Here is a 56,032-nt window from a genome sequence, read left to right on the forward strand (position 1 = left end):
CCCCTGACCGCGTCTTCGCCCCGCGAGTACGGCCATACTGTCGCGAACATCCCCCACAGGACGACAGTTCGGACGTACTCGCGGGGCGAAGACGCGGTCAGGGGACGTCGACGGTCGCGACGAGCCCCCGGTGATCCGATCCCACGATGTCGACCGGCTCGAGCGAGCGCACCTGCGCGTCCCGCACCACGACGTGGTCGATCCCGACCACCGGTGGGTACCACGTGTCCATCGGGTAGGTCGGGATCAGCCCGGCACCGACAGCGTCCGCGGCGTCCACGTAGCCACCGGTGAGCAGATCGCGGAACCGCTTGTGCGCGTGCGTGGAATTGAAGTCACCGCCGACGATCACCGCTCCCGGCGACGCCTGCGCCAACTCGTCACCGAGCATGTCGAGCTCCGACGCCCACACCGGGGTGGGTGTCGGCCAGGGCGGCACCGGATGCACCGCGTAGACCCGGAGCGGCTGCGCCGCACCGACATCGAGATCTGCCGTCACGCTCGCGAGCAGGTAACCGGGCAGTTCCCGGCCGTTCGACAGCGGGAACCGGCTGTAGATCGCGGCGCCCGCGCCGCCCTGATACGGCGCCACGAACCGGTAGGGCAACGCGGCGGAGAGCCCGGCCGCGTCGAACGCCCCCACCGACTCCTCGGTGAGCTCCTGCACGGTCAGGACGTCGATGCGGCGCTCCCGCACCGACGCCACCAGTGCCTGTGGATCCGCCTCTCCCAGTTTGACGTTCGCCTGCATCACGCGCAGCGGCTCACCGGGGGCGGCATCGGCGACTCCCGCGGCGCCCGGTACGTACAACGGCACCACGACCACTGCGGCCGACCCCAGGAGAACGGCCGACGCCGCGGCGATCCACCACCGCCGCGCGAGCAGGCACACCAGGACTCCGACGACGGTCACGCACAACAGGATCGGCGCCGCGGAAGCGGGACCCACGACCACCATGCTGCGGGTCTCGAGCATCGACGAGACGACGGCCACGAGACCCGCGGCGAGACCACCGAGGCCGACGACGACGGCCGCGACCGCGCGGGCCCTCATTCGATGCGCCGTCGGTGTGCCCAGCGAGTGAGGGCGTTCCTGTTGGACTGCTGCGTCTTCCGCAACACGTTCGAGGCATGGGTCTCGACGGTCTTGATCGAGATGAAGAGCGTCTCGGCGATCTCGCGGTAGGTGTAGCCGCGGGCGAGCAGACGCAGCACCTCCATCTCGCGCGGCGTCAGGGAGTCGAGCTCCGGATCGAGCGGCGGTTCCGGTGCCGCCGAGCGACCGGTGAACGAGTCGAGGACGAACCCCGCCAACCGCGGTCCGAACACGGCGTCACCGCCCGCGACGCGGCGCACCGCGTCGGCGAGATCGGACCCCGAGATGGTCTTGGTGACGTAACCCCGAGCACCGGCGCGGATCACGGCGATGACGTCCTCGGCGGCGTCGGACACGCTGAGCGCCAGGCACACCGGGCCCGCCGCGATGGACTGCAGAACGGCGACCCCACCGCCGTCGGGCATGTGCACGTCGAGCAGGACGACGTCGGGACGGATCTCGTCGATACCGCGGACCGCGTCCGCGACGCCCCCGGCCTCACCGACCACCTCGATGTCGGTCTCGCGCCCCAGTTCCGCGCGCACCCCCGACCGGAACACTCCGTGATCGTCGACCAGGAAGACTCGCAGGGTCACGCGGACCGTTCCTCTCTCGCGGTGTCGGGCACGGAGTCCGCGTGCCCGGCGGTACCCGTGCCGCGCACCCGCGGCACACAGATGTGGATCTCGGAACCCTGCCCGGGTGCGGACCGCACCCGCACCGAGCCGCCGCGGCGTTCGATGCGTGCCCGCACACTGCGCGCCAGGCCCTGGCGATCCTGCGGCACGCTGTCCGGATCGAATCCGCACCCGCGGTCGCGGACGAAGACCTCGACGGTGTCGCAGCCCGCCTCGGCGTACAGGTCGACGGAGGTCACCCCGGAGTGCTTGGCGGCGTTGACGAGTGCCTCGCGCGTGGCTCCGAGCAGAGCGGTGGCGACCTCACGGTTCAACCCCGAACTCTCGACCGGCTCGTCCAGGGCCACGTCGCCCACGGTCACGGGATCCACGGTCACACCGTAGTGGTCCTCGACCTCACCGGCGATGGTGGCCAACGCGCGGACGAGAGACGCGTGGTCGTCCCGGTCTCCCCCGAACAGCCACTTGCGCAGCTCTCGTTCCTGGCTGCGCGCGAGGCGCATCACCTCGGCGGAGTCGGTGGACTGCTTCTGGATCAGGGCGAGGGTCTGCAGCACTGAGTCGTGCAGGTGCGACGCGATCTCCTCGCGTTCGTCGTTCCGGATGCGTGCCGCGCGCTCGTCACCGAGCGCGCGCCACAACCGCATCCAGAGCGGGACGGTGAGCAGTACCGCCCCGACCAGCGTCACGACGACGGCGAGCAGGGACGACTGCAGCGCCCGCACGTCCACGCGGGCGACGAGCACGACACAGAGCCCGATGATCACGAGCGTGACCCCGGCGACGATGCGCGCCCACCCGAGTACCGACGTGCGTGCGTGCCGAGGCCGGGTGTCCGCCGTCCGGGTCCCGGCCGCATCGAACTCCCGCCACACCAGCGCGGCGCCGAGCGCGACGACGACGACAGGGGCGATGATCGTGGACGAGCTGCCCGTCAGCCCGGACCCCAGCGCGACGGCGCCGCCGATCCCGAGGGCGATCAGCCCATACGCGCGACGCTTCTCCGAGCGGTCCGGCCTGCGGACGTCGGTACCCGCGGAGGTGAAGATCCACAGCAGTCCGTAGGCGACGGCACCGGCGCCGGCCGCGGCGCACAGCACCGCGAAGACGACCCGCACCCGGAACACGTCGACGTCCAAGTGATCGGCGACACCGCCCGCGACACCGCCGACGACACGTCCGGCGGCACGGCGACGGAGCGCCGGCGTCGGCAACGGCGGACGGCCGGGGGGCTCCCGCGTGTGCGGAGGCTGTGCGGGCAGGGTGGACACGCCTCGATACTGGCACGGCTCACGGCTCCGCGGTATCGGGGTTCTCCCCCATCTCGGTCGAGTCGCGCGACGCGTGGACACCGGCGAAATCAGGGTTCGCCCCGATGTGCCGGGGCGCCTCGGCAGCCCAGGATGTATCCATGACCCACGCCACCGCGTCCGCCCAGCTGTCCGAGATCTGGCGAACCCGACCCGTGCGCCTGCCCGATCAGGGCCCCGGTGCCGGTGTTGCCGCCGGAATCGGGCACCGCTACCGCGTCGACCCCGTTCTCGTCCGTGTCGCGTTCGTCGTCTCCACCCTGTTCGGTGGATCCGGCCTGGTCCTGTATCTCGCTGCCTGGCTGGTGCTTCCGCGCCGCGGCGATGTCGTGTCGCCGGCGGAGTCGCTGCTCGGCCGCGGCCGCACGTCGGACTCCCACACGACGGCCGTGGTGCTGTCCGTCGCTCTCGTCATCTCGGTCCTCACGGTCGGACCACTCGGAATGGGATCGGGGCTGGTGTCCACGATCGCCATGCTGGGGGCCCTGTACCTGCTGTTCCGTCGGACTCCGAGCGCGCCGACACCGGCCGAGCTCGCCGGCGCTCCCCTCTCCGCGCACGATCCGGCCGCACAGCAGTGGAACGCCTACTCGACGCTCCCCGACCAGTACGTTCCGGAACCCGCCGCCCACCCCGCGCCCGTCTCGTTGTCGAAGGACGACCCGGACACACCGTCCACTCCGCCGCCGCCGAGCTGGGATCCTCTGGGAGTCGCCCCGTTCGCCTGGGACCTCCCCGAACCGGGTCGGCCCGTTCTCCCGGTCCCAGCACCGACGCGGAAGTCGCACCTGACGTCCACGGTGATCGGCCTCGCCATCATCGCCTCCGCCGTGACCATCGGCATCGGCGCCGCCACGGGCGCCGCCGTCGTGACCGCTCCCCGTGTCGGCGCGGTGGCGCTGACCGTCGTCGGCATCGGACTGATCATCGGCGCGTTCCTGCGGCGCGGCTACGGCTTGCTCGTTCTCGCGGCCCCGCTCGCCGGGTTCGTCCTCGTGTCGTCCCTGGTCGACGTGCAGGACCTGCGCGGTGTCGAGTCCCCGAACATGGGCAACGTGACGATCGCGCCCACGTCGATGGCCGCGCTGGCGCCCGCGTACGAGTCCGGTGTGGGGAACTTCGTCCTCGACCTGCGCGGGCTCGACCTCACCGAGGACCGCACCGTGACCGTGGAGAAGGCCGTCGGCAACACCGAGATCCTGCTGTCACCGACCATGAACGTCGTCACCGACTGCAGTAGCGCCGTCGGCAACGCGAACTGCATCGGCGCCGGCGGGGTCGACGGCGGATCCGACGGGACGGCAGGACCGACCCTGACCATCGAGGCCAGCACTGCGCTGGGAAATCTGGAGGTGCACCGTGACCGATGAGACCGGACACGACACGAGCGGTACCGATCGCCGCGGACCCTCACCGGTCCTGCTGATCGCCGGAGTGGCGGCACTGCTGCTGGCGATCCCAACGCTCGTCGGCGCGGACCCCACCGCGATCGTCGCCGGCGCCGCGTCGGGCTGGACCCTGGTGATCGCCGCGATCGTCGTCGGCGTGGTCCTCGTCCTGGCACCCGTCAGACGACGGAAGTCCCGCTCGCAGTAGAGCTCTCGCCGTTCTACCGCAGGCGGTCCGCCGCCGGGCTCACTCCCATTCGATGGTGCCCGGCGGCTTGCTCGTCACGTCGAGCACCACCCGGTTCACCTCGCGCACCTCGTTGGTGACCCGGGTGGAGATCCGTTCGAGCACGTCGTACGGCAGCCGGGTCCAGTCCGCGGTCATCGCGTCCTCGCTCGACACCGGACGCAGGACGATGGGATGACCGTAGGTCCGGCCGTCGCCCTGCACACCCACACTGCGGACGTCGGCGAGCAGCACCACGGGGCACTGCCAGATCTGGGAGTCCAGACCCGCCATCGTCAGCTCCTCGCGGGCGATGGCGTCGGCGTGGCGTAGCGTCGTCAGGCGATCGGGCGTCACGGATCCGATGATGCGGATGGCCAGACCCGGGCCGGGGAACGGTTGCCGCGCCACGATCTCCTCGGGCAGGCCGAGCTCCCGGCCGACGGCGCGGACCTCGTCCTTGAACAGCAGCCGGAGCGGCTCCACGAGCGAGAACTGCAGATCCTCGGGCAGACCGCCGACGTTGTGATGGCTCTTGATGTTGGCGGTACCGCTGCCGCCGCCGGACTCGACCACGTCCGGGTAGAGCGTGCCCTGGACGAGGAAGTCGATCGACTCCCCGTGCGCCGCACTGTCACCCAGTTCCGCGCTCACCGCACCCTCGAACGATCGGATGAACTCGCGGCCGATGATCTTGCGCTTGGTCTCCGGATCCGAGACGCCGTCGAGCTCGCGCAGGAAGGTGTCCACGGCGTCCACCGTCACCAACCGGGCGCCGGTGGCGGCGACGAAGTCCTGCTGGACCTGCTCGCGCTCTCCCGCTCGCAGCAGTCCGTGATCGACGAACACACACGTCAGTCGGTCACCGATCGCGCGCTGCACCAACGCCGCGGCGACCGCCGAGTCGACACCGCCGGAGAGACCGCAGATGGCCCGGCCGTCGCCCACCTGCTCGCGCACCTGCTCGACCAGTGCGTCCGCGATGTTCGCCGCCGTCCACGTCGGCGCGATGCCGGCGATGTCGTGCAGGAAGCGGGACAGCACCTGCTGACCGTGCGGGGAGTGCAGGACCTCCGGGTGATACTGCACCCCGGCGAGGCGTCGTGCCCGGTTCTCGAAGCCGGCGACGGGGGCGCCGGCACTGGTCGCCACGACCTCGAAGCCCTCGGGAGCCTCGGTGACGGCGTCGCCGTGACTCATCCACACGGGCTGCGTCGACGGTAGCCCGTCGTGCAGCGTTCCGCCGGAGACGTCGATGTCGGTGCGCCCGTACTCGCGGGTGCCCGTGTGGGTGACCGTGCCTCCCAGCGCGCCCGCCATTGCCTGGAACCCGTAGCAGATACCGAAGACCGGGACGTCCAGGTCGAACAGCGCCGGATCGAGCTGCGGCGCACCTTCGGCGTAGACGCTCGACGGACCACCGGACAGCACGATCGCCGCGGGCTTCTTCGCCGCGATCTCGTCGACCGTCATCGTGTGCGACACGACCTCGGAGAACACCCGTGCCTCACGGACGCGCCGCGCGATCAACTGGGCGTACTGCGCGCCGAAGTCGACGACGAGCACCGGATTCGCGTTCTCGAGGGGCGGGACGGGATCCTGCTGCGGGGAGTCGGTCACGCGCACAGTCTAGAGAGCGCGTCCGCCCTCATGCCGCGCCGGTGCTGCCCGCGTGGCTGGCGACCCGCGTCGAGGACGGCGGCGTACTCGTCGGCGTCCGGATCTCGACGATGGGCAGCACGAGCGCCGCCGGTGCGTGCGCGGGAACCACCGGGCTGCGGGGTGCGATGGGTTCGATGCGCTCGTACGGCAGACCCTGCGCGGGCCGAAGGTCCTTCTCCCCCTTGTTCGGCCACAGCGACGCGGCCCGCTCGGCCTGCGCGCTGATGGTCAACGAGGGATTGACGCCCAGGTTGGCGGACACCGACGAGCCGTCGACGATGCTCAGCGTCGGGTAGTTGTGCACGCGGTGGTACGGGTCGATGACGCCGTTCTCGACGTCCTCGGAGATGACGCAGCCGCCGAGGAAGTGGGCGGTGAGCGGGATGTTGAAGACTTCTCCCCACGTCCCGCCGGCGATCCCGTCGATCTTCTTCGCGATGCGCCGGGTGGCCTCGTTGCCCATCGGGATCCACGTGGGGTTCGGCTCGCCGTGTCCCTGCCGGCTGCTGACGTGGCGACGCCCGAACGGACCACGCTTGGTGAAGGTGGTGATGGAGTTGTCGAGGTTCTGCATCACCAGCGCGATGATGGTGCGCTCGCTCCAGTGCCGCGTGTTCATCATGCGCAGGAACCGGACGGGGTTCTTGACCACCTCGGCGAGGAACTTGAGCCACCGCGGGGTGCGGCCGCCGCCGTCCGTCATGAGCGTCTGCAGCAGGCCCATCGCGTTGGAGCCCTTGCCGTAGCGGCACGGTTCGATGTGCGTGTCCGCACTGGGGTGGAACGACGACGTGATCGCGACACCGCGGGTGAGGTCGATCGACGGGTCGTAGGTCAGCTTGCCCGCGCCGACGATGGACTCCGAGTTGGTGCGCGTCAGGCGCCCGACCGTGGGCGAGAGGTTCGGCAGTGAACCCGTGTCGCGGAACTTGTGCATGAGCTGCTGGGTGCCCCACGTGCCGGCGGCGAGGACGACGTGCCCCGCGGTGTAGGTGGCACGGCCCTTGCGCAGGTGCGCGCCGGTCCGTTCGGTGGACACGACCCACGAACCGTCCGGTCGCGGTGTCAGGTCGGTGACGGTGGTCATCGGCACGATGTCCGCGCCGGCCTTCTCCGCCAGGCCGAGGTAGTTCTTGAGCAGCGTGTTCTTGGCGTTGTGGCGGCAGCCGGTCATGCACTCGCCGCACTCGATGCAGCCGGTGCGATCCGGGCCCATGCCGCCGAAGTAGGGATCGGGCACCGTCTTGCCGGGCTCGTCGCCGAAGAACACGCCGACGGGCGTCTGGATGAAGGTGTGGCCGACGCCCATGTCGTCCGCGACGGACTTCATGACGTGGTCCGCCGGGGTCATGTGCGGGTTCTGCACGACACCGAGCATCTTCTGCGCCTGCTCGTAGAACGGCGTCAGCTCGGAGTGCCAGTCGGTGATGTGCGACCACTGCTGGTCCTGGAAGAACGTCCGGGGCGGCTGGTAGAGCGTGTTGGCGTAGTTCAGCGACCCGCCGCCGACACCGGCGCCGGCGAGGATGAGGCAGTCACGCAGCAGGTGAACGCGCTGGATGCCGAAACAGCCCAGCTTCGGCGCCCAGAGGAACTTCTTCAGGTCCCAGCTGGTCGCCGCGAAGTCCTCGTCCTCGAACCGACGCCCGGCCTCGAGAACGCCGACCGAGTACCCCTTCTCGACGAGCCGCAGCGCCGTGACACTGCCACCGAAGCCGGACCCCACGACGAGGACGTCGTAGTGCGGGGTGGCGCTCGTCGTGGTTGCGTCGCTCATCGAGACCTCCTGATAGACCCGGACGTGATCGGCACCACGATACCGTACGTGTGAATCCGGGTGACAGGAACTGGTCGCGACTATCCGCGGATGTTGAGGCCCACCTTCTGGAACTCCTTGAGATCGGAGTAGCCCGACTTGGCCATCGACCGTCGCAGGCCGCCGACCAGGTCCAGCGAACCGAACGGGTCCGTCGACGGACCGGACAGGACGCGGTCCAGCGACGGACGGTCCTCGCCGAACGACACGGGCAGGAACGCACCGCGCGGCATCGACGGGTGCGCCGCTGCCGACGGCCAGTACCAGCCGCGGCCGGGAGCCTCGTCGGCCAGGGCGAGCGGTGCGCCGAGCACGGCGGCGTCCGCACCGCAGGCGATGGCCTTCGCGAGATGACCCGATGTCGAGATCCCGCCGTCGGCGAGCACGTGCACGTACCGGCCGCCGGTCTCGTCCAGGTAGTCACGACGGGCGGCGGCGGCGTCGGCGATCGCGGTGGCCATCGGGACACCGATACCGAGGACCTCGCCCGTGGTGGTGGCACCCTCGGTGGATCCGTAGCCGACGATGACACCCGCGGCGCCGGTCCGCATCAGGTGCAGGGCGGTGCGGTGGTCGCTCACGCCGCCGGCCACGACGGGAACGTCGAGCTCGGCGATGAACGTCTTCATGTTGAGCGGTTCCTCGCTCGGGTGCCCCACGTGCTCCGCAGAGATGATCGTGCCCTGCACGACCAACAGGTCGATGCCCGCGGCCACCAGTGCCGGAGTCAGCGACCGTGCGTTCTGGGGACTGACGCGCACGGCGACCGTGACACCGGCCTCCCGCACCTGCGCGACGGCGGCGGCCAGCAGATCCGGCTGCAGGGGTGCGGCGTGGAGCTTCTGCAGCATCTTCACCGGCGCGTCCGCGTCGACGTCCGATTCCGCGAGCTCGACGAGCTGATCGATCACCGACTCCACGTCGGCGTGGCGGCTCCACAGGCCCTCACCGTTGATGACGCCGAGGCCACCGCGCTTGCCCAGCTCGATCGCGAACGACGGAGACACCAACGCGTCGGTCGGGTGCGCGACGATCGGGATGTCGAAGCGGTAGGCGTCCAGTTGCCATGCCGTCGACACCTCCTTCGACGACCGGGTACGCCGGGACGGGACGATGTCCACGTCCTCGAGCTCGTACGTCCGTCGAGCCGTGCGGCCCATGCCAATTTCCACCAGGTCGCGCACGCGCGTCCTCTCTCGTAAGCCTCCCGGACCTCGTGGGTCGGGAGGCGCTCGACTCCGGCCGGAATCGAGTCAGCGGGCAGTGTAGTTCGGTGCCTCGACGGTCATCGTGATGTCGTGCGGGTGGCTCTCCTTGAGTCCGGCAGAGGTGATCTGCACGAACTGCGCCTCCTGCAGCTCCTCCACCGAGTTCGACCCCGTGTAGCCCATCGCGGCCCGCAGTCCGCCCGTGAGCTGATGGATGACCTGGGACAGCGGGCCTCGGAACGGCACGCGCCCCTCGATGCCCTCGGGCACCAGCTTGTCCTCGGCCAGCACGTCGTCCTGGAAGTAGCGGTCCTTGGAGAAGGACTTCGTCGCGCCGCGTCCCTGCATGGCGCCCAGCGAACCCATGCCGCGGTAGCTCTTGAACTGCTTGCCGCCCACCAGGATCAGCTCACCGGGCGACTCGGCGGTGCCCGCGAGCAGGGATCCGAGCATCGCGGTGGAGGCGCCGGCGGCGAGAGCTTTGGCGATGTCACCCGAGAACTGCAGTCCGCCGTCGGCGATGACGGGCACGCCGGCGGCCTTGCACACCGCGACCGCCTCGAGGATGGCCGTGATCTGCGGGGCACCGACGCCTGCGACGACGCGGGTGGTGCAGATGGAACCGGGACCCACGCCCACCTTCACGGCGTCCGCACCCGCCTCGACCAGGGCGCGCGCTCCCGAGCGGGTGGCGATGTTGCCGCCGACGACCTGGACACGCTCGCCCACCTCGGCCTTGATCTTGCTGACCATCTCGAGGACCTGGGAGTTGTGCCCGTGCGCCGTGTCGACGACGAGCACGTCGCACCCTGCCTCCGCGAGAAGCATCGCGCGGGACCAGGAGTCGTCGCCGACGCCGACGGCGGCACCGACCAGCAGGCGACCGTCGCGGTCCTTGGTGGCGTGGGGGTGCTGCTCGGTCTTGACGAAGTCCTTGACGGTGATCAGACCGGTGAGCCGGCCGTGTCCGTCGACGATGGGTAGCTTCTCGATCTTGTGACGACGCAGCAGGCCCAGCGCGGCGTCGGCCGTGACACCCTCGCGCGCGGTGACCAGCGGAGCCTTGGTCATGACCTCCGCGACGGTGCGGTTCTGGTCGACCTCGAACCGCATGTCGCGGTTGGTGATGATGCCGACCAGTTCGCCGCGCTCGTCGGTGACGGGCAGGCCGGAGATGCGGAACTTGGCGCACAGCGCGTCGACCTCGGCGAGCGTGTCCGACGGCGAGCACGTCACCGGATCCGTGACCATGCCGGCCTCGGACCGCTTGACCACCTCGACCTGCGCCGCCTGATCGGCCGCGGACAGGTTGCGGTGCAGGACGCCCATACCGCCGGCGCGAGCCATGGCGATGGCCATGCGTGCCTCGGTGACGGTGTCCATGGCGCTGGACACAAGGGGGACGCGCAGCCGGATCTCGCGGGTGAGCTGGCTGGACGTGTCCACCTTGCTCGGAATGAGATCCGATGCGGCGGGTATGAGGAGAACGTCGTCGAAGGTGAGGCCCAGCATGGCAACCTTGTTCGGGTCGTCGCCACCGGTGCGGACACGGGTCGCCTCGACGCGGGCGGTCGAGTCCTCTGCGGCGGTCACGGGCCTGTCGGGGGTACTCATACGGATCGGGCCCTCCTGAGCTGCGGTCGATCGATGTGCGAGCCGGGGACTTCCCTCGTCCGCTCGCGGTACATCGTATCGGTCCCCCGCCCGGCGCAGGTCACCCCGTGCGCCGGAGGCAGCCGGACCCCTGCGGAGCCGTGTAGCGCTGGCGCAGACCGGCACTTGCTGCGTACCGTGGACGTGTGCGCGATCAACTGCCTCCAGGTCTGCCGCCGGATCCCTTCGCCGGCGATCCAGCCGACCCCTCGGCCGCCCTCGACGCCATCGAGCCCGGACAGCCCCTCGATCCCCAGGAACGCCTGGCGGTCGAGGAGGATCTCGCGGATCTCGCCGTCTACGAGGCACTGCTCGCCCACCGCGGCGTGCGAGGCCTCGTCGTGTGCTGCGAGGACTGCCAGCAGGACCACTACCACGACTGGGACATGCTGCGCGCGAACCTGCTGCAGCTGCTCGTCGACGGCACGGTGCGTCCCCACGAGCCCGCGTACGACCCCATTCCCGACGCGTACGTCACGTGGGACTACTGCCGTGGGTACGCCGATGCGTCCATGAACGACGCGCTCCAGGGCGACGGGTACGACTCCTAGGACGTCGGCGCGCGACACCACCTCACGACGAAGGCCCGCAGACAGTGTCTGCGGGCCTTCGTCGTGCACGTGGTCGGTGACTCGAGGTCAGTTGGGCACCACGGACGTGTCCGGGGTGACCGCCGCCGTCGTCGACGGCACGGGCGCAGGGGCTCGCAGGATCTCCGGCGGGATGGTGACCGTTGTGGTGGGCGCCTGCGGGAACAATTGCAGGTCCGTCGGCAGCGGGAACGGCAGCTGGATGTCGGTCGGCAGCTGCGGGATCTCCGTCGGGAGCGGGACCTGCGGGAGCTGCAGGCTCGGATCGACGGGGATCTCCGGGATGATGTCCTGCGGCACGGTCGGCACCGTGGTGACCGGCGTGGTCGGCAACGCCGGCGGCGGAACGGCAGCCGGCGCTGTCAGCTTCGCCAACTCGTCCGACAGGCGCGTCCACCACATCTGCAGCTGGGCACGCTCGTCCTCGTCGCGGATGCTCTCCGTGCGCTGTGCGGCTTCGGCCAGACGAGTCTTGGCCGTCTCCGCGTCACCACGAGCGAGCAGATCCTCGACCTCCTGCAGCGCCGACGTGGTATCGACCTGCGCGACCGTCGAATCGGCCTGCTGGGTGAAGACGACCTCCTTCACCTTCCACAGGGGATCGCCCGGCATCGCGCTGTACGAGAACGCCGTGACACCACCCGCGAGGAACGCGACGGCGGCCGCGGCACCGGCGACGGGCCGCAGGAAACGCATCCGGCTCCGCGTGCGCTGACGGTGCAGCGCGTCCTCGGCCAGCGCGAGATCGATCGCCGCGGCGACCTGATCGAGATCGGGACTCTCGGGGAGCGGGTCGGCGAGGATGTCGGAACGCCATTCGGCCAGCAGACTGGCCAGGCGATACTCGTCGGAGTCGACGGTCGCGACGGGACCGTCGCTCGCGATCGCATCGATGAGCGCGTCGTCACGGCGCACGGCCATGATGTCGACGGGGCCGGACGACTCGAGGTCGTCGACGGCTCGGGGATCGACGCCACCTGCGCCGGAGGCGTCGGGGCGGCCGGTGGCTCCGTGTCCGGAGGCGCCGTGCCGAGAATCTCCAGCGCTGCCGCGCCACGAGTCCCTAGCCATACTTGTCACCTGCTCCCACTACTTCGTTCTTCAGCTTCGCTATTGCCCGGTGCTGCGCCACACGAACGGCGCCTGCGGTACTACCCACGGCGGCGGCCGTCTCCTCTGCCGACAACCCGACCACCAACCGGAGCACCAGGATCTCGCGGTGCTTCTCCGACAGCGTCGACAGCAGTTCGTTCATGCGGCGTCCTGCCTCCGAATCCAGCGCCCGTTGCTCGGGGCCGTCCTCGATGGACATGACATCCGGTACATCGGCCATCGGTTCGGATTTGTTACGCGACGAGCTGCGATGGGCGTCCGCGACCTTGTGCGATGCGATCCCGTACACGAACGCCATGAAGGGTCGGCCCTGGTCCTCGTAGCGCGGCAGCGCTGTCATGACCGCGAGGCACACCTCTTGGGCGACGTCGTCAGCAGACAGCTGACCCCTCTCACCTGCACCGACGCGCGCCCTGCAGTACCGGACCACGATCGGCCTGATGGTTTCGAGGACGACGGAGAGAGCCCTTCGGTCGCCGCGAGCAGCTGCGGCGACGGCCGAGTCCAGCCCCTCACCCGTGGCAATCATCGTCAGAGTGTTTCCCACCTCACATCGGGCCCGCTCCGGAATCGAGCGCGCTTCCTCCCGGTCCCCGACGGCCCGGTGCGGAACCTCTCAAGGATAGTCGCCGCCCGACGCGGCTCGACCGAACCGTACGGTTCGGTCACGAGAATTGCCCACCGCGTGACCGGATCGCAACCTCGAACCCCCGTCGGACAGCGCCGGCGTCGCGGTCACCGCACGCTTCGGACAGGCAGGCGGAGGCCCACGCGAGCGGGAGCAGGTCGGCGGCGACGGCGTCGTCGCGCACCGCGCGCGCTGCCGTCGCGGCGCCCGCGTGATCACCCCCCACCAGCAGGGCCGCGGCGTGCACCACACGGGACTTGACGAGGTGCCGCGGCGACCGGAACTCCCGTGCCGCCCGAACGGATGCCTCCGCCGCGTCGAGGGCGCGCCGCGCGTCACCCGACGCCATCGCCACCTCCGCCCGGACCCACAGCACGCGGAGAGACACTCGCTGGTGCCCCGGCCGGGTGGCGAGCACCGACTCCGCCCGGGCGAGGAGGACGTCGGCCCGCGCGAGGCGGCGGGGACCGATGGCATCGGCGGCGAGACCGACGAGGGCGTCGACGGCGGCGTCGACGTCGATCGCCCGGCGCGGACCTGTCCCACGGGAGAAGCCGCTGTCGGCGAGCGCCGCGCCGTCACGCACCGCGGCGTCGGTGTGGCGGCCGAGTTGGCGCAGCAGCGACCCCTCGAGGCTCGCGCTCAGGGACCGCACGGCCGGATCGGCGTCGCGCCGCAGCGACCGGGCCCCGGTGAGCGAGGCGGCGTACCACCCGCGGGCCCCGGCGTCGACGGCCTCCGACCACCGCGTCAGGAAGTCCGGACCGGGCACGGGAGGACACGAGGACTGCACGGGAAACAGAATAGTCTTCGGGCGTTATCCAGGAATTTACACACGAATTGTCACGACATTTCCGGGCACAGTGTGTCGGTGTCTTGTCGACGATGTGACAGGGACATTACGAGGACTCCCCTACCGGCTCGACACCAGAGAAAAGTGTCGTCCGAGTTAATTAATGCCTGCTCGGAGTATGCAGATCACCACGATCGAGACTGTTGACGGTGAAACTCGCCCGGCTCTACGGTTGCGACAGATCGTGAACTGCACCAGAAGAATTCACGACCGTGCGTGAGAGTCCTAGGAGTACACAATGCCCCAGCCCAATCACCTTCCCGGACCCAATGCCGATATCTGGGATTGGCAGATGCACGGATCGTGCCGCGGCGAGGACTCGTCGATGTTCTTCCATCCCGATGGTGAACGAGGACGAGCGCGAGCGCAACGCGAGATGAAGGCCAAGGAGATGTGCCGCGCGTGCCCCGTCCTCGCCCAGTGCCGGAGCCACGCGCTCGCCGTGAGCGAGCCGTACGGCATCTGGGGCGGCATGTCCGAGACCGAGCGAGAGGTCTTCGCGCGGCGCAACCGTCGCCGTCTGGCCTCCTGACCCCACGAACGAGCGAGGCCCCACCGGACAGTGTCCGATGGGGCCTCGCTCGTCGAGAGGGTGGTCAGTGGTTGTGGCCGTGACCGTGGCCGCCCTCGTCCTCGACGACCTCGGGCTTGTCGACGACGGTCGACTCGGTCGTGAGGATCATCTTCGCGACGGACGCGGCGTTCACCACGGCCGAGCGAGTGACCTTGACCGGGTCGATGACGCCGTCGGCGACCAGGTCGCCGTACGTCAGCGTGGCGGCGTTGAAGCCGGTGCCGTCGTCCGCGTCGACGAGCTTGCCGACGACGACGGAACCGTCGATACCGGCGTTGCTCGCGATCCAGTACATCGGGGCCCGCAGCGCGAGGCGCACTGCCTCGACGCCGATGGCCTCGTCGCCCGTCAGACCGAGGTGGTCCTTCAGGCCGCGGCTGGCGTGCACGAGCGCGGCGCCTCCACCGGAGACGATGCCTTCCTCGACAGCTGCCTTGGCGGCGTTGACGGCGTCCTCCACGCGGAACTTGCGCTCCTTGAGGTCGGTCTCGGTGGCGGCACCGACCTTGATGACCGCGACTCCGCCGGCCAGCTTCGCCAGACGCTCCTCGAGCTTCTCGCGGTCCCAGTCGGACTCGGTCGCCTCGATCTCGCGACGGAGCTGTCCGACGCGGTCGGCGATGGCCTCCGCGGTGCCCGCACCCTCGACGATGGTGGTCTCGTCCTTGGTGACGACGACGCGGCGTGCGCTGCCGAGCAGGTCGAGGCCCGCATCCTTGAGGCTGAGGCCGATGTCGGAGTTGATGACGGTGGCACCGGTGACGATGGCGAGGTCCTCGAGGAACGCCTTGCGGCGGTCTCCGAAGAACGGCGCCTTCACCGCGACGGCCTTGACCGTCTTGCGGATCGAGTTCACGACGAGCGTGGACAGTGCCTCGCCCTCGATGTCCTCGGCGATGATGAGAACCGATTTGCCCGACTCCGCGATCTTCTCCAGGAGCGGCAGGAAATCGGGAAGGGACGAGATCTTCTCGCGGTACAGCAGGATCTGCGCGTCCTCGAACACCGCTTCCTGACTGTCCGGATCGGTGACGAAGTACGGCGAGAGGTAGCCCTTGCCGAACTGCACGCCCTCGGTGATGACGAGTTCGGAGACGAGCGAGCTCGACTCCTCGACCGTCACGACACCGTCGGCGCCGACGCGGGTGAGCGCCTCGCCGACCATCTGGCCGATGACCTCGTCGCGGGACGACACGGTGGCGACCTGCGCGATGGACTTCTCGCCCTGCACGGGAACCGCGGCGGCGAGCAGTGCCTCGGACACGTGCTCGACGGCCTTGGTGATGCCGGCGCCGAGCGCGATGGGGTTGGCACCGGCGGCGACGTTCTTGAGCCCCTGCTTGACCAGGGCCTGTGCCAGTACCGTCGCCGTCGTCGTACCGTCACCGGCGACGTCGTTGGTCTTGGTGGCGACGCTCTTGACGAGCTGTGCGCCGAGGTTCTCGAAGGGATCCTCGAGGTCGATCTCACGGGCGATGGACACGCCGTCGTTGGTGACGGTGGGACCACCGAAGGCTTTGGCCAGCACCACGTGCCGGCCGCGGGGCCCGAGGGTGACCTTGACGGCGTCGGCGAGCTTGTCGACGCCCCTCTCGAGGCTGCGTCGTGCGACCTCGTTGAATTCGATTTGCTTGGACATGTGGCCTACCAACTCCTCATCAGTACGGCGTGACGCATTCCGCCCCGGGTCCTCGAGACAAGGACACCGGGGCGGAGGGCGTGGGGCTTACTTGGAGATGACTGCCAGCACGTCGCGTGCGGACAGGATCAGGTACTCCTCGCCGGCGTACTTGATCTCGGTGCCGCCGTACTTGCTGTAGATGACGGTGTCACCCTCTTTGACGTCGACAGGGATGCGATTTCCCTTGTCGGTCACTCGGCCTTCACCCACGGCCACCACGGTGCCCTCCTGGGGCTTCTCCTTGGCGGTGTCGGGGATGACCAGGCCGGAGGCGGTCGTCGTCTCGGCCTCGACGGCCTGGACGAGGATCTTGTCCTCGAGCGGCTTGATGTTCACGCCTGCCACGATGAGCCCTCCACTTTCACGATTGTCGGTCCGGGGCTGGTCCCCGGCACGGATTGTGCTGGTGTTCGTCCTGCTGGGTACTGCTCTGGTTCACGACGCACGATTGCGGTGGCCCGTCGTCGCGGGTGCCGGGTCACTGAACCTGTCGTCGACTAGCACTCTATACACGCGAGTGCCAGCACTCAACCTTCACGAGTGCACATTCTCGTGTCGCGTCGAGGACGCCATCGCCTCGCGGACCAGAGGCGCGACCTCGCGGCCCAGAAGTTCGATGGAGCGCAGCACCGTCTCGTGGGGCAGCGTGCCGACGCTGATGCGTCAGACGGATGCGCTCGGTCCGCGCCGCGATCGCCGCGAGCACGACGGCAGGCGCGGACGCGGCGAAGTCCTCACGGTGATGCTCACCGACGCCGTACACGTCCAGTCCCACCTCGTCGGCGAGCTGGGCCTCCTCGACCACCTCGCGCAGTCGTCGACCGTGGCCGCGCACCTCCTGGACTCCCTCCTCCGGGTAGGTCTCGGCGAAGGTGGTGATGCCGATCTCGACGCTCGCAGACACGGTGACGCGCCCCTTTCTCACTTTCGTGACGTCTCGTCATTGCACTGGTCAGGAAGGGGTTCGGTGTCCTTCCGCGGCCGGAACCAGCGCGGGATGTGCACTATTTCCGGCGGAGTTCGGTAACATTCGTATAACGGCAGCGTAGGAACGACCGCCCGAGGAGGTGCATGCACGTGTCGGACACACAGCAGGAGAGTGTGGTCCCCGAACCCACCATCGGGGTCTCGGCAGGATCCGAGGTGGTGTGCTGCGCCGTCCTCACCACCGCTCCCGACGGCACCGAGACCTTCGACTACCGCACCGTGACCGCCGAGGGCGCCCGCTCCGACATCGGTGACCTGGTCGCCACCTCGCTCGATCTTGCGTCCCACCACCTCGTCGACGACGACACCCGCCCCGCCACGTCGGGCGGACGTATCGCCGTGGCGCATCGCGGCGGCCTCGGGTCGCGGTCCATTCTGTCGGCGACCCGTCGTCATCACGTGACGGACGACCATCTGGTGACCGACACCGACGCTCTGCTGTGCTGGCTCCGGCACACCGGCGAGGTGGCGCGGTACGGCCACGTCCTGCTCGTCGACGTCGGCGCCTCGGGCACCACCACGACGGTGATCGATCAGGTCGACGGAACCGTGCGCGCGGTCCGGCGCACCGACGAGGTCAGCGGAGCCGTCCTCGACGCGCACCTCCTCGCCCTGACCGCCGAGAGGCTGCCCGCGGTCACCACCTCGGATCGCCCGGTGGTCGCGGCGCGTCTGCGCACGGCCAAGGAGCAACTGTCCTTCCACGAGTCCGTCACCGTGGATCTGCCCGGAGCCGAGACGCTCACCGTGACTCGCGCCGAGATGGTCGTCGCCATCGCCGCACCGTTGGCTGCGCTGCGCGAGCTGGTTCTCGAGGTGCTCGACGAGGCCGGCCCGACCGCACGCCCCGAGGCGGCCGCCGTGGTCGGCGGCGGCGCCCACATGCCCGCCGTGGTCGAGACCATCACCCACGCCGCCGACGTGCCCGCGGTGCCGACGCCCGAACCCGATGCCGCCGTGGCCAAGGGCGCAGCCCTGCTGGCCCGCGACCTCGGCCACTCGGTGCTGCCCGCGTCCACCCGGCCGCCCACCTCGATCGCCGGGGGCCTGCGAACGGTCGGGCTGCTCGCCGCGGCGTGCGCGGCCATGGCCGTCGTGCTCGCGTACGGCGTCCAGGCCCTGACCCCGTCGAGCGAGCCGGCCGTCACCACGGTGGCCACCTCGGAACTCCCGAACTCGACCACGGAGGAGACGGCCACCAGCGCGTCGGCACCCGAGGCGGCGCCGCCCGCTCTGACCGGTGGCTGGGAGGACGACGCGCCGGAGCCCACGGCCGCGGAACCGTGGCCGACGACCGACTACACCTACACCCCCGAGGTGCGTCCCTACCCGACTCGCTCGTCGTCACCGTCGGCCACGGCGACGACGACCGTGGCGCCGCCGACATCCACCACCCCGACACTCCGCCCGGCTCCCGATCTTCCGATCATCGTCCTGCCGGACGTTCCCGGAATCCCGCCGTGGTGGACGGACCTGACCAGTGTGCTGCCGACCCCGCCGGTGACGACGCCGGAGAGCACGCCCGAGTCCGGATCGACACCGGTGTCGCCCGCGCCCGGTGCCGTGGTGCCGGAGTCCGTGCTCCCCGAGGGCCTCGTTCCCGTACCGACCACGTCCGCTCCGGCGGTCACACCGTCGACTGCACCACCCGCCTGACGGGCCGTCAGACGACCTGGCTGACCGAGACGGGCAGGCCCGGATCGGTCGCCGCCGTCAGTGGTGACGGCTCGGCTCCGGATGCAGCGATGTGCGCCCCGAGCGTGGCGATCATGACGCCGTTGTCGGTGCATCGACGCGGAGTGGGCACGCGCAACGTCACCCCGGCCGCGGCGCACCGCTCCTCGGCGAGCGATCGGATACGCGAGTTCGCAGTGGCACCGCCGCCCAGGACGAGGGTGCCGATCCCCCGGTCGGTCACGGCGCGCAGCGCCTTCATCGTCAGGACATCGGCGACGGCCTCCTGGAACGACGCGGCCACGTCGGCCACCACGATCGGACGGCCGGCACGCTGCGCCGACTCGACGTGGCGAGCCACCGCGGTCTTGAGGCCGGAGAACGAGAAGTCGTAGCGGGAGTCGCGTGGTCCGGTCATGCCGCGAGGAAACGCGACGGCGCGCGGATCACCCTCTGCGGCGAGCGCGTCGAGCACGGGACCGCCGGGATACCCGAGTCCGAGGAGCCGGGCGACCTTGTCGAAGGCCTCTCCCGCCGCATCGTCGACGGTACTGCCCAGTTCGACGATCGGTTCGGCGAGGGAGGACACCTCGAGCAGGTGCGTGTGTCCGCCCGAGACCAGCAGCGCGACGCACTCCGGCATCGGGCCGTGCTCGAGGGTGTCCACCGCGACGTGACCACCGAGATGGTTGACCGCGTAGAACGGCACGTTCCACGCGGCCGCGTAGGCCTTCGCCGCCGCGACACCGACGAGGAGCGCTCCGGCGAGGCCCGGTCCGATGGTGACGGCGACGGCGTCCGGGCGACGAATACCCGCCTGCGCCAACGCTCGTCGCATCGTGGGCACGATGGCCTCGAGGTGTGCGCGCGATGCGATCTCGGGGACGACACCACCGAAGCGGGCGTGCTCGTCGACACTGGACGCGACCTCGTCGGCGAGCATCTCGCACGTGCCGGTGCCCGACGCGTCTCCGGTGTAGCGGACGATGCCGACACCGGTCTCGTCGCACGAACTCTCGATCCCCATGACGATCACGGGTGACCACCTCTCGTAGTCGGGGCGGGCCTGGTCATGGTGTACGCGTCCGCACCGCTGGGCTGGTAGTAGCGGCGGCGCGTCCCGACGATGTCGAAGCCCGCCCGGCGGTACAACTCGATGGCCGGCTCGTTGTCGGTGCGCACCTCGAGGAACACCGGACCGCCGTGCAGGTCCGCCTCGTGCAGCAACGCGTCGAGCAGTGCCCTGCCGATACCGCGACGCTGCGCGGCGGGATCGACGCCGATGGTGTGGACCTCGGACTCGGTGTCCTCGCCCTTGCCCAGCAACGCGATCCCGGCGTACCCGACGGCCCGACCGTCGTCCTCTCGCACGACGAAGTACCGCACGTGCGGGCCGCGCAGTTCCTCGACGAAGGCCGATGCGGGCCAGGGCCCGTCGGTGGGGAACAGCACGGCCTCGAGCTCCGCGCACCGGTCCGCGTCCTCGACGCGCATCGGTTCGACCGTGCCGATCATGCGCGGGTCTTCGCCGCTCGATCGGCCGTCGCCACCGCGTCGGGACGCCGGAGATACTGCGGCACAAGTGCCGTCGGCTCCGCGACGGAGCGCAGCGCCTGCGCGGCCACGGCGACGAGGCATTCCGGAGACGGACTCTCGACCGGTTCCACGGGCAGGTCCACCAGATCGACGTGCAGTGCCGATCCGGCCACCACCGTCGACTCCCCCACGACGATGTCCGCGGCGGGCGAGACGAACGGTCCGGCGATGCGCTCGGCGCCGCGGAACCGTGCCCAGTACACCTCCCGGCGACGCGCATCCGTGACGACGAGGACCTCGCGATCACCGGGCACGGCCGCGGCGATGGCATCGAGACTGCCGACACCGTGCACCGGGATGCCGAGGGCGTCACCGAAGGCGGCTCCCGTCGCCATGCCCACGCGCAGGCCGGTGAACGGCCCCGGTCCGGTGCCGACGACGACAGCGGACAGGTCGTCCGCGCTGATGCCGGCGTCGGCGAGGCACTCGAGGATGTGTGGGGTGAGAACTTCGGCGTGCTTACGGGCGTCGACGGTGACGCGCGTCGCGAGCGGCTGCGGGCCGGTGTCGTCGAGCCGCACCACCCCGGCCGTCACGGCGGGAGTGGAGGTGTCCACGGCGAGTATCAGCACGGGGATCCAGATTACCCGTGCTCACCCGATCCACTGCCACGTGGCGGTGCGGACGTCGGACTCCGGCTCGCGCCGCAGCCGGATCAGCAGGTGCCGGTCGGCGAGAGCCTCCGCGATGCCCTCGCCCCACTCCACGACGACGACGGAGTCCTCCAGCTCGGTGTCGAGGTCGAGGGCGTCGAGCTCGTCCATCGCCGAGGCGCCGGTTCCGAGCCCCAGCCGGTAGGCGTCGACGTGCACGAGCCCGGGGCCGGTGTCCCCGCCGGCGCGGTGGGTGCGCGCGATCATGAACGTCGGCGAGCTCACGCGGCCGAGCACGCCGAGTCCGCGGGCGAGACCCTTCGTCAGCGTCGTCTTACCTGCGCCGAGGGGTCCGTCGAGCACCACGACGTCGCCCGCTTCGAGCTCCGCGGCGAGGCGCTCGCCCAGGAGCTCGGTGTCCTCGGCCGTCGAGAGGACGGCCTCCCCCTCGACCGGCACCGCGTCAGCCAACGGTTCGCCTCGTCGGTTCGGCGCGGACCCGTCCGTCGCGTGCACGCTGTACCAGACGGTCCAGGGCGTCGTTCACCTCGTCGGGGAACTCGAGCTGCACCAGGTGACCGGCGCGGCGGACCCGGACCATCTCGGCGTGCGGGAGCGCGTCGGCCAGCTGCTCCGACTTGTCGAACGGGATGACCCAGTCGTCGTCGCCGCACAGCACCAGGGTCGCCGTGTCCGCGATGACGGGCAGCGCCTCCAGTTCGTCGTGCAGCTCGAGCGCCTGGAGAAAGTTGACCATCGTCACCACCGAGGTGTCGTGGATCATCTGCTCGGCGAACGCCTCGAGGGCGGGACTGACCGCGGTGCCGAACGACGCCGCGCGCAGCACCGGGGCGATGACCCCGCGCACGACACCGCGGCCGAACTGGACCGCACCCGGAGCGGTCCGCACCGCGAGCCGGAACGCGTCGACGGCCGGATTCTGGAGGTTCCGTCCGAGACCGGTACGCGCGAGACCCGCTGCGGTCGTGGACATCAGCGCGACTCCGACGACCCGCTCGGCCACCGCGTCGGGGAACTGGCGAGTGGCCGCGAGCACCGACATGCCGCCCATCGAGTGGCCCACCAGCACCAGCGGCCCACGCGGTGCGACGGCCCGGATCACGTCGGCGAGATCGATGCCGAGGCGGGCGATGTCGCACTCGTCCGGCGAGACGTCGCCGGATCGGCCGTGACCGCGCTGGTCGTAGAACACCATCCGCACGTCGTCGCCCCACCGGCGGGCGAGCTCGCGGCGCTGGTAGTGCCAGCACTCCATGCGCAGGCAGTACCCGTGCACGAACACCACGGTCAGCGGCGCCTCGAGTGGACCGACCTCGCGCACCGCCAGCGGCACTCCGTCTCCGCTCGCGACGACGCACCCGCGATCGAACTCCATCGACTCGAAGTCCTCGCGCCGACCGGCGTCGGGCACCGGCGGGCCCACCCGGCGCCGCACCGCCGTGATGCCGGCCACGGCGGCCACGGCCGCGATACTCGCTGCGCCCCCGGCCATTCCGGCGAGACGGGCGCTGATCACGAGACCCCTCCGGCGAACGTCCGTCGTACTCGACCGCGGATACCGGTCACCACCTCGTAGTTGATCGTGTCGAGCGTCTCCGCCCAGTCCTGGGCCGTGGGCTCCCCGTGGTCGCCCGGTCCGAAGAGGTACGCGGTGTCCCCCTCGGCGACGTCGGGACGGCCGGGTCCGAGGTCGACGACGATCTGGTCCATGCACACCCGGCCCACCGCCGGATACCGCACGCCGTGGATCGACACCTCGTATCGGTTCTTCAGCGCACGCGTGATGCCGTCGGCGTAGCCCACGGGCAGCAACGCCACCGTCGTGTCGACGGGAGCGATCCACTCGTGGCCGTAGGAGACGCCATCGCCGGCAGCCACCCGCTTGAGCAGGATCACCGTGGCGCGCAGCGTCATCACGGGGCGCAGTCCGAACCATCCGAGATCGGGTGCCGGGGACAGGCCGTACAGCGCGATACCCGGTCGGACCATGTCGTAGGCCAGGTCGGGGCGGGTCAGGGCACCGGCGGAATTGGCGATGTGCCGTACCTCGGGTGCCACGCCCGCTCGGGCCATCGCGTCTGCGGCGGCGTCGAAGCGCTCCTTCTGCCGGTCGTTGATCGGATCGCCGGGCACGTCCGCATCGACCAGGTGGGAGAACAGGCCGCGCACGCGCAGCGCGCCACCACGCTGCTCCGCGACCAGGGCGTCGACGGCCGCGTCGAACTCGTCCGCACCCACCCCGTTGCGATTCATGCCGGTGTCGACCTTGAGGGACACCACGGCGGGACGGCCGACACGGCGTGCGGCGTCGCCCACCTCCGCTATCTGACGGGGCGAGGACACGCCGATCTCGACGTCCGAGTCGATCAGTCCCATGAAGTCGGTGCCGGGGGCGTGCAACCAGCACAGCACCGGCGCCGTGAGACCCGCGGTGCGCAGTCCGAGCGCCTCCGCAGCCGTGGCGACACCGAGTTCGCGAGCACCGGCCGCGAGCGCCGCCCGAGCGACCTCCACTCCGCCGTGGTTGTAGCCGTCCGCCTTGACGACGGCCATCACCGCAGCATCGCCGGCGTGCTCGATCAGGATGCGGGTGTTGTGCGCGACGGCGTCCAGATCGATCAGCGCCTCGGCCTGCGGGCGAGAAGTCGGAGCCGGTGCGACCGGACTCGTCGGCACCTCCTGCGCGCTGTTCACCGGCGTCATTCTGCCATCGACACCCCGCACCGACGTGCGGTGGCGGGTGTCAGGCCTGTGCGCGGAGGTCGCCGACCGCGTCCGGAACGGCGCGGAGCAGCGGTGAGGCGGAGATGGGAGCAGCGGTTCGCCGACCTCGATCGGTGGCGGCGAGCGCGGCCGCCCGCGAGTGCGCACGAGCGCCCATGACGGCGGCGGTGCGGGCCGGTACGCCCGCCGCGAGGAGCGCTCCGATCATGCCGGACAGCACGTCGCCGGACCCGGCCGTCGAGGACCAGGACGACCCCGCGTCGTCGACGGAGACGGTGCCGTCGGGATCCGCGATCACCGTCGCTCGCCCCTTGAGCAGCACCGTCACGTTCCAGTCGGCCGCGAGGGCGCGGACGGACCGGACGCGATCGGGTCCGGGCGCGGACCCGGTGAGTCGCTCGAACTCTCCCGCGTGCGGTGTCAGCACGGTCGCCGACGACCGTCCATGCACCAGCTCGGGTCGCTGCGACAGCACGGTCAGTCCGTCGGCGTCGACGAGGACCGGGACGTCGGACTCCAGGACGGAGCGCAGCCGGTCGGCCGCGTCGTCGTCGGTGCCGAAGCCGGGCCCTACCACCCAGGCCTGTACACGTCCTGCCTCGTCGACCGAACGGGCGGTGACCACCTCCGGGTAGTGATGCACCACCTCGGCGCCGCCCTGCCCGACGTAGCGGACCATGCCGGACGTCGCCGCCACCGCAGCGCCCGTGCACAGCACGCCCGCGCCGGGATACTTCTCGCTGCCCGCCATGATGCCGGTGACGCCCTGGGAGTACTTGTCGTCCGCAGGTCCGGGTACCGGCCACGCGCGGCCCACCTCGCCGTCGTCGGGAGACGTGATCGTCGCGGCGTCCTGAACGAGGCCGATGTCGATCAGGTACAGCTCGCCGCACCACGCGCTCGCGAGCACGTGCACCGGCTTGTAGGCGCCGAACGCCACCGTCACGGCGGCACGGACGGCGGGACCGTCGACGTCGCCCGTGTCCGGGTCGACACCCGACGGCAGGTCCGCAGCCACGACGGGGGCGGTGAGTCCGTCGACGATCGCGGCCGCGTCCGGTCGGAGCGACCCCCGCGCGGACAGGCCGACGATGCCGTCGATCACCAGATCGGGGTCGCCGGCCCGCGTCACCACATGTCCCGTGGCGGCGCGGAACGCCGCCAGTGCGGCGGGGTGGGCGCGATCGGGGCGGAGCAGCAGTGCCTCCACGGCGACACCGCGCCGACGCAGTTCGGCGCCGGCGAACAGCGCGTCGCCGCCGTTGTCCCCGGATCCGGCGAGAACGAGCACCCGTCTACCGACCACCCCGCCGGTGCGGGCCCGGAGTTCACGAGCGACGACCGTCGCCAGTCCGTGGGCCGCGCGGCGCATCGCCGCGTACTCGGGCAGTCGGGCCAGCAGCGGGGCTTCCGCCGCTCGCACCTCGTCGGCGGTGTGGAAGTGACGCATGCGTCCCACGGTAGCGCCGACCGGCCACGATGCACGGCAGGTCTACCGTGGGAATCATGGCTCGCCTGACAACACTCGCGGCGACGATCGGAGTCACTGCCGCACTGGCACTGTCGCTCACATCGTGCACCGAGGACGCCCCCACCGCCGAACGTCCGACCGGGCCGAACGTCGTCACGGTCGCCGCGATGGCCTACTCCCCTGCCAGCGTCACCATCTCGCCCGGCGACACCGTCACGTGGTTCTTCGACGACACCGGTGTCGCGCACAACGTGATCGGCATCGACGCGGCGTCCCGTCTGCTGCACAGCCCGATGATCTCGTCGGGTCAGTTCAGTCAGACGTTCGACGACCCCGGCACGTACCCGTACTTCTGCTCGGTGCACCCGAACATGACGGGCACCGTCATCGTCCGAGAGAGCTGATCACTCGACGGTGACCGACTTCGCGAGGTTGCGCGGCTTGTCCACGTCGTAGCCGCGCGCCTGCGCGACCTCGGCGGCGAACACCTGCAGCGGCACCGTCGACAACAGCGGCTGCAGCAGTGACGGCGCGGCCGGAATCTCGATGAGGTGATCGGCGAACGGCCGCACCGTCTCGTCGCCCTCCTCGGCGATCACGACGGTCCGGGCGCCGCGCGCCTGGATCTCACGGATGTTGCTGAGCATCTTCGAGTGCAGCACCGCTCGGCCCTTCGGCGACGGCATCACGACGATCACGGGCAGGTCGTCCTCGATGAGGGCGATCGGACCGTGCTTGAGCTCGCCGGCGGCGAAGCCCTCGGCGTGCATGTACGCGAGCTCCTTGAGCTTGAGCGCACCTTCGAGGGCGACCGGGTAACCGACGTGGCGACCCAGGAACAGCACCGTCGGTGACGACGCCAACTCGCGGGCCAGAGCGCGAACGGGCTCGACCGTCTCGAGCACCTTCCTCACCAGGTCCGGCATGGCCTCGAGATCCGCGTACTCCCGTGCGACCTCGTCCGGGTACTTGGTACCGCGAGCCTGCGCCAACGCAAGACCGACCAGGTAGTTGGCCGTCACCTGGGCGAGAAACGCCTTGGTCGACGCGACACCGATCTCCGGTCCCGCCCGCGTGTAGAGCACCGCGTCGGCCTCGCGCGGGATCTGGGAACCGTTGGTGTTGCAGACGGCCAGGACTCGGGCCTTCTGCTCCTTCGCGTGCCGGACCGCCTCCAGCGTGTCGGCGGTCTCGCCCGACTGGGAGATGGCCACCACGAGTGTCGAGCGGTCGAGAACGGGGTCGCGGTAACGGAACTCGCTGGCCAGCTCCACCTCCACGGGGAGGCGGGTCCAGTGTTCGATCGCGTACTTCGCCAGCAGCCCCGAGTGATACGCGCTGCCGCACGCGACGACGAACACCTTGTCGACGTCGCGCAGCTCCTGATCCGACAGTCGCTGCTCGTCGAGGACGATGCGACCGTCGGTGAAGTGTCCGAGGAGGGTGTCCGCGACCGCCGCGGGCTGCTCCTGGATCTCCTTCAACATGAAGTAGTCGTGACCGCCCTTCTCGGCGGCGGCGAGGTCCCAGTCGATGCGGAACGGACGCCCCTCGGCCTCGGACCCGTCGAAGTTCATGACGTCGTAGCCGTCGGCGGTGATCACCACGACCTGGTCCTGCCCGAGCTCGACCGCGTCGCGCGTGTGCTCGATGAAGGCGGCGACATCGGACCCGACGAACATCTCGCCCTCGCCGACGCCGACGACCAACGGGGTGGAGCGACGGGCCGCGACGATGGTGTCGGGGTGATCGACGTGGGTGAACACGAGCGTGAAGGCGCCTTCGAGGCGCTGCAGCACCGCGAGGGCGCTCTGGACGAAGTCTCCGGCCGTGGGGCCCTCGTCGTAGGCGGCGGCGACCAGATGGACGGCCACCTCGGTGTCGGTGTCCGACTCGAACTCGACGCCTGCGTTCTCGAGTTCGGCGCGCAGCGGCGCGAAGTTCTCGATGATGCCGTTGTGCACGACGGCGACGCGGTCGGCGCGGTCGCGGTGCGGGTGGGCGTTGCGATCGGTGGGCCGTCCGTGGGTGGCCCACCGGGTGTGGCCGATCCCGCTGGTGCCGACGAAGGTGTCCCGCCCGAGTTCGTCCAGTTCGGCCTCGAGGTTCGCCAGTTTTCCGGCCTTGCGCTCGACGGCCATTCCCCCGGACCCGTCCAGGACGGCGATGCCGGCCGAGTCGTATCCGCGGTACTCCATCCGGCGCAACGCCTCCACCACCACCGGTAGCGCTCGACGATGTCCGACGTACCCGACGATTCCGCACATGGGACGACAGCCTACTTCGGCGCGGACGGCGCTCCGGCCGCCCGCACGTCGACGGCATGGCGAACTGCCGCGTCGACTACGGTCAGTGCTGTGCCGAAGACGCAGAAGTTGGTCGCCGACCTGACCAAGCGGGGTCCCCATCGCGTGCTGCGCGGTGACCTCGCTCTCGCGGGCCTGCCCGGTGTGATCTACACGCCCAGTGAGGGCACGGGACTGCCGGCGATCGCCTTCGCGCACGGCTGGATGACCGGCGCCTCGCACTACGACTCCACGCTGCGGCACCTCGCGTCGTGGGGCATCGTCGTCGTCGCGCCGAACACGCAGCGCGGACCGGTGCCCTCCCACAGTGCCCTGGCGCAGGATCTCCTCGTCGCGCTCGACGTGTGCACCGGCATCCGTCTCGGCACCGGCGACATCAGCGTGCACCCCGCCAAGCTCGGCCTGGTGGGCCATTCCATGGGCGCGGGCGCCGCGGTGATCGCCGCGGCTCAGCGATCGGACGTCGCCGCTCTCGGTGCGCTCTATCCGGCGCCCACCTCTCCGCGCGCCCTGTCGCCCGGCATCGCCGACGCGGTCACGGCGCCCGCTCTGGTTCTCGGCAGTCCCTCCGAACTGAACTCCCTCACCGCCGAGCCCGTCGCGCTCGCCGATGCGCTCGGTGGCCCCACCCTGCTCCGCGTGATCGACAAGTCGGAAGGTGACGGCATGGTCGAGGGCCGGAAGCTGCTCAGCTTCCTCGGCGTCGGCAACGCCCAGCCGAAGACTCGGCGCTCGGTGCAGGCACTGCTCACCGGCTTCCTCCTGCACCGCCTCGCGGGCGACGACACGTACTCCGACTTCTCCGATCCCGACGCCGTCGTCAAGGGCACCGAGGTGGTCGACCCGAACGCGCCGACCGCGGACGCCCCCAAGAAGGTCAGCGCGATCCGTCAGCTGAGCCACCTCGCCGGTCGCTGAGGCGCCGCCGGCGGAGCCTCGTCGCCGGCCACCGCCTCTGTGGGCGATCGCAGGATCACTCCGGCGCGACGCGGCACCACCCGCGCGGCCTCCGAGCGCTTCCGAGCCTCCTCGTCGATGGCTGCGAGGCGGGTCCGCACACGTCGCGTCGCCCGCCGGTGCTCCCGCACGACGGCGTCGATGATGTCCGCGGTGTTCTGCGAGTTCACAGCGGACCGGCTTCCGCGAGCTCGGGTCGCTCCGGCTCGCCGACCGTCGCTGCCTCACCGATCGGGTCCGTGACGGGTTGCGGCGCAGCGGGTTCCGTGACGCCGCCGGATTCCGCAGCAGTGGGAATGCAGTCCGGTGGTGCGACGACCGGTGGTGCGACGACCGGTGGTGCGACGACCGGGGCCTCGACGACCGGGGCCTCGACGACCGGGAGCCCTTCATCCGCTGCGTCCTGTTCGACTGCCTCCCGATGCGGCTCGTCCCGTTCCGCTGTGTCCGGGGTCTCGGACGACGACTCTGCAGGCTGATCCGATCGCGGCGCCGCCTCGTCCATCACCTCGGTGAGGACGGGCAGTCCGAGAGGCCCGGCAGCGAGAGCGAAGTGATGGGACTCCCCCGCCGCGTCGTGGGTGCGGATGTCCACAGCCCCGTCCGCGCCGAGGGCGACACTCACCCCGCGACCGTCGAGCTCCGCCTCGAGGTGACCGCGCTCGACGTTCTCGGCAGGCGCAGTCAGCGCCGCCTCCGGTGAGATCTGCGCCTCGGCGGGCGGTGGGTCGCACGGCGCCGCAGTCGACACCACCTCGGTCACCGCGTCCCGCACCGCCCGCCCGATCAGTTCGGCGAGCGGTGAGCGATCCTCGACGGGAGCGAGAGGCAGCGTCGCGGGCGGCTCCGCGACCACAGGAGAGGGCGCGACGGCGAGCGACGGCGGCTCGGGTGCAGCGGCCGGCGCCGTCACCGACGCCAGCGTGGTCGCTGCAGCCGGCACGGTGCCTTCCGCCGGCACACACTCGCACGCGTCGTCCTCGACGGACCGGTGACCACTCGGCCACGGGGAGCCGTCGATGTCCACCGCAGCGGCGCAGAGTGCCGCGTAGATCTCGGACACGGCGGTCTCCGTCGAGGTGCACAGTTCCTCGAATGCGGCCACACGCTCGGTCATCGCCGGCACGAACACGGTGTCCAACCACTCTCGGCATCGGGCTGCGACCGGTTCGAGGACCTCGGCCTGCCGCCGGCCGGGATCCGACGCGGACAGCAGCATCGCCTCGAGGCCCGGGAACACCGAGGCCAGCGTCCGCACCGCGTCGGGTGCGGATGCACCTCCGGCTCCGGCGATGGTGGCCGCGACCTGCGCTGCATCGCGACCGCCCACCTCGTCGGTGCGGAACGCGGAGGCGGCGATCGACTTGTCCTCGACGATCGCGTGCAACCCCGCCGACGCGGAAGCCATCGCTGAACCGATCGCCTCGAGCTGATCGGCGTGGCCGGCCGACCTCGCGCACTGCCGTCGAAGGAGGTCGAGCGCGGCGTCGGCGGCATCTCCCGACCAGGCCTGCCCCAACGACTCCGCTGCGTCGGACTGACGCCCGATCTCCGCGCGCGCCTCGGCCGCCGCGGCGCCGAGCCGGTCGGCGTCAGCCCGGAGAGCCTCGGTGTCGAGTCCGCGTTGCTCGTCGTAGCGAGCGCAGAGCGCGACGTGGGTCGTGGTCATCGGCGCGCCGCTCGCTCCGACCAGCGGGAGGAACGTCGCGAAGAACGTCAGGCCCTCACTCCCGAGATCCAGCAGACCGTCGATCGTCGACGGCACCGGTGCGGTCACCGGTCACCTCGCTGTGCCGGCACACCCGGCGCCGCGACGCGCAGGGCGGTGACATCGTCGAGCGACACCGAGCCGTCGATCGACGCCCGCAGGGCGGCCGACGTCGCAGCGGTGGCGTCCGACCAGGACCGCAGGCCCTCCGACAACCGCCCGAGGCTGTCCTGCAGGGCGGCCGCCTCCGCCCGGTGGTTCCGGCCCGCCGACTCGACACCGAACAGACCGCCCACACCGCGCTCGGCGGACCTTCGTACGGCTGTCGCGGACTCCTCGAGGGCCGCGATCGCCGCCCGGGCTGCCCCCTCGTCCAGCGTCGTTCCGCCTCGCGACGTTCCACTGGCCATGTCGTCCCTTCCGAAGTGATGCACGAGAGCGCGATCCCCACAGATCAGACGCACCGCCGCTCCCCCGCGTTCCCGCGAAACGGCAGCCGTCGGTGGGCACGGCCGGTAGGACCGGTAACCTCCGAATTCACAGGTGAGTAACACACACTTCGGCGATCAGGGAGCCCCATGCGCATCGGTATGCAATTGAACTACTCGGGCGGGTTCAGCGAGACGGTCGAGGAGGTCGGGGCCCTGGAGAGGGCGGGAATGGACATCGCGTTCATTCCCGAGGCGTACTCGTTCGACGCGGTGAGCCAGATCGGCTTCCTCGCGGCGAAGACCTCGACGATCCAGCTGGCATCGGGCATCTTCCAGATCTACACCCGCACGCCGTCGCTGCTCGCGATGACTGCCGCCGGTCTCGACTACGTCTCCGGCGGACGATTCGTGATGGGTATCGGCGCGTCCGGCCCCCAGGTGATCGAGGGATTCCACGGCGTCAAGTACGACGCCCCGCTCGGCCGCACCCGCGAGATCATCGAGATCTGCCGCCAGGTGTGGCGCCGCGAGAAGGTGCAGTTCGAGGGCAAGTACTACCAGATTCCGCTGCCCGCCGATCAGGGCACGGGTCTGGGCAAGCCGCTCAAGCTCATCAATCATCCTGTGCGAGCCGACATTCCGATCGTCATCGCGTCACTCGGACCCAAGAACGTCGCGCTCACCGCCGAGCTGGCCCAGGGCTGGGAGCCCATCTTCTTCCATCCGGAGAAGGCCGAGTCGGTGTGGGGCGAGTCGCTCGCGGCCGGTAAGGCGAAGCGCGACCCGTCTCTGGGTGAGCTGGACGTCTACGCCAGCCCCGCCGTGGCCATCGGCGACGACGCCGACCAGTTCCTTCCGTGGATCAAGCCCCAGCTCGCGCTCTACATAGGTGGCATGGGCGCCAAGGGCAAGAACTTCTACAACGACCTCGCGGTGCGGTACGGGTACGAGGCGGAGGCAGAGAAGATCCAGGACCTCTACCTGGCCGGCAAGAAGGAGGAGGCCACGGCCGCCGTTCCCGACGAGCTGGTCCGGTCGATCTCGCTGATCGGCACCGAGAGCTACGTCAAGGAGCGCCTCGCCGCCTTCGAGTCCGCGGGTGTGACCACACTGAACATCCACCCCATCGCAGCCGACACCGCTGGCCGCGTGGGTCAGGTGGAGCAGCTCAAGGCCCTCATCGGCTGACGGGCCGAGACGTCAGCCGACGGCGCCGACCACATCCGCGATGTGGTCGGCGAGCCGGCGGGCGGTGTCTGCAGTGTCCGCTTCCACCATCACGCGGACGAGCTGCTCGGTTCCCGAGGGACGCAACAACACTCGCCCCTCTCGTCCGAGTTCGTCCTCTGCACGGGTCACCGCGTCCTGCACGAGCGGAGCCGACGTCGCGGCGGACTTGTCCTGCACGGGCACGTTGATCAGCACCTGGGGCAGCGTGCGCATGACGGACGCGAGGTCCTCGAGGGTGCGTCCCGTCTCGGCCATCCTGGCCATGATCTGCAGGCCCGTCAGCACACCGTCACCGGTGGTGCCGAAGGCGGGCAGGACGATGTGCCCCGACTGCTCACCGCCGAGTCCGTAATTGCCGGCGCGCAGTTCTTCGAGAACGTAGCGATCGCCGACAGCGGTGGTGCGCACCGTGATTCCGGCGTCACGCATCGCGATGTGCAGTCCGAGATTGCTCATGACGGTGGCGACCAGCGTGTCGTCGGGAAGCTCGCCGCGCTGGTGCATCGCGATCGCGAGGATCGCCATGATCGCGTCCCCGTCGACCACGGCGCCGCTCGCGTCCACTGCGAGACAGCGGTCCGCGTCGCCGTCGTGGGCGAGTCCGAGGTCTGCGCCGTGCTCGACGACGGCCTTCTGCACCACGTCGAGGTGAGTGGACCCGCATCCGTCGTTGATGTTGAGGCCGTCCGGGTCGGCGTTGATGGCGATCACGGTCGCACCCGCGGCGCGGTAGGCGTCCGGCGCGGCGGTCGAGGCGGCTCCGTGAGCGCAGTCCACGACGACGGTGATGCTGTCGAGGCGTCGGGTGACGATGGTCGCGAGATGGCTCTCGTAGCGGGCGAGGGCGTCCGGGGCCTGTCGCACGCGGCCGATGGCGGCACCGACGGGGCCCGTGGCGGGCGCGTCGAGCAACGCTTCGATGCGGTCCTCCTGGTCGTCGTCCAACTTGTGGCCGCCGGCCGCGAAGAACTTGATGCCGTTGTCGGGCATCGCGTTGTGCGATGCGGAGATCATGACGCCGAGCTGCGCGTCGTAGTCGTCGGTCAAGTAGGCCAGGGCCGGGGTGGGGACGACACCGACCGTGAGGACGTCGACTCCGGCGGAGGACAGTCCGGCCACGATCGCGGCTTCGAGCATCTCGCCGCTCGCGCGCGGGTCCCGTCCGACCACGGCCAGGGGGCGGGTGGTCGACGAGGCGACCTCGCCGAGCACCGCTGCGGCGGCACGGCCGAGTCGTAGTGCGAGGTCTGCCGTCACCTCCTCGTTCGCCAGTCCCCGAACTCCGTCGGTACCGAACAACCGGGCCATGACAGTTACCTCTTCCGAGCAGGTTGAGCGAATGCAGGTGCCGTGACACGAAGCAGGCGCCCGCGGCGGTCCGAGGACCAGCCGGAGCGCCTGCTTCTCCAGAAGTGCTGAGATCAGCGCTTCGAGTACTGCGATGCCTTACGAGCCTTCTTCAGGCCGTACTTCTTGCGCTCCACGGCACGCGGGTCACGCGTGAGGAAGCCGGCCTTCTTGAGGGCGGGGCGATCGTCCGGGGTGACCTCGATGAGGGCACGGGCGATGGCGAGACGCAGGGCGCCTGCCTGGCCGGACGGGCCGCCACCGTGCAGGAGGGCGACGATGTCGAAGCCGTCCGCACGCTCGACGGTGACGAACGGGGACTTGATGAGCTGCTGGTGCACCTTGTTGGGGAAGTAGTCCTCGAGGGTGCGGCCGTTGAGCTTGAAGTCGCCCGAGCCGGGGGTCATGCGCACGCGCACGACGGCTTCCTTACGACGACCGACCGTGGTGACGGGGCGATCGATGTAGATGGCGGGACGAGCGGCGGCCTCGATGTCGGCGACGACCTCGGGCTCCTCGACGGAGACGAACTCGTCGGCGATCTCGACGGAGTCACCGATGGGGACGGTCTCTTCGGCCGTCTCGGTCACGACGTTCTCTTCGGGAGCGGTCACTGGGACACCTGCTTGATCTCGTACGGGACGGGCTGCTGAGCCGTGTGGGGGTGATCGGGACCTGCGTAGACCTTGAGCTTGCCGGCGATCTGGTTGCCGAGCTTGGTCTTGGGGATCATGCCCTTGATGGCCTTCTCCACGACGCGGTCGGGGTTCTTGTCCAGAACCTCACCGATGCTGCGCGCACGGAGACCGCCCGGGAAGCCCGAGTGGTGGTAGTGGAACTTGTCGGTCCGCTTGTTGCCGCTGATCGCGACCTTCTCAGCGTTGATGACGATGACGAAGTCTCCGCCGTCGAGGTTGGGGGAATACGTGGGCTTGTGCTTGCCACGCAGCAGAGTTGCTGCCTGGACTGCGAGGCGGCCGAGAACGACGTCGGTGGCGTCGATCACGTGCCAGGTCCGGGTGACATCCCCGGCCTTTTGGCTGTACGTGGACACAGAACTTCCTTGTCTCATCGCTGATGGTGCTGGCCAGGCGCGTGGTCGATCGTCTCGGCGGCCAGTGGAGACCCGAGGGACCGGTATCGGTCGTGCATGACGACTCGATGTACCGAACGCCAACGGTGTACCTTACCGGCCCACGTACTGGCAGGTCAAAACCCCTCGACCGTCATCGCCGACGAGACGTGCAGTCGATGCAGCGGCGAGCAGTGGGCAGCGCCTCGAGGCGGGGGTCGGAGATCGCCCCGCCGCACACCTCGCACTGTCCGTAGGTGCCGCGCTCGATCCGCATCTCCGCGTCGTCGAGTTCGCGCAGTTCCTCCCGCGCCTCTCTCGACATCGATGCGATGGCGGCGCGCTCGAACGCGATGGTCGACCCCTCGGGGTCGTGCTCGTCGTCGTCCGTGGTCCACCGCGACCCTTCGACGATGGCCTGGTGCTGTCGTGCGAGCGACACGATGCGGGCCTCGGTGAGCGCACGTTCCGCCGCGACCCGGCTGCGGGCGATCGCCCGAGCCGCGTGGTCGCGGTCGCTCGGGTCGGTGACGGGCTGATCCGGCTGTGTCATGACGACGTCCAGTATCCGCCCCGCGCCGACCGGAGTCGTACGGACCGTCGGAGATGGGCAACCGGACACCCCCCACGCCCCGGTTGCCCACCTCGTCCGTGATCAGGCGAACATTCCCCGGTTCGCCGCCTCGCGTGCCTGCATGTCGGCGTTGCCCTGACCGACGGCACTGCCGACCGCCTCGAGAACCTGATTGAGCTCCAGGGCCGCCGAGTCCCACTGGCGCTGCTTGTCCTGGTACGACTCCGACGCCGTGCCTTCCCATTCCGCCACCAGCGGCGAGATGATCTGGCGCAGTTCGTCGAGCTTGCTGTTGAGAGTGGCCTGCTTCGCGTCGATCTGAGCAGTGACCTGGTCGATGGCACCGAACACGTATCTCATGGTGAACGTCCTTCCTGACGTGAGTGATGGGCAGATCGGATGATCGGCGGGTCAGAGGTTGAGCGAACCGCCCGCGGCGGTGACGGTGCGCGTGTTGTCGTCGTCGGCAGCGCCGTAGGCGGTCCCGCTCGACTTGATGGCGTCCCCGATCGAACCCAGCGCGAGTTGCAACTTGTTCGCGCTGCCGTCCCAGCTGGTCATGACGTTCTGGAACGCGATCGCCGCCGCGCCTTCCCAACTCCCTCCGACGGCCTGGACGTCGCCACGCAGCTGGTCCAGCAGCGCCTTGATCTCGAGCGTCAGCTGGTCCACCTTCCCTGCGGTGACGTGCATCGTCTCGACGGTGGTCTTCATCTGCGACATGGTCTCTCGATCCCCCCTCGGTGTGGTCCGGGCCGGTACCCGGAACTTCCCCTGCACCTCCTTCGACGCGACGACTCGGCGAACGGTTCCGTCTCCGCCACCGCGTCACCCGACGACGAGGGACGCGAGGACCGCGGTGCAGACCTCCGCCATCACGGGGTTCGCGGCCTCGGTGCTCTGACAGCCGAGACTCGTCTGCTCCCCCGGTGACACGATCACCGTCCACGCCACCGTCGAGCCGTCGGACGCCTTCTCGGTGTAGACGAGCGCGGGACGATCGGATACGTCCGACCGTCGATCGAGCCCGCCGAGTCGATCGGGTGCGGCGTCGACCCCGGCCGACAGGGTGGCCTGCACGTCGGAGAGTCCGACGCCCACACCGAGTTCGCGGACCACCAGCACAAGTCGCATGCCGGCGGGTGCGTCGGGACGGATCTCGACCCGCTCCGTACCCGGCTCGACATGCCACCCCACCGGCACGATCAGGTGTGTTCCGGCGATCGAGAAGTCGGTACCGGCGGGGGCGCTCGTCGTCGTCGCGGCGGCCGGCTCGGTGGTGGGCGCGGTGGGTCGAGTGGGCCCGGCCGGGACCATGGACGGTTCTGCGGCTCGTGGTCGCTCCGTCGCAGGCGCAAGCGACTGTCCGCTGGTCAGTGCCGCGACGCCGATGCTGACGCACACCACCGCGGTCGCCACCGCTGCCACCAGGACCGGCCGTCGGGTCGTGCGCCGACGGTCCACGGCCGCCGCGGCGGCTCGTTCGGCCAGCCACGCGCCCGTCCTACCGGGCGTGAGCTCGGCCGGTACGGACGTTGTGACGGGCGGAACCGGGAGGGGGCTCGCGCCCGCGCTCGGGACCACGGCTGCCGCCATCTCCTCGTCGTCCACCGTCACCACCGTCAGATCGCTCATCTCGTCGAGTACGGCTCGCGGCAAGGTGTCATTCGTGCCGTGCACGACGAGTCGGCAGGCCGGCGCGGCAGCGAGAACTCCGTCCACCGCGGCACGAGTGCGCGACACCGTCAGCTCGTCGTCCCCTCCGATCGTGGGGTCGGTCAGAACACAGTCCACGACGTCGCTGCTGATGGCCGTACTCACCACGGTCGAGACCGTGGTGCGGTGCGGTGTGCGGTCGAGAACCACTGTTCGGCAGCGTGATCCACCGCACGGGCAGGGCCGGGCCGACTGCGCCGCGTCCCGCGCGACGAGCGCCGACGACACGAGGAGGACGTCACGCGCGAGGGGGCGCGCGGCCGCGGTGAGGACGCTGCAGCGCACGGCTCCCCAGTGCGGTGGGTGCACCAGCACAAGGTCGTGGTCCCCACCGTGCACCCCCGCATCGCGCAGAGCGTCGGTGAACATCTCGGACACCATCGTCGACACCTCGACCTCGTGTCCGTCGGCGAGAGTGACGACGCGGTCGTCGATGTGGCCGAGGACGTCCACGGACGCGGAACCGTCTGCGGGAGTTCTCGACAGCACCCCGAACCGTGAACACCACACCGCGTCCACGGTCGTGACGAGCCCGACGGGCGACGTCACCGCTCGTCCGGCGCGGTCTCGCACAGCGCGGTCTGCACCAGTGTCGCCGTTCCGCGCCCGACCAGCACACCGCGTCCGGGTGGGAGTTCGGACGGACGGACGGAGCCGAGCAGGACGCCCTCCTCTCGGCTCCCGCTCATCACCAGTCCCGGTGATGCCAGGTCCTTGAGCCTCGCGAGGACCGGTTCGTACAGTGCCCGAGCGGATCCGCCGCACCGACGTGCGACGACGAGATGCAGACCGACGTCCCGCGCCTGCGACAGCAGTTCCAGCAACTCGGTCAGCGGGTTTCCGTGCGGCGTGACGACGAGGTCGTAGTCGTCGACGACCACGACGATCTCGGGACCGGTCCACCAGGATCTCGCAGCGAGTTCGCGACGAGTGGTGTCCGGTCCCGGACGGCGGGCACGCAGGTAGGTCGCGAGTTCGGCGACCATCGTCGTGGCCTGCTCGGCCGTGGACGCGTGACCGGCGAGCCGATCGGACGGGATGTCGCCCAGCAGGGTTCGTCGGTAGTCGACGGCGAGGATTCTCAGCGACGTGGCGTCGTTGGCCTGCGCGAGCGAACGGCAGATCGATCGCAGCAGACTGGTCTTCCCGCAGCCCGAGTCGCCGAGGACGAGAAGGTGCGGATGCTCGGCCAGATCCAGAACGACCGGCGCGAGATCGTTCTCGTCGACACCCACCGGCACGGTGGCGACGAATGTCCCCGAGGCGGACGGTGGCCACCACGCCGACACGGACGACAGAAGGTCGTCGCGCTCGAGTCGACGCGGCAACAGTCGCACCGGGGGCGTCGGTGCGTCACCCCGCCACCGGTGGACCGACTCGGCGATCGCGCGGTCGGTCCCGTGTCCGAGATCGTCCGTGTCGGCGATGCCGTCGACACGCGGGAGCGCGACGAGCAGATGCAACCCGTCCGGGGTGATGCCTCGACCGGGCCGACGCGTCGGGACGTGCATCGCCCGTGCTCGGCCGATGTCCGAGTCCGACGGATCACCCATGCGCAGTTCGACTCTCGTGGTGACGGCATCCTTCACCGCGGGACGGAGCTCGGCCCACCGACTCGCGGCGAGGACGACGTGCACCCCGTAGGAGAGTCCGCTCGACACCAGCTGGTGCAGGGACGGTTCGAGGGCCTCGAACTCGGCTCGGATCGTGCTCCACCCGTCGACGACCAGAACGATGTCCGGCACCGGCGGTGCACTGTCTCCACCCGACTCTCGCCTGCGCCGCGCGTCGGCCATCGACCGGATCTCGCCGGTGCGGAACAACTCCTCGCGGCGTCGAACGGTTCCGACCACGTCGGCGACGATGCGTCGCACGGCGTCCGCCTCCGAGCGGACCGCGACGGATCCGACGTGAGGAAGGCCTACCAGCCGTCCGACGGATCCACCGCCGAAGTCCAGGACGTGGAACTGCACGTGGTGCGGGGAGTACCGCAGAGCCAGATCGAGGACGAGCGTGCAGAGCGCGGTGGACTTGCCGGACTGCGGTCCCCCGACGATCGCCACGTGCCCGGACGCACCGGTGAGGTCGAGTTCGAGTGCATCGCGTCGCTGGTCGTACGGCCGGTCGACCAGTGCGACCACGGCGCGCAGTGACCCCGCCGCGTCGGGCCGGTCACCGCCGAGCGCCGTGTCCGGTGACACCGAGTCGAGTGTGACGGGCCGGTCCAACGGCGGTAGCCACACCCGGTGTGCGGGACGCCCGTGACCGCGCACTCGCGCGACGACGGCGGAGAGGATGGTGCCGCCGTCCGACGACTCGGACGGAGACGGCGGTTCGCCCGCCGGTTCGAGGGCGGTCTCGTCGAGCAGCGGCACCGGCGCCGCCGTGAAGAGACGGGGCCCGGTCGAGCCTGCGCCGACCGAGAGCGCTGCGGGCTCGTCGCTCCGCAGACGGGGACCCGAGACGTACATCGCGGTGAAGCGCACCAGCTCGCTGGAGTCCGTTCTGAGGAACCCCACTCCCGGACCCCCGGTCACGTGATGCGCGTCGGCGACACCCAGAACCGATCGAGATTCGGAGGCCGAGAACGTCTTCAGACCGATGCGGTAGGAGAGATGACTGTCGAGTCCGCGCAGCCGACCCTCGTCGAGCCGCTGGCTCGCCAGCAACAGATGGATGTGCAGCGAGCGCCCGAGTCGCCCGATCGCGACGAAGAGCTCGGCGAACTCCGGGAACCGGGTCAGCAGTTCGGAGAACTCGTCGACGACGACGAAGAGCGCCGGTAGAGGCGCGAGTGCGGCACCACCCTCGCGCGCACGGGTGTAATCGGAGACGTTCGCGTAATTGCCGGCGGCCCTGAGCAGTTCCTGCCGTCGAGTCATCTCGCCCGCGAGCGCGTCGCGCATCCGCTCGACCATCTGCGCTTCCTCGGACAGATTGGTGATGACGGCCGCGACGTGAGGCGCCGATTCCAGTCCGAGAAACGTGGCCCCACCCTTGAAGTCGACGAGGACGAGATTCAGGACGTCGGGCGGGTGCGTCGCGACGAGTCCGAGCACCAGCGTCCGCAACAGTTCCGACTTTCCCGATCCCGTGGCGCCGATACAGAGTCCGTGCGGTCCCATACCCCCCTCGGCGGCCTCCTTCAGGTCGAGCTCGACGACGCGACCGTCGTCGTCGAGTCCGAACGGGACGCGCAGTCGCGACCGCCCGGAACGGGAGGACCAGGCGACGCCGGGGTCGAGACTGTCGGGAGACGTCATGCCGGGCAGGTGTTCCCATGCTCGGACGCGCGGGCCACCCTCCGCCCGCACGACGGTGTCGCCCGTCCGGAATCGAGCGAGTCCCCGCGCCACCACGGCGGCGGTGACCACGTCCACACCGTCCGCGGTACCGAACATCTCGACTCCGGCCGCGCTCCGTGCGCCGAGCGCAGGCCTGTCCGCGCCGTCGCCGACGACCAGGACGAGTGTGCGATCCGCGGTGCCGTCCCGGCCCGCACCGGACACGGTCAGGACCGTCACGTCCCCGCCCCTCGTCACGGTCTCCCATGTCTCGGCATCCTCGACACCGTCCTCGGCACCGCGATCCACGACCACGATGCGATGGGGCCGCGCACCGGTCGACGAGTCTGCCGCCGGGACGGCGAGGTCCCGCGCTGCCTCCGCCGGCGATCCGAAGGTCAGCCGCCGTCGCCCGCCACCGTCCGACGCGGTCTCGTCCCCGTGGTGCGGCAACCACTTCGTCCAGTCCCACGTCCCCGCGGTGCGGTCGTCCACGACGACCACCACACTGATGTCGTCCGGACTGTGGAAAGTGCATGCCTGCAACACCATCGAGCGCACGAGCGCTCTCGCCGCCTCGACGGGGCCGTCGACAGCGATCACGGAGAACGCGCGCAACGAGACCGCGGTGGGAAGGTCCGACACGATGGCATGGGTCCGGACGAACGAGCGCAGGAGGGCGGCCGACACCGGCTCGAGACCCTCGGGCGGACCCGTGTCCGGTGTGACGAGGCGAGTGGCGAGTCGTTGGTCGCCCACGCCCACCCGCAGATGGACGAAGTCGTCGTCTGTCGACCGCCTCTCCCACATGCGTGAGGTTCCGGCGAACGAGGACAGCGTCGACGGATCAGGATGGGAGAAGGCCAGTGCCTCGTGCTGCGCCGACGCCGTCGACCGGACCCGCTCGCGCATCGCACCGAGGTACGTCAGATAGTCCTTGCGCGATTCGTCGAGTTCGGCCGTCCGTGGCCCGCCTCCGCGGCCCCCACCGGCGAACATCCCCAGCATGGACACCACCATCATGGCCGGGAACAGCAGCGTCATCGGGTTGGCGGCCGCGCCCGACGTGATCATGAGGGCAACCATGCCGACCATCGCGACCACCATGACCAGAGGCAGCATCTTCAGGAGCGGGTTCCCCGGGACCACCCGCGGAATCTCCGGTGGCGGCTCCATCTCGACGGTGCCGCCCGGCACCCGCGGCGCCTCCTCGCGCGGCGATCGACCCTGGACCACCCGCGTGTCCACCGCCGTCGCGTACTCGCCCTCACGTCCGACCACCACGTCCACCCCCCAGTGGCTCGCCGCCCCGTTCGGCGAGTCGGGTCAGACCGTAGCGCCGGACGCCGACGACCGGGAGGGAAGACGACGAGGGTTGTGGACGAACCCTCGTGCCTGTGCATATCGCGAGGCGATGTCACCGAACTGACCTATAGTGCTGGCACGACCCGCGGTGCGACCGCGGGAAGAGAGTTCGGGGGGACTTTCGATGACCATCGCGCCGACCGCTGCGCCGATGTCCACGACGCGCGAATCCGCAGTACGCCGGATCGAGTCGGCCGTGCTGCGCATCACCGTGATCACGGGGGACGTCGAGGTGGACGTCTCGGTACCCGGCGGAGTCGCCGTCGCCGCGACGGTGCCCGCTCTGACGGCGCTGATCGACGAGCGCGCGGACCCGGATCCTTCGCCGGGCCCACGGTCGCTCTCCACGATGGTGGGAGTGCCGCTCGACGCGCGTCTCTCGTTGCTGGACAACGGTGTTCGGGACGGCGACGTCTTGGTTCTCCACCGCGGACGAGAGTCCTCACCGCCGGTCTTCGACGATCTGACGGAGGCGGTGGCCGTCCTCGGCAACGGCCGCTCGTGGGCCCGCTCCGACTCGGTCGTCGCAGCCACCGTCGTATCGACGGCGGCACTGGCGACCGCGGGATGGACCGCGACGAGAACGAGCGGAATCCCTGCGGCAGCGAGTCTCGCCGTCCTCGCGCTGCTCACCGTCGTGGCCGCGTGTGTGTGCACCGCGGCGCGCGTCCCGTCGGCCCTGAGCTTCGGTCTCAGGTCGACCGGGTGTCTCCTCGCGTTCGCCGCGGGCACGATGCTCGTTCCCGGCCAGGATGCCGCGGCCGACGCCGTGCTCGGATTCGCGCTGAGCGCGGCGGCGTCCGTCGTCACCTCGATGATCGCCGGCCGCGAGGGACGCGCCACGTTCACCGCGGTGTCGACGGTGAGCCTCGTGGGCGCCGTCGCCGCTGCTGTCGAGGCGCTGAGCGACGTGCCCACCGTGACGATCGCGGCGGTCACCGCCGGCGTGTGCACCCTGGCGCTCACCCGCGCCCCGCGACTGTCGGCCGCACGAGCCGGAATACGCCTTCCCCCGGTACCACTCGCCGATGCCGGCGCTCGTCTCGACCACCCGGGACACGAGGGACCGCCGACGCGGCCGTCGGAAGCCGCCCTCGTCGCCGCACACGAGTCCGCTCTCGCCGACGTCGACGTCGTCGCGGAACGAGCTCGCACAGCTCAGCAGTACCTCACCGGCTACACGACGGGGTTGTCCCTGCTCGCCTCGGCGGGGGCGATCGTCGTGGCCACGCACGACATCGCCGCGACCGTCGATCCCGGCAGACTCGCTGCCGCTGCCGCGATCGCCTCCGTCCTGTGCTGCCGGGGCCGCGTGGGTGTCGATCGTCTGCGCTGCGCCGTCGCTGTCACCGCGGGTGTCGCGGCCGTCCTCGTCGTCCTCGCAGTCGGTGCGTCCACACGCGCCGACCTGTGGCCGTGGTGGACCGGGGCTGCGGTGGCGGTCGGCGTCCTCGCGATCCTGATCGGTGTCGTCGCGCCGGGTCGGCGATTCTCCCCCGTCGCGCGCCGGGCGGCCGAACTGGCCGAACTCGCCGTCGTGGTCTCGATCGTTCCTCTCGTCTGTCTCGTCGTCGGGGCCTACTCGGCAGCGCGCGGCCTGTGACGACTCAGCGACGACCAGGGGTGACCGCATGTCTCGTCGCAGCAATGGTCGTTCTGGCCCTGCCCACGACGGGTACGGCAGCCGCGGACACACCGTTGATCGATCCCGGACTGCTCCCCGAGCCGGCTGCCGCGGCCCCGTCCGAACCGACCGAGCAGCGCACCCGGTGCGCGGCCGTCTCCGAGGCGCCCGTGACGTCGGTGGTACCCGCGGCTCAGAGGACGCTCCGGTTCTCGGACGTGTGGAGCCTCACCCGAGGCGCCGGTCAGATCATCGCCGTCATCGACACCGGGGTCGCACCACATCCGCTCCTCCCGACTCTGCGCGCCGGCGGCGACTACGTCTCGACGGGCGACGGGCTCGAGGACTGCGATGCACACGGCACCGTCGTCGCCGGACTCATCGCTGCTCGCCCGGTCGCGGGATCCGGCTTCGCCGGCGGAGCGCCGGACGCCACGATCCTCTCCATTCGTCAGTCCAGTGCAGCCTTCGCCGCGACGTCCTCCGAGCGGGAGGCCGACGAGAACGGTTCCACCTCCGCGGGGTACGGCGACGTCGAGTCGATGGCTGCGGCGATCCGCACCGCTGTCGACGCGGGCGCGGACGTCGTCAACATCTCGGAGGTCGCCTGTGCGAGCGCTGGATCGTCGATGGGCGACGGCGCACTGGGAGCCGCCGTGCGGTACGCCGCGGTGGACAGGGATGCCGTGATCGTCACGGCTGCAGGGAATCTGGACGGCCGTCGGTGCCGGACGCAGAACGACCTCATCCGCGGCATCGACGGACGAGACACGGCGTTGCCGGTGACTCTCGCGTCGCCGGCGTGGTTCGACGAGTACGTCCTCACCGTGGGATCGCTGGACCCGGACGGGCGGCCGTCGTCGTTCAGCTTGAACGGGCCGTGGGTCGACGTCGCGGCTCCGGGTACCGAGGTCACGTCCCTCGGTGCCACGGGTACCGGTCTGGCCGACGGCACCCTCGACGACGAGGGGCGCCGAACAGCCTTCACGGGAACGAGTTTCGCCACACCCTTCGTCTCCGCGACGGCCGCCCTGGTGCGGGCGCGTCATCCGGAGCTGTCCGCGGCAGATGTCATCGACCGCATCGTGACGACGGCGCACTCACCGGCAGGTGACTGGGACTCGGCTGTCGGCCACGGCAGTCTGGATCCGGTGGCGGCAGTGACGGGCAGCGCGGTCGCACGGGGTGACGACGCGTCCGTGCGACTGTCCCCGCGCACGACACCGCCGGTCACCGACCGTCGCGACGCGCTACTCGCCCTGGCGTCCTCCGTCGGGATCCTGCTGCTCGTGTCCGGCGCACTGGCGGTACGCGCGGTGGTCCGGCGTCAGGACCCGTCGTGACTCACACGGGCCGCATCGACGGTCAGCGCCGGACCGGGCGGCAGCAGTCCCACGACGGGCCACGGCGCCGGTGCCGGATCGCCGAGTCCGAGTGCCTCCGCGTCCTGCGTGAACGGGACGCCGAAGCGGGTTCCCGTGTCGGCGACGTAGAAGGCGGAATCGCGGCGCGGGTCGTCGGCGGCCTGCCCGGTGGTGGCGACGTACAGCCCGGACCCCGGTGCCACGAAGAAGGTGTCCAGCGCATCCCCTGCACCGTCCGCCCCGGCCAGCGCCACGGCGCGCGCGTCGGCAGTCGCACCGATCGTCATCCTCGTCTGCGCCCCGCGCCCCGTCGACTCGTCCGGCCCGACCCACTCCACGCAAGTGGCGTCGCCGCCCGTCACGATGATCGGTGGTCGCTCCGGAAACGTGTCGACCGCCAGAGGTGCAGCGGTTCTCGGAGCCCGAGCGATCACATCGGGCGGGACGGCGTCGACACCCACCCGGCCGGCCGAATCGGAGAAGCGCAGCAGCTGCGCGGTGGCCGCTCCGATCGCCTGCACGCCGTCCTGCAGAACGACGTAGTGCTCGCTGCGATCCCCGAGATCGACCGTCACCACGGATCCGACGGGCCGACCCCCGATCGGGTACGGGGCAGCAGCGCCCGACCCGATCACCGTGGGGGTCACGATCTCCGGCGCTTCGGGCACCGCGTCGAAGAGCCCCGCCGACACCGGAGTGGGTACCGCGTCCTCCAGGCCGAGGGCTCGGGTCACGGCGGTGTTCTGCAGGTCCACCCGTGCGCGCACCTGTCCGTGCACCAGGTAGTCGACGCCGTCGCGGCGCCACACCAGCGCGTCGTCGGGGTCGAGTGCGCGACGCAGTGCGACGGACTGCGTCCCCACCGGTTCGACGGTCACATCGGTCGTGCCGTTGTCCGACTCCTCGCACACGGACCAGACCATCGCACCGGTCGTGACCGGAAGCGCCTGCGGCGCACCGCCGATACCGATCGCGGCGCCTCGGGCGCGTCGAGCGATCTCGTCCGGACCGACCGCGGTGGGCTCGTCCGGCCGACCGACGAACAACCGGGCGGACGCCAGATCGGACGCGGGGTGGAGCGTGTCGTCCTCGACGACGTACAGAGCGCCACTCTCGTCGTCCAGCACGATCACGGCATCACCGATACGTGCGGCCGGCCGGACGAAGGCGAGCGCGGCGCAACCGGCGAGAATCAGGACCGCCACGACGACGCCGACCGCGGCGGCCCGCGCCGTCGATCGCAGCGGTTCGTGCCGCATCGACGTGTCGCCCAGGACCAGTGCGTGATCGAGCCGTCTCACAGAGAACCGATGCGCACCGATCTGCCATCGCGTGGTCGGTGTTCCTGCCATCGATATCCCCTGCCCTCGGTGCCGCGGCGACGCGGCCCGGCCCCCCGCCGGACACGCCGGACACGCCGGACCCGATGGAGGGGTCCCGCGTGAGGGCACAGTACATCGACCGCAGAGAAGGAGCCATGGTGTCCGAGACTCGCCCGGGGATGACGGCCGCACGCGACGTCGTGGTGTCGCAGGCAGTGGCGCTCGGCGTGGCCGTCGCGCTCACGACGTCGGGAGTGCCTGCGCGATGGGCGATCACGGCCGCAGTGGTCGTCGTGATCGGACTCTGCCTCCCTCGGGACCGGCGTCCTGTCGTGGGTCACCTCTCCGCGTGGTCACGGCTTCTCGCGCATCGACCGGTACCCGCGCGCACGGTGCTCTCGTTCGATCGTCCCGGTGGTCCGATCGGTGTGGTGTGGAACGGATCCGACCTGACGATCGTCGCGGAACTGCACGTCGAACCGGCCGCGGCCGGATGGTCGACGGTCGGCTCACGCGGTGCGACACCCGATGCCGTGGTGCCGCTCCGCGACCTCGTCGACCGACTGTCGCAGGGCACGGACGCGCCCACCCACCTGGGTGTCACCTCCGTCGGCACGCGTCCGGCACGGGGTCGCCGCGCCGCGGACTGCTACCTGTCCATGGCCGGACCGCTCGCGTCGGTGGCGCGGCGGCGAACCTTCCTCTCCCTCTCCACCGACGTCCACGAGGGTGAGACGGCCGCGGCGCGTCGGGGCGGAACTGCTGCTGGGTCGGTGCAGATGCTCGCCACGACCATGGCCCGACTGCAGCACGTCCTGCGCACCCACGGTCTCGTGGGCAGCCTTCTCACCGCCGATCAGATCCGTGCGGCGGATCTTCTGGTGACGAATGGGGTTCCCCTCCGTCACGTCCGTCCGCAGTGGCGCTTCGCCCGGCTCGGCGGATCGACCTCGCGCTCACGGCGGCTCGCACCGTCCGCCTGGACCGCGGCGGCGGTCGACTCGATCGGCGATCACGACGCGGACGTCACGAGTCTCGCCGTCCGGGCGGCCCTCTCGACCACCACCGAAGCGACGGCGACCTACGGCTACCTGTCGGCCGAATCGCCGCAGCGCCGATCGATCCGGGTCGCGGGATCCAGCACGCTCGACGGCCTGCATCGACAGGGCCTGGAGGACGTCCTCGTGTCGACCGCCCGGCCGGCGACGCCCACGCACCCCGTCGAGGGAGCGCAGTGGAGCACCCTCGTGCTGCCGGTCGCGGGATGCGGTCAGGTCGTCGGTGTCGACTCCGACGGAACCACCGTCACCGCACGTGTGTTCGGGAAGGACGTCGACACCGTCGACGTCCACGGCGAGCTGTACGTGGTCCACCAAATCGTCTTCCGCGCCGTGGCCGTCGGTGCGGTGGTCCTGGTGATGACCGACCGACCCCATGCATGGCGCCATCTCGCCGTCGCGGTGGCGGATTCGGGCACCCTCTCGGTGGTCACTCCCGTGTCGGACGTCGAGTCCGGCACCGCGGTGGATCTGGTGGTCGCCGATCATGCCGGAGACAGACCGACTCCGGTACCGGGAACGGTGCTGCGGGTGAACCCTGCCTCGTCGACCGGCGGGACCGACATCGTGATCGACCAGTCCCCGGACGTCACCGACGAGGTGTCCCTGACGATGGCGTCGCGGAGCATCACCCTGCGGCTCGTCACCACCGCGGCCGAGACCGAGGCCATCGGTCGACCGCGGGGTCTCCCACGACCGGGCTCAGCCGCGCGGGTAGGGCTGACCGGCGCCCTCTGACCACCACAGCAACTGATCGATCATCCGCTGTGCGCCATCGATCGCGGCACCGTCGGACGTCTCACCGTGCGCGTCGAACGCCTTCTTCACTCGGGGGAACAGCACGGCGTCGCGCACGGATGCCATGTGCAGCTCCGCGACCACCTGGCGCAGCTGCTCCACAGCGCGCACTCCCCCGGCCGTGCCGCCGTAGGAGACGAAACCCACCGGCTTACCTCGCCATTCGAGCTTCACCGAGTCCAGTGCCAACTTCAGCGATGCCGGGTAACCGTGGTTGTACTCGGGAGTGACGAGCACGAAGGCATCGCAGCCGTCCACCCAGCGCGTCAGCTCGTCGACACCGGGGCCACCCGAGAGATCCATCGGCAGAACGACATCCGCGAGGTCGAGTACCCGGACCTCGAATCGCCCGTCCGCCGAGGCGCGGCGCACGAACCACTGAGCCACTGTGGGGCCGACACGCCCCGTCCGGACCGAGGCGATGATCACGCCGAGAACAGGAGCCATGCCTGAAGAGGCTAGCCGCAGCAGGCACCGGGCAACGATCGCGTGGCCCGGGTCGTGCGACTGCGATCGGCCAGCTCCGTATCGGCCGGGTAGTCGACGCGCACCAGCGACAGGCCGTGCGCCGGGGCCACGGTGATCGAACTCGACCTCGCACCCGCCCCCAGCAGGCCGCGTACCCACGTGAGGTCCCGGCGTCCTTCGCCCACAGCCAGCATCGCCCCGACCAGGGAACGCACCATCGACCAGCAGAACGCGTCCGCGCTCACGTGCGCGGTGAGATCGTCGCCGTCCCGCACCCAGTCGAAGCGCTGCAGCTCCCGCACGGTGGTGGCACCGTCACGGCGCTTGCAGAAGGCGACGAAATCGTGGAGGCCGACGAGGGTCGACGATGCCTCCTGCATCGCCGCCACGTCGAGTGTGCGGGTCCACGGCACCACGAAACCCGCTCGGAGGGGCCGAGTTCCGTAGGGCGCGGTGGACAATCGATACTCGTAGTGCCGCCGCAGTGCGGAGAACCGGGCGTCGAAATCGTCGGACACGAACGTCACGCGCAGGACGCGGACGTCCGTCGGCAGGAAACGCGCGAGTCGCCGCACCAGCAACGACGGGTCGGGTGCGCGGTCGGGATCGCGAGGATCGATGCGGGCCAACGCGGTTCGCGGCACGTCGACGTGGGCGACCTGGCCCTCGGCGTGCACGCCGGCATCCGTCCGCCCGGCCACGGTGAGCTCGAGTGGGGTACCGAAGATGGCGGACAGTCGCTGCTCGAGCACACCGCACACGGTCCGTTGGTCGCGTTGTCGAGCCCAGCCGGCGAAGGCAGTGCCGTCGTAGGCGACATCGAGACGCAAACGGGCGAGCCCGCCACCCCCGGAAGGGGTGACGGGCTCGCCCAGAGAGTCCGAGGACACTCTTACTTCTTGTCTGCCTCATCGGCGTTGGCCGCGTGAGCGTCCTCTGCCTCGACACCCTCGATGACAGCGTCTGCATTCTCGACCTGAGCGTCGGTTGCCTCGGCCTCGACGGCCTCGACGACGTTCTGATCGGATGCAGCCTCGTCAGCGGCGGTCTCGTCGTTCGTGGCGGCAGGCGCGGCCTGCGATGCCTGGACACGACGAGCACGGTCCGCCTCGTTGGACACCGTCTGCTCGCGAACGAGCTCGATGATGGCCTGAGGAGCGTTGTCACCCTTGCGGGGGACGGTCTTGATGATGCGGGTGTAGCCGCCTGCGCGCTCGGCGAAGTGCGGGCCGATCTCTGCGAACAGAGTGTGAACGACGTCCTTGTTGCGGATGTCCTTCATGACCTCACGACGGTGAGCCAGCGAGCCGGCCTTCGCGTGCGTGATGATCTTCTCGGCGTAGGGGCGGAGGCGCTTGGCCTTCGACTCCGTGGTGGTGATCCGTCCGTGCTCGAACAGCGCCGTCGCCAGGTTGGCGAGAATCGCCTTCTGGTGCGACGCCGATCCGCCGAGACGGCGACCCTTGGTGGGCTTGGGCATGTCAATCTCTCCTGATCAAGAGCTCGGGACGCGAGTGCGTCAGAGCTGTTCGGTCTCGGCGTAGTCCTGCTCGGCGCCGTCGGCATCGCTCACGGCGGTGTCGGTGTCGCTCCAGGTACCGGTGGCGGCGTCGTATCCGGCGACAGTGCTCGGATCGAACGTCGCGGGGCTGTCCTTGAGCGAGAGGCCGAGCGAGTGCAGCTTGACCTTGACCTCGTCGATGGACTTCTGTCCGAAGTTACGGATGTCCAGCAGATCCGACTCGGTACGGCCGACCAGCTCGCCGACGGTGTGAACACCCTCGCGCTTGAGGCAGTTGTAGGACCGGACGGTGAGGTCCAGATCCTCGATCGGCAGACCGAAGGATGCGATGTGATCGGCCTCGGCGGGCGAGGGTCCGATCTCGATGCCTTCTGCTTCGACGTTGAGCTCACGGGCAAGCCCGAACAGCTCGACCAGGGTCTTGCCCGCCGAGGCGAGCGCGTCCCGCGCGGTGATGGAGTTCTTGGTCTCCACGTCGAGAACGAGCCGATCGAAGTCGGTGCGCTGCTCGACGCGGGTGGCCTCCACCTTGTAGGTCACCTTCAGCACGGGCGAGTAGATCGAGTCGACCGGGATACGGCCGATCTCGGCGCCCGACGCCTTGTTCTGAACAGCCGGAACGTATCCGCGGCCACGCTCGACGACGAGCTCGATCTCGAGCTTGCCCTTGTCGTTCAGGGTCGCGATGTGCAGATCCGGGTTGTTCACGGTGACGCCGGCCGGAGGAACGATGTCGCCTGCGGTGACAGTGCCGGGGCCCTGCTTGCGGACGTACATGGTGACAGGCTCGTCCTCTTCCGAGGACACGACGAGACCCTTGAGGTTCAGGATGATGTCGGTGACATCCTCCTTCACGCCGGGGACCGTGGTGAATTCGTGCAGAACGCCGTCGATACGGATGCTGGTGACAGCAGCGCCGGGGATCGACGAGAGAAGCGTGCGGCGAAGCGAGTTGCCGAGGGTGTACCCGAAGCCAGGCTCGAGGGGCTCGATGACGAACTTCGAGCGGTTGTCAGCGATGACCTCTTCGGTCAGCGTGGGTCGCTGAGAAATGAGCATTGATGTCCTCCTGGGAAGAGCGTCCGCTATTTGACGCTCGTGGTGGGGCGGTCAACGCCCCGTGCGCCTCGCGTGTTCCCGCAGGGGGAGGTCACGTGAGGCGCACGGGCCGATGGCCTACTTCGAGTAGTACTCGACGATGAGCTGCTCGGTCAGCGGGATGTCGATCTGCGAACGCTCCGGCTCCTGGTGGACCAGGATGCGGAGACGGTTCGGAACGACCTGCAGCCAACCGGCAACGGGACGATCGCCGTAGGTCTCGCGGGCGATCTGGAAAGGCAGCGTGCTCAGCGACTTCTCTCGGACGTCGATGATGTCGTACTGCGAGACGCGGTAGCTGGGGATGTCGACCTTCTTGTTGTTGACCAAGAAGTGGCCGTGCGTGACCAGCTGGCGTGCCTGACGACGCGTGCGAGCGAGGCCCGCACGGTAGACGACGTTGTCGAGACGCGTCTCGAGGATGCGGAGCAGGTTCTCACCCGTCTTGCCCTTGAGGCGGTTCGCTTCCTTGTAGTACAGCGAGAACTGCTTCTCCATGACGCCGTAGGTGAAGCGTGCCTTCTGCTTCTCCTGCAGCTGGAGCAGGTACTCGCTCTCCTTGATACGCGCGCGGCCGTGCTGGCCGGGCGGGTACGGGCGACGCTCGAAGGCCTGATCGCCTCCGACGAGGTCGACGCGCAGTCGACGCGACTTGCGGGTGATGGGTCCGGTATAACGAGCCATGTTCTGTTACTTCCTTCCCGCTAGACGCGACGGCGCTTGGGCGGACGGCAGCCGTTGTGCGGCTGGGGGGTGACATCGGAGATGGTGCCGACCTCGAGGCCTGCCGCCTGGAGCGAACGGATCGCGGTCTCGCGGCCGGAGCCGGGACCCTTCACGAAGACGTCGACCTTCTTGACGCCGTGCTCCTGCGCCTTGCGCGCGGCACTCTCGGCAGCGAGCTGAGCGGCGAACGGAGTCGACTTGCGCGAGCCCTTGAAGCCCACGTGGCCCGAGGACGCCCACGAGATGACGTTGCCCGACGGGTCGGTGATCGACACGATCGTGTTGTTGAACGTGCTCTTGATGTGAGCGCTGCCGTGCGGGACGTTCTTCTTGTCCCTGCGGCGCGTCTTCTGGGTCTTCTTCGGACCGGAGGTGCGTGACTTCGGGGGCATTACTTCGCCTTCTTCTTGCCGGCAATGGTGCGCTTCGGTCCCTTACGGGTGCGCGCATTGGTCTTCGTGCGCTGTCCACGGACGGGCAGACCACGACGGTGGCGAAGGCCCTGGTAGCAGCCGATCTCGATCTTGCGACGGATGTCGGCCTGCACCTCGCGGCGCAGGTCGCCCTCGACCTTGAGCGACTCCTCGATGTACTCGCGGAGCTTGGTCAGGTCCTCGTCGGTGAGGTCCTTGCTTCGGAGATCGGGGCTGACGCCCGTGGCGGAGAGAATCTCCTGCGAACGGGTACGGCCGATGCCGTAGATGTAGGTGAGTGCGATCTCCATGCGCTTCTCGCGCGGAAGATCCACACCGGCTAGACGTGCCATGTGGCGTTTTCCTTCATTCGTGCGGAGGTCTGCTCCCAGTCCGTCCCCATACATGTGGTGCTCGGGGCCCCGGCCTCCGCGGCCGGGGGTGTACTACCCGCGTGTGGGCAGCTGGTGCTGGGAGGTCTTCTTCTGGCATGTGGAGCCAAGTAGATCTTCGAGAGGGGGGTTGATCAGCCCTGACGCTGCTTGTGGCGCAGGTTGTCGCAGATCACCATGACCCGGCCGTTACGGCGGATCACTTTGCACTTCTCGCAGATCGGCTTGACGCTCGGCTTGACCTTCACGTCTGTTCGATCTCCTGGTCGCGTCCGAGGATCACGCGCGAACGCGTCGAACCTCGGACATGGTTGATCCCCGGCTCGCGAGGAACCGGGGACTCTTGACTACTTGTAGCGGTAGACGATCCGCCCGCGTGTCAGGTCGTAGGGAGACAGCTCGACCACGACGCGATCCTCGGGGAGGATGCGGATGTAGTGCTGCCGCATCTTGCCGCTGATGTGAGCGAGCACCTTGTGACCGTTCTCCAGCTCGATGCGAAACATCGCATTGGGCAGGGGTTCGACTACTCGGCCCTCGACCTCGATTGCGCCGTCCTTCTTTGCCATATCCTCCGCGATCCTGGTTTGCACACCTGATTGACGTCTCGTAACCACACTTCGTGCAGGCACGCGTGAACGCACCGACGTTCCATGTTACCGGGTCGGAGCGAGCAGGCCAAACCAGCCGTCCACAGGCGCGGAGCACCCTCAGCCCGAATGGCCCCGATAGGTGCCGAAGGACCAGTGCACTCCCTCGGGATCGAGGCAGGTGAAACCCTGGCCGCCGTAGTCCTCGTCGCGCAGGGGTTCCACGATACGGGCGCCGGCCTCGCGCGCGCGATCGTGCAGTCGCGTCAGTTCGTCCTGTCCCACGGCAACGTAGACGGCGCCGACTCCGGGCGGCAGGCCCGCGATGGTGCTGTCCGGTCGCGCCGAGCCGAGCATGACGGCTCCGCCGCCGGGGCGGACGAGCTCGGCGTGGTCGACGCGCTCCCCCTCGCCGTACACGGCGGCCTCGGTGAAGCCGAGGACGTCGACGATAAAGGCGATCGCGGCACGCGCGTCGTCGTAGCGGAGTGCGGGCCAGACGACGGTCGGGGTGGTCTCGGTGTGCTGTGTCTCGGTCATGCCGTCGATCCTGTCGCCGCGGAGGTGCGCTCGTCTTGTACGGATGCGAACACCTCGTTCGCACGCCACACCGAGGGCGCCGATCCCGCCAGCGCGCGCCAGTCCCGTGCCATGTGTGCCTGGTCGAAGTAGCCGCAGACCGACGCCACCTCGGCGAGCCGGGGCGGTTCGGCCACCCGCAGCATCGCGTGCGCTCGGGCGAACCGCCCCAGCCGGACCGCGTCCCGCGGCGTGACGGCGTACTCGGAGGCGAACGCGGTCTCGAGGCGTCGACGGCTCCATCCGACCTCCGCGGCGACCTGCTCCACCGACATCGCGGTGGGACCGGTGGTCCGCGCCCACGCCCGCTCCAGCCGGGCATCCGGTTGCGGGGCCCGGCCCAGTCGCGCGCACAGCGTGCGGTCCAGCAGCGCGAATGCCTCACGCCATCCGGTCGCTGCGTGCACGCCGTCGAGAAGCCGAGCGGCATCGCGCCCGAGCAGGTCCTCCAACGGCACGATGTACTGGCGCAACTCGGCGGGCGGGACGTGGAGCAGCGCGCTGCACCCCGCCGGCGTCACCGTGATCTGGACACCGTGCTGCTCGCCGTCGTGCTCGATCACGACGGGTTCGGTCCCCAGACCCGACGCGAGGGCACCGAACTCCCCCGGCCGCTGATCCGCCATCGCGGTGCGGGAGATCGTGAGCGGTAGCCCGATCGGCAGAATGATCGTCAGGTCGACGGACGGCATGCCGACGTGCGAGCCCGGCGCGAAGCCGGAGAGGCGGTACCCCTCGTAGCGACGCACGAGGCCGCGGAGTGGCCGCGACGGCACCGCGGTCGCGCCGTCCGACACGGCTGTCATGGGCACACGGTAGAACGGTACGAGCGAGGCCGCACGGCATTCGTGCACACGCTGCGGACGAGGAGGACCGATCGATGGCCGAGGATCCAGGACGCGTCGAGAAGGCGTTGGTGTCGATCCTCGACAACGGGAGCCGACTGCAGGGCCCCGCCGTCGAGAAGTACGTCTGGCGAATTCGCCGCGCGCATCCCACCGAGCCGCCGGCGCAGATCATCGGTCGCCTGGAGAAGACGTTCCTGAACGCCGTGACGGGAAGCGGCGGGGCTGCCGGGGCCACCGCCGCGGTGCCCGGCATCGGCACCGTCGCGTCGGTCGCTGCCGTCGGCACCGAGACAGCCTTCTTCGTCGAGGCCTCCGCACTGCTCACCCTGTCGGTGGCCGCTGTCCACGGCATCGCCGTGCACGACCACGAACAGCGGCGTGCGCTGGTGCTGGCGGTCGCTCTCGGTGAGTCCGGCCGGGAGATCGTCGGCAGGACACTGGGCCGCGGCAACGTGGGCCGCGTGCTCACCGCCGGGATCCCCGGCGCAAACCTCGGCAGTCTGAACAAGCGGCTCGTCCGCAAGTTCGTCGCCAAGTACGCCGCGAAGCGAGGGGCGGTCATGCTCGGCACGCTGCTGCCCGCGGGCATCGGAGCCGTCATCGGCGGAGCCGGCAACCGCGCCTTGGGCAAAGGCGTCGTCACCAATGCACGCGACGCCTTCGGCCCGCCGCCGGCGCGGTGGCAGGACGCACCGGGCGTCGTCGAGCCGGACGCCTGACGCGTGCACGTCACCACCGAGACCAGCCCCGGACACGCGCTCGAGGCGCGCGACCTCACCAAGACGTACGGAACAGCGGTCGCCGCCGCGCGGATCGGGTTCGTCGTACCGCGCGGATCGGTGACCGGGTTGTTCGGACCCGTCGGTTCCGGCACGTCGACCACGCTGCGAATGCTCCTCGGGCTCGTACAGCCCGACGAGGGTGCGGCGCTGGTGGAGGGCCTGCCGTACGCGGCACTCGTCGAGCCGGGCCGCACCGTCGGTGCCGTGCTCGGCGGCGGCGGCGCGCACCCCCGCCGCACGGCGCGCGCACACCTGCGCACCCTCGCGCCTGTCCTCGGTGTCGCCGCCTCCCGTGTGGAGGAAGTGCTCGCACTCGTCGGTCTGCACGACGTCGCCGGTCGCCGCGTCGGCGAGTTCTCTCTCGGGATGCGGCAGCGCTTCGCGCTCGCGGCGGCACTGCTCGGCACACCTCGCATCCTCGTGCTGGACGAGCCGACCGACGGTCTCGACCCCGGCGGCATCGTGTGGCTACGCGACTTCCTGCGCGGATTCGCTCGTGCGGGCGGCTCCGTTCTGGTGTCCGGCCACGTCGTTCGCGAGCTCGAGGCGGTCGTCGACCACGTCGTGATCCTCGACCGCGGCTCGGTCGTCTTCCACGGCAGTATCGGTGAGCTCCGCGGTACCCGTCCCGCCCGAATCCTGGTGCACAGTTCGAACCCCGCCGCCCTGGCACTGGGCCTCGCCGCGTCCGGCCACACCGACGCCGTGCTGGGTCCCGACGGCCGACTCGTGGTCACCGGTGTCGGCGAGGCCGTGATCCGGTCGACGGCGCACGCGTCCGGGGTGACCGTCCACGGAACCGTGGTGTCCGCCGTGAACCTCGAGCAGATCTACCTGTCCCTCACGACCCCGGTCGGTCCGCATCCCGCCCTCACCGGAGCTCGGCGATGAGCCCCACGGCAGGCGGTCTGCTCCGAGCGGAGATCCGCCGGGTCGGATCGTTGCGGTCGTGGTGG

At 70.0% G+C, this 56,032-nt stretch carries 57 protein-coding genes and 1 pseudogene (1 of these 58 cut by a window edge); 14 read left to right on the plus strand and 44 right to left on the minus strand.

Annotated features, from left to right (window positions below; translation table 11 throughout):
• Nucleotides 1-97 precede the first annotated feature (97 nt).
• Genes HQ312_RS06190 through HQ312_RS06200 form a run of 3 tightly spaced genes read right to left on the minus strand, consistent with a single transcriptional unit; the run spans nucleotide 98 to nucleotide 2,996 of the window.
• On the minus strand, nucleotides 98-1,054 hold the full coding sequence (locus HQ312_RS06190; protein WP_222638122.1) for an endonuclease/exonuclease/phosphatase family protein: 957 nt from the start codon (nucleotides 1,052-1,054) through the stop codon (nucleotides 98-100).
• A complete protein-coding gene (locus HQ312_RS06195; protein ID WP_056442618.1) occupies nucleotides 1,051-1,686 on the minus strand; it encodes a response regulator transcription factor in 636 nt (211 codons plus the stop codon). Before HQ312_RS06195 ends, HQ312_RS06190 begins: the two co-directional genes overlap by 4 nt.
• Before the next feature lie 2 nt (nucleotides 1,687-1,688).
• Nucleotides 1,689-2,996, minus strand: a complete 1,308-nt coding sequence (locus tag HQ312_RS06200; protein WP_374198283.1) for a sensor histidine kinase — start codon at nucleotides 2,994-2,996, stop codon at nucleotides 1,689-1,691.
• A 149-nt stretch (nucleotides 2,997-3,145) separates the two neighbouring features.
• On the opposite strand from HQ312_RS06200, the gene HQ312_RS06205 reads away from it, so the two are divergent.
• Nucleotides 3,146-4,414 (plus strand): PspC domain-containing protein, encoded by a 1,269-nt coding sequence (locus HQ312_RS06205; protein WP_222638123.1) that lies wholly within the window; start codon nucleotides 3,146-3,148, stop codon nucleotides 4,412-4,414.
• Nucleotides 4,404-4,640, plus strand: coding sequence for a hypothetical protein (locus HQ312_RS06210; protein ID WP_056442488.1), 237 nt, complete (start codon nucleotides 4,404-4,406; stop codon nucleotides 4,638-4,640). Before HQ312_RS06205 ends, HQ312_RS06210 begins: the two co-directional genes overlap by 11 nt.
• Nucleotides 4,641-4,679: 39 nt before the next feature.
• Here the strand turns inward: HQ312_RS06210 and guaA are convergent, their stop codons facing one another.
• The 4 genes from guaA to guaB form a co-directional block, all read right to left on the minus strand.
• Nucleotides 4,680-6,278, minus strand: a complete 1,599-nt coding sequence (guaA, locus tag HQ312_RS06215; protein ID WP_222638124.1) for a glutamine-hydrolyzing GMP synthase — start codon at nucleotides 6,276-6,278, stop codon at nucleotides 4,680-4,682.
• Nucleotides 6,279-6,306: 28 nt separating this feature from the next.
• On the minus strand, nucleotides 6,307-8,097 hold the full coding sequence (locus HQ312_RS06220) for an FAD-dependent oxidoreductase (RefSeq protein WP_222638125.1): 1,791 nt from the start codon (nucleotides 8,095-8,097) through the stop codon (nucleotides 6,307-6,309).
• 80 nt (nucleotides 8,098-8,177) lie between these two features.
• Nucleotides 8,178-9,320 (minus strand): GuaB3 family IMP dehydrogenase-related protein, encoded by a 1,143-nt coding sequence (locus tag HQ312_RS06225; RefSeq protein WP_027503786.1) that lies wholly within the window; start codon nucleotides 9,318-9,320, stop codon nucleotides 8,178-8,180.
• A gap of 69 nt (nucleotides 9,321-9,389) precedes the next feature.
• A complete protein-coding gene (guaB, locus tag HQ312_RS06230; RefSeq protein WP_261782126.1) occupies nucleotides 9,390-10,856 on the minus strand; it encodes an IMP dehydrogenase in 1,467 nt (488 codons plus the stop codon).
• A 287-nt stretch (nucleotides 10,857-11,143) separates the two neighbouring features.
• Between guaB and HQ312_RS06235 the strand changes: the two genes are divergently transcribed.
• Nucleotides 11,144-11,548 carry a DUF5319 domain-containing protein gene (locus HQ312_RS06235; RefSeq protein ID WP_027503788.1) on the plus strand — a complete coding sequence of 135 codons (405 nt, stop codon included), beginning with the start codon at nucleotides 11,144-11,146 and terminating at the stop codon, nucleotides 11,546-11,548.
• Nucleotides 11,549-11,635: 87 nt separating this feature from the next.
• Here the strand turns inward: HQ312_RS06235 and HQ312_RS06240 are convergent, their stop codons facing one another.
• From HQ312_RS06240 to HQ312_RS06250, 3 genes are all read right to left on the minus strand, one after another.
• Nucleotides 11,636-12,658: an anti-sigma-D factor RsdA gene (locus tag HQ312_RS06240; RefSeq protein WP_051612918.1), complete on the minus strand. Its 1,023-nt coding sequence runs from the start codon at nucleotides 12,656-12,658 to the stop codon at nucleotides 11,636-11,638.
• Entirely contained in the window at nucleotides 12,651-13,229 is a 579-nt protein-coding gene (locus tag HQ312_RS06245) for a sigma-70 family RNA polymerase sigma factor (RefSeq protein WP_027503789.1), read from the minus strand. The genes HQ312_RS06240 and HQ312_RS06245 overlap by 8 nt, the downstream gene beginning before the upstream one ends.
• 136 nt (nucleotides 13,230-13,365) lie before the next feature.
• A complete protein-coding gene (locus HQ312_RS06250) occupies nucleotides 13,366-14,121 on the minus strand; it encodes a hypothetical protein (protein WP_222638127.1) in 756 nt (251 codons plus the stop codon).
• Between the two features lie 298 nt (nucleotides 14,122-14,419).
• Between HQ312_RS06250 and HQ312_RS06255 the strand changes: the two genes are divergently transcribed.
• The gene (locus tag HQ312_RS06255) at nucleotides 14,420-14,713 is read left to right on the plus strand and encodes a WhiB family transcriptional regulator (protein ID WP_037183820.1); all 294 of its coding nucleotides are present in this window, start codon (nucleotides 14,420-14,422) and stop codon (nucleotides 14,711-14,713) included.
• A gap of 64 nt (nucleotides 14,714-14,777) precedes the next feature.
• Here the strand turns inward: HQ312_RS06255 and groL are convergent, their stop codons facing one another.
• The 3 genes and pseudogenes from groL to HQ312_RS21805 all read right to left on the minus strand — a co-directional run.
• Entirely contained in the window at nucleotides 14,778-16,394 is a 1,617-nt protein-coding gene (gene groL, locus HQ312_RS06260) for a chaperonin GroEL (RefSeq protein ID WP_222638128.1), read from the minus strand.
• Nucleotides 16,395-16,481: 87 nt separating this feature from the next.
• Nucleotides 16,482-16,781, minus strand: coding sequence for a co-chaperone GroES (groES, locus tag HQ312_RS06265; RefSeq protein WP_027503792.1), 300 nt, complete (start codon nucleotides 16,779-16,781; stop codon nucleotides 16,482-16,484).
• 316 nt (nucleotides 16,782-17,097) lie between these two features.
• Nucleotides 17,098-17,271, minus strand: a pseudogene (locus tag HQ312_RS21805) (LLM class flavin-dependent oxidoreductase); the annotation flags it as partial.
• Between the two features lie 242 nt (nucleotides 17,272-17,513).
• Here HQ312_RS21805 and HQ312_RS06275 point away from each other — a divergent pair.
• Nucleotides 17,514-19,079, plus strand: coding sequence for an Hsp70 family protein (locus tag HQ312_RS06275; protein ID WP_222638129.1), 1,566 nt, complete (start codon nucleotides 17,514-17,516; stop codon nucleotides 19,077-19,079).
• 7 nt (nucleotides 19,080-19,086) lie between these two features.
• Here the strand turns inward: HQ312_RS06275 and tsaD are convergent, their stop codons facing one another.
• Genes tsaD through HQ312_RS06310 form a run of 7 tightly spaced genes read right to left on the minus strand, consistent with a single transcriptional unit; the run spans nucleotide 19,087 to nucleotide 25,481 of the window.
• Entirely contained in the window at nucleotides 19,087-20,133 is a 1,047-nt protein-coding gene (gene tsaD, locus HQ312_RS06280; RefSeq protein WP_056442507.1) for a tRNA (adenosine(37)-N6)-threonylcarbamoyltransferase complex transferase subunit TsaD, read from the minus strand.
• Complete coding sequence (gene rimI / locus HQ312_RS06285; RefSeq protein ID WP_027503796.1) at nucleotides 20,130-20,612, minus strand: ribosomal protein S18-alanine N-acetyltransferase; 483 nt, start codon at nucleotides 20,610-20,612, stop codon at nucleotides 20,130-20,132. Before rimI ends, tsaD begins: the two co-directional genes overlap by 4 nt.
• Nucleotides 20,609-21,265: a tRNA (adenosine(37)-N6)-threonylcarbamoyltransferase complex dimerization subunit type 1 TsaB gene (tsaB, locus tag HQ312_RS06290; protein WP_222638130.1), complete on the minus strand. Its 657-nt coding sequence runs from the start codon at nucleotides 21,263-21,265 to the stop codon at nucleotides 20,609-20,611. Before tsaB ends, rimI begins: the two co-directional genes overlap by 4 nt.
• Nucleotides 21,266-21,286: 21 nt before the next feature.
• A complete protein-coding gene (gene tsaE / locus HQ312_RS06295; protein WP_308123821.1) occupies nucleotides 21,287-21,745 on the minus strand; it encodes a tRNA (adenosine(37)-N6)-threonylcarbamoyltransferase complex ATPase subunit type 1 TsaE in 459 nt (152 codons plus the stop codon).
• A 4-nt stretch (nucleotides 21,746-21,749) separates the two neighbouring features.
• Nucleotides 21,750-22,799 carry an alpha/beta fold hydrolase gene (locus HQ312_RS06300; protein WP_027503799.1) on the minus strand — a complete coding sequence of 350 codons (1,050 nt, stop codon included), beginning with the start codon at nucleotides 22,797-22,799 and terminating at the stop codon, nucleotides 21,750-21,752.
• A gap of 20 nt (nucleotides 22,800-22,819) precedes the next feature.
• A complete protein-coding gene (alr, locus tag HQ312_RS06305; protein ID WP_222638132.1) occupies nucleotides 22,820-24,010 on the minus strand; it encodes an alanine racemase in 1,191 nt (396 codons plus the stop codon).
• Between the two features lie 40 nt (nucleotides 24,011-24,050).
• On the minus strand, nucleotides 24,051-25,481 hold the full coding sequence (locus HQ312_RS06310; protein WP_222638133.1) for an NAD(P)H-hydrate dehydratase: 1,431 nt from the start codon (nucleotides 25,479-25,481) through the stop codon (nucleotides 24,051-24,053).
• A 56-nt stretch (nucleotides 25,482-25,537) separates the two neighbouring features.
• Between HQ312_RS06310 and HQ312_RS06315 the strand changes: the two genes are divergently transcribed.
• Nucleotides 25,538-25,906 carry a plastocyanin/azurin family copper-binding protein gene (locus tag HQ312_RS06315; RefSeq protein WP_037184149.1) on the plus strand — a complete coding sequence of 123 codons (369 nt, stop codon included), beginning with the start codon at nucleotides 25,538-25,540 and terminating at the stop codon, nucleotides 25,904-25,906.
• On the opposite strand, the gene glmS is transcribed toward HQ312_RS06315, so the two are convergent.
• A complete protein-coding gene (gene glmS / locus HQ312_RS06320; protein WP_056442516.1) occupies nucleotides 25,907-27,769 on the minus strand; it encodes a glutamine--fructose-6-phosphate transaminase (isomerizing) in 1,863 nt (620 codons plus the stop codon).
• Nucleotides 27,770-27,859: 90 nt separating this feature from the next.
• Between glmS and HQ312_RS06325 the strand changes: the two genes are divergently transcribed.
• A complete protein-coding gene (locus HQ312_RS06325; RefSeq protein ID WP_027503804.1) occupies nucleotides 27,860-28,726 on the plus strand; it encodes a dienelactone hydrolase family protein in 867 nt (288 codons plus the stop codon).
• Here the strand turns inward: HQ312_RS06325 and HQ312_RS06330 are convergent.
• Genes HQ312_RS06330 through HQ312_RS06340 form a run of 3 tightly spaced genes read right to left on the minus strand, consistent with a single transcriptional unit; the run spans nucleotide 28,699 to nucleotide 30,883 of the window.
• Nucleotides 28,699-28,935: a hypothetical protein gene (locus HQ312_RS06330; RefSeq protein WP_222627333.1), complete on the minus strand. Its 237-nt coding sequence runs from the start codon at nucleotides 28,933-28,935 to the stop codon at nucleotides 28,699-28,701. The two genes, HQ312_RS06325 and HQ312_RS06330, sit on opposite strands and share 28 nt — an antisense overlap.
• Entirely contained in the window at nucleotides 28,932-30,542 is a 1,611-nt protein-coding gene (locus HQ312_RS06335) for a hypothetical protein (RefSeq protein WP_222638134.1), read from the minus strand. Before HQ312_RS06335 ends, HQ312_RS06330 begins: the two co-directional genes overlap by 4 nt.
• Complete coding sequence (locus HQ312_RS06340; RefSeq protein ID WP_222627337.1) at nucleotides 30,539-30,883, minus strand: hypothetical protein; 345 nt, start codon at nucleotides 30,881-30,883, stop codon at nucleotides 30,539-30,541. The genes HQ312_RS06335 and HQ312_RS06340 overlap by 4 nt, the downstream gene beginning before the upstream one ends.
• A gap of 168 nt (nucleotides 30,884-31,051) precedes the next feature.
• Here HQ312_RS06340 and HQ312_RS06345 point away from each other — a divergent pair, with 168 nt between their 5' ends.
• Complete coding sequence (locus tag HQ312_RS06345; RefSeq protein WP_222627338.1) at nucleotides 31,052-32,092, plus strand: LLM class F420-dependent oxidoreductase; 1,041 nt, start codon at nucleotides 31,052-31,054, stop codon at nucleotides 32,090-32,092.
• Nucleotides 32,093-32,104: 12 nt separating this feature from the next.
• Here HQ312_RS06345 and glmM read toward each other — a convergent pair whose 3' ends face one another.
• The 8 genes from glmM to eccCa form a co-directional block, all read right to left on the minus strand.
• Nucleotides 32,105-33,442: a phosphoglucosamine mutase gene (glmM, locus tag HQ312_RS06350; protein ID WP_222638135.1), complete on the minus strand. Its 1,338-nt coding sequence runs from the start codon at nucleotides 33,440-33,442 to the stop codon at nucleotides 32,105-32,107.
• A 113-nt stretch (nucleotides 33,443-33,555) separates the two neighbouring features.
• The gene (gene rpsI / locus HQ312_RS06355; RefSeq protein WP_371831715.1) at nucleotides 33,556-34,041 is read right to left on the minus strand and encodes a 30S ribosomal protein S9; all 486 of its coding nucleotides are present in this window, start codon (nucleotides 34,039-34,041) and stop codon (nucleotides 33,556-33,558) included.
• 50 nt (nucleotides 34,042-34,091) lie between these two features.
• Nucleotides 34,092-34,535 (minus strand): 50S ribosomal protein L13, encoded by a 444-nt coding sequence (rplM, locus tag HQ312_RS06360; RefSeq protein WP_027503810.1) that lies wholly within the window; start codon nucleotides 34,533-34,535, stop codon nucleotides 34,092-34,094.
• A 172-nt stretch (nucleotides 34,536-34,707) separates the two neighbouring features.
• Complete coding sequence (locus HQ312_RS06365; protein WP_081821019.1) at nucleotides 34,708-35,106, minus strand: TraR/DksA C4-type zinc finger protein; 399 nt, start codon at nucleotides 35,104-35,106, stop codon at nucleotides 34,708-34,710.
• 102 nt (nucleotides 35,107-35,208) lie between these two features.
• Nucleotides 35,209-35,487 (minus strand): WXG100 family type VII secretion target, encoded by a 279-nt coding sequence (locus HQ312_RS06370; protein ID WP_027503812.1) that lies wholly within the window; start codon nucleotides 35,485-35,487, stop codon nucleotides 35,209-35,211.
• Between the two features lie 51 nt (nucleotides 35,488-35,538).
• Entirely contained in the window at nucleotides 35,539-35,841 is a 303-nt protein-coding gene (locus tag HQ312_RS06375) for a WXG100 family type VII secretion target (protein ID WP_162246747.1), read from the minus strand.
• 114 nt (nucleotides 35,842-35,955) lie between these two features.
• Complete coding sequence (locus tag HQ312_RS22160; protein WP_222638136.1) at nucleotides 35,956-37,392, minus strand: type VII secretion-associated protein; 1,437 nt, start codon at nucleotides 37,390-37,392, stop codon at nucleotides 35,956-35,958.
• Nucleotides 37,389-41,303 (minus strand): type VII secretion protein EccCa, encoded by a 3,915-nt coding sequence (eccCa, locus tag HQ312_RS06385; protein ID WP_222638324.1) that lies wholly within the window; start codon nucleotides 41,301-41,303, stop codon nucleotides 37,389-37,391. The genes HQ312_RS22160 and eccCa overlap by 4 nt, the downstream gene beginning before the upstream one ends.
• A gap of 313 nt (nucleotides 41,304-41,616) precedes the next feature.
• Here eccCa and eccD point away from each other — a divergent pair, with 313 nt between their 5' ends.
• Together eccD and mycP are read left to right on the plus strand one after the other, a co-directional pair.
• Nucleotides 41,617-43,095, plus strand: a complete 1,479-nt coding sequence (eccD, locus tag HQ312_RS06390; RefSeq protein WP_222638137.1) for a type VII secretion integral membrane protein EccD — start codon at nucleotides 41,617-41,619, stop codon at nucleotides 43,093-43,095.
• Between the two features lie 44 nt (nucleotides 43,096-43,139).
• On the plus strand, nucleotides 43,140-44,459 hold the full coding sequence (gene mycP, locus HQ312_RS06395; RefSeq protein WP_222638138.1) for a type VII secretion-associated serine protease mycosin: 1,320 nt from the start codon (nucleotides 43,140-43,142) through the stop codon (nucleotides 44,457-44,459).
• Here mycP and eccB read toward each other — a convergent pair.
• Nucleotides 44,444-45,832 (minus strand): type VII secretion protein EccB, encoded by a 1,389-nt coding sequence (eccB, locus tag HQ312_RS06400; RefSeq protein ID WP_222638139.1) that lies wholly within the window; start codon nucleotides 45,830-45,832, stop codon nucleotides 44,444-44,446. The genes mycP and eccB overlap by 16 nt on opposite strands.
• A gap of 128 nt (nucleotides 45,833-45,960) precedes the next feature.
• Here eccB and HQ312_RS06405 point away from each other — a divergent pair, with 128 nt between their 5' ends.
• Entirely contained in the window at nucleotides 45,961-47,598 is a 1,638-nt protein-coding gene (locus HQ312_RS06405) for a type VII secretion protein EccE (RefSeq protein ID WP_222638140.1), read from the plus strand.
• Here HQ312_RS06405 and HQ312_RS06410 read toward each other — a convergent pair.
• The 11 genes from HQ312_RS06410 to HQ312_RS06460 form a co-directional block, all read right to left on the minus strand.
• Nucleotides 47,563-48,105: an NADPH-dependent FMN reductase gene (locus HQ312_RS06410; protein ID WP_222638141.1), complete on the minus strand. Its 543-nt coding sequence runs from the start codon at nucleotides 48,103-48,105 to the stop codon at nucleotides 47,563-47,565. The genes HQ312_RS06405 and HQ312_RS06410 overlap by 36 nt on opposite strands.
• An 11-nt stretch (nucleotides 48,106-48,116) precedes the next feature.
• The gene (gene truA / locus HQ312_RS06415; RefSeq protein ID WP_222638325.1) at nucleotides 48,117-48,956 is read right to left on the minus strand and encodes a tRNA pseudouridine(38-40) synthase TruA; all 840 of its coding nucleotides are present in this window, start codon (nucleotides 48,954-48,956) and stop codon (nucleotides 48,117-48,119) included.
• Between the two features lie 62 nt (nucleotides 48,957-49,018).
• Complete coding sequence (gene rplQ / locus HQ312_RS06420) at nucleotides 49,019-49,606, minus strand: 50S ribosomal protein L17 (RefSeq protein WP_027503821.1); 588 nt, start codon at nucleotides 49,604-49,606, stop codon at nucleotides 49,019-49,021.
• A 39-nt stretch (nucleotides 49,607-49,645) separates the two neighbouring features.
• Entirely contained in the window at nucleotides 49,646-50,707 is a 1,062-nt protein-coding gene (locus HQ312_RS06425) for a DNA-directed RNA polymerase subunit alpha (protein WP_027503822.1), read from the minus strand.
• A gap of 117 nt (nucleotides 50,708-50,824) precedes the next feature.
• Nucleotides 50,825-51,430, minus strand: coding sequence for a 30S ribosomal protein S4 (gene rpsD / locus HQ312_RS06430; protein ID WP_027503823.1), 606 nt, complete (start codon nucleotides 51,428-51,430; stop codon nucleotides 50,825-50,827).
• Between the two features lie 20 nt (nucleotides 51,431-51,450).
• Nucleotides 51,451-51,864, minus strand: coding sequence for a 30S ribosomal protein S11 (gene rpsK, locus HQ312_RS06435; protein WP_027503824.1), 414 nt, complete (start codon nucleotides 51,862-51,864; stop codon nucleotides 51,451-51,453).
• Entirely contained in the window at nucleotides 51,864-52,238 is a 375-nt protein-coding gene (gene rpsM, locus HQ312_RS06440; protein WP_027503825.1) for a 30S ribosomal protein S13, read from the minus strand. The genes rpsK and rpsM overlap by 1 nt, the downstream gene beginning before the upstream one ends.
• Before the next feature lie 173 nt (nucleotides 52,239-52,411).
• Nucleotides 52,412-52,525: a 50S ribosomal protein L36 gene (gene rpmJ, locus HQ312_RS06445; protein WP_009679193.1), complete on the minus strand. Its 114-nt coding sequence runs from the start codon at nucleotides 52,523-52,525 to the stop codon at nucleotides 52,412-52,414.
• A 99-nt stretch (nucleotides 52,526-52,624) separates the two neighbouring features.
• On the minus strand, nucleotides 52,625-52,846 hold the full coding sequence (gene infA, locus HQ312_RS06450) for a translation initiation factor IF-1 (RefSeq protein WP_005140011.1): 222 nt from the start codon (nucleotides 52,844-52,846) through the stop codon (nucleotides 52,625-52,627).
• A gap of 141 nt (nucleotides 52,847-52,987) precedes the next feature.
• The gene (locus HQ312_RS06455; protein ID WP_056442557.1) at nucleotides 52,988-53,407 is read right to left on the minus strand and encodes a glyoxalase/bleomycin resistance/extradiol dioxygenase family protein; all 420 of its coding nucleotides are present in this window, start codon (nucleotides 53,405-53,407) and stop codon (nucleotides 52,988-52,990) included.
• Nucleotides 53,404-54,252: an AraC family transcriptional regulator gene (locus tag HQ312_RS06460; protein WP_222638142.1), complete on the minus strand. Its 849-nt coding sequence runs from the start codon at nucleotides 54,250-54,252 to the stop codon at nucleotides 53,404-53,406. Before HQ312_RS06460 ends, HQ312_RS06455 begins: the two co-directional genes overlap by 4 nt.
• 74 nt (nucleotides 54,253-54,326) lie before the next feature.
• Between HQ312_RS06460 and HQ312_RS06465 the strand changes: the two genes are divergently transcribed.
• The 3 genes in view from HQ312_RS06465 to HQ312_RS06475 are tightly spaced (at most 3 nt apart) and all read left to right on the plus strand, a layout consistent with a single transcriptional unit that may run on beyond the window.
• A complete protein-coding gene (locus tag HQ312_RS06465) occupies nucleotides 54,327-55,013 on the plus strand; it encodes a hypothetical protein (RefSeq protein ID WP_222638143.1) in 687 nt (228 codons plus the stop codon).
• A gap of 3 nt (nucleotides 55,014-55,016) precedes the next feature.
• Complete coding sequence (locus HQ312_RS06470) at nucleotides 55,017-55,967, plus strand: ABC transporter ATP-binding protein (RefSeq protein WP_222638144.1); 951 nt, start codon at nucleotides 55,017-55,019, stop codon at nucleotides 55,965-55,967.
• Nucleotides 55,964-56,032 carry the 5' end (the start) of a hypothetical protein gene (locus tag HQ312_RS06475; RefSeq protein ID WP_222638145.1) on the plus strand. The gene runs 711 nt beyond the window's last position, so 69 of the gene's 780 nt are visible here — the first part of the coding sequence; it begins with the start codon at nucleotides 55,964-55,966; its stop codon lies off the right edge, out of view. Before HQ312_RS06470 ends, HQ312_RS06475 begins: the two co-directional genes overlap by 4 nt.

Origin of the sequence: Rhodococcus sp. BP-316, assembly GCF_019836105.1 — a bacterium.
Lineage (GTDB): Bacteria > Actinomycetota > Actinomycetes > Mycobacteriales > Mycobacteriaceae > Rhodococcoides.

What these genes read in the sequence shown, in the direction of transcription:
- HQ312_RS06465 (WP_222638143.1), top strand. Translation starts at nt 54,327, where the DNA reads ATGGCCGAGGATCCAGGACGCGTCGAGAAGGCGTTGGTGTCGATCCTC.
- HQ312_RS06365 (WP_081821019.1), bottom strand. Translation starts at nt 35,106, where the DNA reads ATGACACAGCCGGATCAGCCCGTCACCGACCCGAGCGACCGCGACCAC.
- glmM (WP_222638135.1), bottom strand. Translation starts at nt 33,442, where the DNA reads ATGGCCCGGTTGTTCGGTACCGACGGAGTTCGGGGACTGGCGAACGAG.
- eccB (WP_222638139.1), bottom strand. Translation starts at nt 45,832, where the DNA reads ATGGCAGGAACACCGACCACGCGATGGCAGATCGGTGCGCATCGGTTC.
- rpsD (WP_027503823.1), bottom strand. Translation starts at nt 51,430, where the DNA reads ATGGCTCGTTATACCGGACCCATCACCCGCAAGTCGCGTCGACTGCGC.
- HQ312_RS06410 (WP_222638141.1), bottom strand. Translation starts at nt 48,105, where the DNA reads ATGGCTCCTGTTCTCGGCGTGATCATCGCCTCGGTCCGGACGGGGCGT.
- eccD (WP_222638137.1), top strand. Translation starts at nt 41,617, where the DNA reads ATGACCATCGCGCCGACCGCTGCGCCGATGTCCACGACGCGCGAATCC.
- rplQ (WP_027503821.1), bottom strand. Translation starts at nt 49,606, where the DNA reads ATGCCCAAGCCCACCAAGGGTCGCCGTCTCGGCGGATCGGCGTCGCAC.
- eccCa (WP_222638324.1), bottom strand. Translation starts at nt 41,303, where the DNA reads ATGGAGCCGCCACCGGAGATTCCGCGGGTGGTCCCGGGGAACCCGCTC.
- groL (WP_222638128.1), bottom strand. Translation starts at nt 16,394, where the DNA reads ATGTCCAAGCAAATCGAATTCAACGAGGTCGCACGACGCAGCCTCGAG.
- HQ312_RS06370 (WP_027503812.1), bottom strand. Translation starts at nt 35,487, where the DNA reads ATGAGATACGTGTTCGGTGCCATCGACCAGGTCACTGCTCAGATCGAC.
- HQ312_RS06375 (WP_162246747.1), bottom strand. Translation starts at nt 35,841, where the DNA reads ATGAAGACCACCGTCGAGACGATGCACGTCACCGCAGGGAAGGTGGAC.
- rpsK (WP_027503824.1), bottom strand. Translation starts at nt 51,864, where the DNA reads ATGCCCCCGAAGTCACGCACCTCCGGTCCGAAGAAGACCCAGAAGACG.
- HQ312_RS06255 (WP_037183820.1), top strand. Translation starts at nt 14,420, where the DNA reads ATGCCCCAGCCCAATCACCTTCCCGGACCCAATGCCGATATCTGGGAT.
- HQ312_RS06310 (WP_222638133.1), bottom strand. Translation starts at nt 25,481, where the DNA reads ATGCGTCACTTCCACACCGCCGACGAGGTGCGAGCGGCGGAAGCCCCG.
- HQ312_RS06190 (WP_222638122.1), bottom strand. Translation starts at nt 1,054, where the DNA reads ATGAGGGCCCGCGCGGTCGCGGCCGTCGTCGTCGGCCTCGGTGGTCTC.
- HQ312_RS06205 (WP_222638123.1), top strand. Translation starts at nt 3,146, where the DNA reads ATGACCCACGCCACCGCGTCCGCCCAGCTGTCCGAGATCTGGCGAACC.
- mycP (WP_222638138.1), top strand. Translation starts at nt 43,140, where the DNA reads ATGGTCGTTCTGGCCCTGCCCACGACGGGTACGGCAGCCGCGGACACA.
- HQ312_RS06245 (WP_027503789.1), bottom strand. Translation starts at nt 13,229, where the DNA reads ATGATTGCCACGGGTGAGGGGCTGGACTCGGCCGTCGCCGCAGCTGCT.
- alr (WP_222638132.1), bottom strand. Translation starts at nt 24,010, where the DNA reads ATGACGCCGGTGAACAGCGCGCAGGAGGTGCCGACGAGTCCGGTCGCA.
- HQ312_RS06340 (WP_222627337.1), bottom strand. Translation starts at nt 30,883, where the DNA reads ATGGCCAGTGGAACGTCGCGAGGCGGAACGACGCTGGACGAGGGGGCA.
- HQ312_RS06455 (WP_056442557.1), bottom strand. Translation starts at nt 53,407, where the DNA reads ATGACCGAGACACAGCACACCGAGACCACCCCGACCGTCGTCTGGCCC.
- HQ312_RS06220 (WP_222638125.1), bottom strand. Translation starts at nt 8,097, where the DNA reads ATGAGCGACGCAACCACGACGAGCGCCACCCCGCACTACGACGTCCTC.
- rpsM (WP_027503825.1), bottom strand. Translation starts at nt 52,238, where the DNA reads ATGGCACGTCTAGCCGGTGTGGATCTTCCGCGCGAGAAGCGCATGGAG.
- HQ312_RS06460 (WP_222638142.1), bottom strand. Translation starts at nt 54,252, where the DNA reads ATGACAGCCGTGTCGGACGGCGCGACCGCGGTGCCGTCGCGGCCACTC.
- HQ312_RS06345 (WP_222627338.1), top strand. Translation starts at nt 31,052, where the DNA reads ATGCGCATCGGTATGCAATTGAACTACTCGGGCGGGTTCAGCGAGACG.
- HQ312_RS06240 (WP_051612918.1), bottom strand. Translation starts at nt 12,658, where the DNA reads ATGGCTAGGGACTCGTGGCGCGGCAGCGCTGGAGATTCTCGGCACGGC.
- HQ312_RS06425 (WP_027503822.1), bottom strand. Translation starts at nt 50,707, where the DNA reads ATGCTCATTTCTCAGCGACCCACGCTGACCGAAGAGGTCATCGCTGAC.
- HQ312_RS06300 (WP_027503799.1), bottom strand. Translation starts at nt 22,799, where the DNA reads ATGGCCGGGGGCGCAGCGAGTATCGCGGCCGTGGCCGCCGTGGCCGGC.
- guaB (WP_261782126.1), bottom strand. Translation starts at nt 10,856, where the DNA reads ATGCTGGGCCTCACCTTCGACGACGTTCTCCTCATACCCGCCGCATCG.
- glmS (WP_056442516.1), bottom strand. Translation starts at nt 27,769, where the DNA reads ATGTGCGGAATCGTCGGGTACGTCGGACATCGTCGAGCGCTACCGGTG.
- infA (WP_005140011.1), bottom strand. Translation starts at nt 52,846, where the DNA reads ATGGCAAAGAAGGACGGCGCAATCGAGGTCGAGGGCCGAGTAGTCGAA.
- HQ312_RS06315 (WP_037184149.1), top strand. Translation starts at nt 25,538, where the DNA reads ATGGCTCGCCTGACAACACTCGCGGCGACGATCGGAGTCACTGCCGCA.
- rimI (WP_027503796.1), bottom strand. Translation starts at nt 20,612, where the DNA reads ATGATCGGCACGGTCGAACCGATGCGCGTCGAGGACGCGGACCGGTGC.